The sequence below is a fragment of the Chloroflexota bacterium genome, assembly GCA_020161265.1.
GTDB lineage: Bacteria > Chloroflexota > Chloroflexia > Chloroflexales > Herpetosiphonaceae > Herpetosiphon.
This window is the reverse complement of the sequence record JAIUOC010000004.1, coordinates 1-57,671: the sequence shown is the minus strand read 5'-3', so window position 1 is coordinate 57,671 and position 57,671 is coordinate 1. Positions and strand designations below refer to the sequence as shown.

General features: G+C 50.1%; 53 protein-coding genes and 3 tRNA genes (1 of these 56 running past the window's edge). 25 read left to right on the top strand and 31 right to left on the bottom strand.

Annotated features, from left to right (window positions below):
- A protein-coding gene (locus LCH85_10125; protein ID MCA0352340.1) for a cellulose binding domain-containing protein crosses the window boundary here: on the bottom strand, positions 1–356 show its 5' portion. It extends 2,140 nt beyond the left edge of the window; only the first 356 of its 2,496 coding nucleotides appear in the window; its start codon is at positions 354–356; its stop codon lies off the left edge, out of view.
- Positions 357–582: 226 nt separating this feature from the next.
- A complete protein-coding gene (locus LCH85_10120; protein MCA0352339.1) occupies positions 583–3,123 on the bottom strand; it encodes a glycoside hydrolase family 9 protein in 2,541 nt (846 codons plus the stop codon).
- A gap of 459 nt (positions 3,124–3,582) precedes the next feature.
- On the opposite strand from LCH85_10120, the gene LCH85_10115 reads away from it, so the two are divergent.
- The 5 genes from LCH85_10115 (at position 3,583) to LCH85_10095 (ending at position 10,603) form a co-directional block, all read left to right on the top strand.
- A complete protein-coding gene (locus LCH85_10115) occupies positions 3,583–4,605 on the top strand; it encodes a LacI family transcriptional regulator (protein MCA0352338.1) in 1,023 nt (340 codons plus the stop codon).
- Between the two features lie 127 nt (positions 4,606–4,732).
- Positions 4,733–6,193 (top strand): sugar ABC transporter substrate-binding protein, encoded by a 1,461-nt coding sequence (locus tag LCH85_10110; GenBank protein ID MCA0352337.1) that lies wholly within the window; start codon positions 4,733–4,735, stop codon positions 6,191–6,193.
- A 78-nt stretch (positions 6,194–6,271) separates the two neighbouring features.
- Complete coding sequence (locus LCH85_10105) at positions 6,272–7,249, top strand: sugar ABC transporter permease (protein ID MCA0352336.1); 978 nt, start codon at positions 6,272–6,274, stop codon at positions 7,247–7,249.
- 11 nt (positions 7,250–7,260) lie between these two features.
- Positions 7,261–8,154, top strand: a complete 894-nt coding sequence (locus LCH85_10100; GenBank protein ID MCA0352335.1) for a carbohydrate ABC transporter permease — start codon at positions 7,261–7,263, stop codon at positions 8,152–8,154.
- Between the two features lie 124 nt (positions 8,155–8,278).
- Positions 8,279–10,603, top strand: a complete 2,325-nt coding sequence (locus LCH85_10095; GenBank protein MCA0352334.1) for a non-lysosomal glucosylceramidase — start codon at positions 8,279–8,281, stop codon at positions 10,601–10,603.
- 96 nt (positions 10,604–10,699) lie between these two features.
- Here the strand turns inward: LCH85_10095 and LCH85_10090 are convergent, their stop codons facing one another.
- The gene (locus LCH85_10090; protein MCA0352333.1) at positions 10,700–11,158 is read right to left on the bottom strand and encodes a ribosomal protein L7/L12; all 459 of its coding nucleotides are present in this window, start codon (positions 11,156–11,158) and stop codon (positions 10,700–10,702) included.
- A gap of 354 nt (positions 11,159–11,512) precedes the next feature.
- Between LCH85_10090 and LCH85_10085 the strand changes: the two genes are divergently transcribed.
- Together LCH85_10085 and LCH85_10080 are read left to right on the top strand one after the other, a co-directional pair.
- The gene (locus LCH85_10085) at positions 11,513–12,352 is read left to right on the top strand and encodes a patatin-like phospholipase family protein (protein ID MCA0352332.1); all 840 of its coding nucleotides are present in this window, start codon (positions 11,513–11,515) and stop codon (positions 12,350–12,352) included.
- Between the two features lie 61 nt (positions 12,353–12,413).
- Entirely contained in the window at positions 12,414–13,121 is a 708-nt protein-coding gene (locus tag LCH85_10080; GenBank protein MCA0352331.1) for a hypothetical protein, read from the top strand.
- A 46-nt stretch (positions 13,122–13,167) separates the two neighbouring features.
- Here the strand turns inward: LCH85_10080 and LCH85_10075 are convergent, their stop codons facing one another.
- Complete coding sequence (locus tag LCH85_10075; protein ID MCA0352330.1) at positions 13,168–14,910, bottom strand: VCBS repeat-containing protein; 1,743 nt, start codon at positions 14,908–14,910, stop codon at positions 13,168–13,170.
- Positions 14,911–15,065: 155 nt separating this feature from the next.
- On the opposite strand from LCH85_10075, the gene LCH85_10070 reads away from it, so the two are divergent.
- Positions 15,066–15,875: an alpha/beta hydrolase gene (locus LCH85_10070; protein MCA0352329.1), complete on the top strand. Its 810-nt coding sequence runs from the start codon at positions 15,066–15,068 to the stop codon at positions 15,873–15,875.
- Here the strand turns inward: LCH85_10070 and LCH85_10065 are convergent.
- From LCH85_10065 to LCH85_10030, 8 genes are all read right to left on the bottom strand, one after another.
- Positions 15,851–16,291 carry a hypothetical protein gene (locus LCH85_10065; GenBank protein MCA0352328.1) on the bottom strand — a complete coding sequence of 147 codons (441 nt, stop codon included), beginning with the start codon at positions 16,289–16,291 and terminating at the stop codon, positions 15,851–15,853. The two genes, LCH85_10070 and LCH85_10065, sit on opposite strands and share 25 nt — an antisense overlap.
- A gap of 111 nt (positions 16,292–16,402) precedes the next feature.
- On the bottom strand, positions 16,403–16,861 hold the full coding sequence (locus LCH85_10060; protein ID MCA0352327.1) for an SRPBCC family protein: 459 nt from the start codon (positions 16,859–16,861) through the stop codon (positions 16,403–16,405).
- Between the two features lie 23 nt (positions 16,862–16,884).
- Positions 16,885–17,919 carry a GTP 3',8-cyclase MoaA gene (gene moaA, locus LCH85_10055; GenBank protein ID MCA0352326.1) on the bottom strand — a complete coding sequence of 345 codons (1,035 nt, stop codon included), beginning with the start codon at positions 17,917–17,919 and terminating at the stop codon, positions 16,885–16,887.
- Between the two features lie 74 nt (positions 17,920–17,993).
- The gene (apbC, locus tag LCH85_10050) at positions 17,994–19,073 is read right to left on the bottom strand and encodes an iron-sulfur cluster carrier protein ApbC (protein ID MCA0352325.1); all 1,080 of its coding nucleotides are present in this window, start codon (positions 19,071–19,073) and stop codon (positions 17,994–17,996) included.
- A gap of 298 nt (positions 19,074–19,371) precedes the next feature.
- A complete protein-coding gene (locus LCH85_10045) occupies positions 19,372–20,205 on the bottom strand; it encodes a DegV family protein (protein ID MCA0352324.1) in 834 nt (277 codons plus the stop codon).
- Between the two features lie 183 nt (positions 20,206–20,388).
- The gene (locus LCH85_10040) at positions 20,389–21,237 is read right to left on the bottom strand and encodes a DegV family protein (GenBank protein ID MCA0352323.1); all 849 of its coding nucleotides are present in this window, start codon (positions 21,235–21,237) and stop codon (positions 20,389–20,391) included.
- A gap of 44 nt (positions 21,238–21,281) precedes the next feature.
- Positions 21,282–22,919, bottom strand: coding sequence for a DAK2 domain-containing protein (locus LCH85_10035; GenBank protein ID MCA0352322.1), 1,638 nt, complete (start codon positions 22,917–22,919; stop codon positions 21,282–21,284).
- Entirely contained in the window at positions 22,891–23,367 is a 477-nt protein-coding gene (locus tag LCH85_10030) for an Asp23/Gls24 family envelope stress response protein (protein ID MCA0352321.1), read from the bottom strand. Before LCH85_10030 ends, LCH85_10035 begins: the two co-directional genes overlap by 29 nt.
- 314 nt (positions 23,368–23,681) lie before the next feature.
- Between LCH85_10030 and rpmB the strand changes: the two genes are divergently transcribed.
- From rpmB to LCH85_10015, 3 genes are all read left to right on the top strand, one after another.
- The gene (gene rpmB / locus LCH85_10025; protein ID MCA0352320.1) at positions 23,682–23,864 is read left to right on the top strand and encodes a 50S ribosomal protein L28; all 183 of its coding nucleotides are present in this window, start codon (positions 23,682–23,684) and stop codon (positions 23,862–23,864) included.
- 483 nt (positions 23,865–24,347) lie between these two features.
- Positions 24,348–25,406: a sigma-70 family RNA polymerase sigma factor gene (locus LCH85_10020; protein ID MCA0352319.1), complete on the top strand. Its 1,059-nt coding sequence runs from the start codon at positions 24,348–24,350 to the stop codon at positions 25,404–25,406.
- Positions 25,407–25,544: 138 nt separating this feature from the next.
- Complete coding sequence (locus LCH85_10015) at positions 25,545–26,330, top strand: hypothetical protein (protein MCA0352318.1); 786 nt, start codon at positions 25,545–25,547, stop codon at positions 26,328–26,330.
- Between the two features lie 45 nt (positions 26,331–26,375).
- On the opposite strand, the gene LCH85_10010 is transcribed toward LCH85_10015, so the two are convergent.
- Together LCH85_10010 and LCH85_10005 are read right to left on the bottom strand one after the other, a co-directional pair.
- On the bottom strand, positions 26,376–27,824 hold the full coding sequence (locus LCH85_10010) for a PQQ-binding-like beta-propeller repeat protein (protein ID MCA0352317.1): 1,449 nt from the start codon (positions 27,822–27,824) through the stop codon (positions 26,376–26,378).
- Between the two features lie 69 nt (positions 27,825–27,893).
- On the bottom strand, positions 27,894–29,405 hold the full coding sequence (locus LCH85_10005; GenBank protein MCA0352316.1) for a helix-turn-helix domain-containing protein: 1,512 nt from the start codon (positions 29,403–29,405) through the stop codon (positions 27,894–27,896).
- A 314-nt stretch (positions 29,406–29,719) separates the two neighbouring features.
- Here LCH85_10005 and LCH85_10000 point away from each other — a divergent pair, with 314 nt between their 5' ends.
- The 4 genes from LCH85_10000 (at position 29,720) to pnuC (ending at position 33,870) form a co-directional block, all read left to right on the top strand.
- Entirely contained in the window at positions 29,720–31,153 is a 1,434-nt protein-coding gene (locus LCH85_10000) for a DUF1986 domain-containing protein (GenBank protein ID MCA0352315.1), read from the top strand.
- A 292-nt stretch (positions 31,154–31,445) separates the two neighbouring features.
- A complete protein-coding gene (locus LCH85_09995) occupies positions 31,446–32,216 on the top strand; it encodes a slipin family protein (protein MCA0352314.1) in 771 nt (256 codons plus the stop codon).
- An 8-nt stretch (positions 32,217–32,224) separates the two neighbouring features.
- Positions 32,225–33,229 carry an AAA family ATPase gene (locus LCH85_09990; GenBank protein ID MCA0352313.1) on the top strand — a complete coding sequence of 335 codons (1,005 nt, stop codon included), beginning with the start codon at positions 32,225–32,227 and terminating at the stop codon, positions 33,227–33,229.
- A gap of 8 nt (positions 33,230–33,237) precedes the next feature.
- Complete coding sequence (pnuC, locus tag LCH85_09985) at positions 33,238–33,870, top strand: nicotinamide riboside transporter PnuC (GenBank protein MCA0352312.1); 633 nt, start codon at positions 33,238–33,240, stop codon at positions 33,868–33,870.
- Positions 33,871–33,906: 36 nt separating this feature from the next.
- Here the strand turns inward: pnuC and LCH85_09980 are convergent.
- From LCH85_09980 to LCH85_09965, 4 genes are all read right to left on the bottom strand, one after another.
- Positions 33,907–33,982: transfer RNA gene (locus LCH85_09980), tRNA-Arg, on the bottom strand.
- 60 nt (positions 33,983–34,042) lie between these two features.
- Positions 34,043–34,134 (bottom strand) — tRNA-Ser (locus LCH85_09975).
- Positions 34,135–34,159: 25 nt separating this feature from the next.
- A tRNA-Arg gene (locus LCH85_09970) sits at positions 34,160–34,235 on the bottom strand.
- Positions 34,236–34,378: 143 nt separating this feature from the next.
- On the bottom strand, positions 34,379–35,878 hold the full coding sequence (locus tag LCH85_09965; GenBank protein ID MCA0352311.1) for a DUF1080 domain-containing protein: 1,500 nt from the start codon (positions 35,876–35,878) through the stop codon (positions 34,379–34,381).
- Positions 35,879–36,564: 686 nt separating this feature from the next.
- On the opposite strand from LCH85_09965, the gene LCH85_09960 reads away from it, so the two are divergent.
- The 6 genes from LCH85_09960 (at position 36,565) to LCH85_09935 (ending at position 39,383) form a co-directional block, all read left to right on the top strand.
- Positions 36,565–37,038 (top strand): hypothetical protein, encoded by a 474-nt coding sequence (locus LCH85_09960; GenBank protein MCA0352310.1) that lies wholly within the window; start codon positions 36,565–36,567, stop codon positions 37,036–37,038.
- Positions 37,039–37,112: 74 nt separating this feature from the next.
- Entirely contained in the window at positions 37,113–37,586 is a 474-nt protein-coding gene (locus LCH85_09955; GenBank protein ID MCA0352309.1) for a hypothetical protein, read from the top strand.
- A gap of 79 nt (positions 37,587–37,665) precedes the next feature.
- Complete coding sequence (locus tag LCH85_09950; GenBank protein ID MCA0352308.1) at positions 37,666–38,160, top strand: hypothetical protein; 495 nt, start codon at positions 37,666–37,668, stop codon at positions 38,158–38,160.
- A gap of 8 nt (positions 38,161–38,168) precedes the next feature.
- A complete protein-coding gene (locus LCH85_09945) occupies positions 38,169–38,648 on the top strand; it encodes a hypothetical protein (protein MCA0352307.1) in 480 nt (159 codons plus the stop codon).
- A 55-nt stretch (positions 38,649–38,703) separates the two neighbouring features.
- Positions 38,704–39,018 carry a hypothetical protein gene (locus LCH85_09940; GenBank protein ID MCA0352306.1) on the top strand — a complete coding sequence of 105 codons (315 nt, stop codon included), beginning with the start codon at positions 38,704–38,706 and terminating at the stop codon, positions 39,016–39,018.
- A 29-nt stretch (positions 39,019–39,047) separates the two neighbouring features.
- Positions 39,048–39,383, top strand: coding sequence for a hypothetical protein (locus tag LCH85_09935; protein ID MCA0352305.1), 336 nt, complete (start codon positions 39,048–39,050; stop codon positions 39,381–39,383).
- Positions 39,384–39,432: 49 nt separating this feature from the next.
- On the opposite strand, the gene LCH85_09930 is transcribed toward LCH85_09935, so the two are convergent.
- The 4 genes from LCH85_09930 to LCH85_09915 form a co-directional block, all read right to left on the bottom strand.
- On the bottom strand, positions 39,433–41,313 hold the full coding sequence (locus LCH85_09930) for a hypothetical protein (GenBank protein ID MCA0352304.1): 1,881 nt from the start codon (positions 41,311–41,313) through the stop codon (positions 39,433–39,435).
- Positions 41,307–42,353, bottom strand: coding sequence for a TPM domain-containing protein (locus LCH85_09925; protein MCA0352303.1), 1,047 nt, complete (start codon positions 42,351–42,353; stop codon positions 41,307–41,309). The genes LCH85_09930 and LCH85_09925 overlap by 7 nt, the downstream gene beginning before the upstream one ends.
- A 96-nt stretch (positions 42,354–42,449) precedes the next feature.
- Entirely contained in the window at positions 42,450–43,583 is a 1,134-nt protein-coding gene (locus LCH85_09920) for a cystathionine gamma-synthase (protein MCA0352302.1), read from the bottom strand.
- 198 nt (positions 43,584–43,781) lie between these two features.
- Entirely contained in the window at positions 43,782–44,762 is a 981-nt protein-coding gene (locus LCH85_09915) for a phosphotransferase (GenBank protein MCA0352301.1), read from the bottom strand.
- A 25-nt stretch (positions 44,763–44,787) separates the two neighbouring features.
- Here LCH85_09915 and LCH85_09910 point away from each other — a divergent pair, with 25 nt between their 5' ends.
- On the top strand, positions 44,788–45,591 hold the full coding sequence (locus tag LCH85_09910; GenBank protein ID MCA0352300.1) for a YceI family protein: 804 nt from the start codon (positions 44,788–44,790) through the stop codon (positions 45,589–45,591).
- A gap of 63 nt (positions 45,592–45,654) precedes the next feature.
- Here the strand turns inward: LCH85_09910 and LCH85_09905 are convergent, their stop codons facing one another.
- Both LCH85_09905 and rpsA read right to left on the bottom strand, forming a co-directional pair.
- Positions 45,655–48,168: an ATP-dependent Clp protease ATP-binding subunit gene (locus LCH85_09905; GenBank protein MCA0352299.1), complete on the bottom strand. Its 2,514-nt coding sequence runs from the start codon at positions 48,166–48,168 to the stop codon at positions 45,655–45,657.
- Positions 48,169–48,489: 321 nt separating this feature from the next.
- The gene (gene rpsA, locus LCH85_09900) at positions 48,490–49,737 is read right to left on the bottom strand and encodes a 30S ribosomal protein S1 (protein MCA0352298.1); all 1,248 of its coding nucleotides are present in this window, start codon (positions 49,735–49,737) and stop codon (positions 48,490–48,492) included.
- A 389-nt stretch (positions 49,738–50,126) separates the two neighbouring features.
- Here rpsA and LCH85_09895 point away from each other — a divergent pair, with 389 nt between their 5' ends.
- Both LCH85_09895 and purB read left to right on the top strand, forming a co-directional pair.
- A complete protein-coding gene (locus LCH85_09895; GenBank protein ID MCA0352297.1) occupies positions 50,127–50,495 on the top strand; it encodes a hypothetical protein in 369 nt (122 codons plus the stop codon).
- 307 nt (positions 50,496–50,802) lie between these two features.
- A complete protein-coding gene (gene purB, locus LCH85_09890) occupies positions 50,803–52,179 on the top strand; it encodes an adenylosuccinate lyase (protein ID MCA0352296.1) in 1,377 nt (458 codons plus the stop codon).
- A 25-nt stretch (positions 52,180–52,204) separates the two neighbouring features.
- Here purB and LCH85_09885 read toward each other — a convergent pair whose 3' ends face one another.
- Positions 52,205–52,948, bottom strand: a complete 744-nt coding sequence (locus tag LCH85_09885) for an ROK family protein (GenBank protein MCA0352295.1) — start codon at positions 52,946–52,948, stop codon at positions 52,205–52,207.
- Positions 52,949–53,063: 115 nt separating this feature from the next.
- Between LCH85_09885 and LCH85_09880 the strand changes: the two genes are divergently transcribed.
- Positions 53,064–53,624, top strand: coding sequence for a hypothetical protein (locus LCH85_09880; protein ID MCA0352294.1), 561 nt, complete (start codon positions 53,064–53,066; stop codon positions 53,622–53,624).
- A 30-nt stretch (positions 53,625–53,654) separates the two neighbouring features.
- Here the strand turns inward: LCH85_09880 and LCH85_09875 are convergent, their stop codons facing one another.
- The 6 genes from LCH85_09875 to LCH85_09850 all read right to left on the bottom strand — a co-directional run.
- Entirely contained in the window at positions 53,655–54,047 is a 393-nt protein-coding gene (locus LCH85_09875; GenBank protein ID MCA0352293.1) for a hypothetical protein, read from the bottom strand.
- A gap of 3 nt (positions 54,048–54,050) precedes the next feature.
- Positions 54,051–54,863: a hypothetical protein gene (locus LCH85_09870; protein ID MCA0352292.1), complete on the bottom strand. Its 813-nt coding sequence runs from the start codon at positions 54,861–54,863 to the stop codon at positions 54,051–54,053.
- An 89-nt stretch (positions 54,864–54,952) separates the two neighbouring features.
- Positions 54,953–56,125, bottom strand: a complete 1,173-nt coding sequence (locus LCH85_09865) for a hypothetical protein (protein MCA0352291.1) — start codon at positions 56,123–56,125, stop codon at positions 54,953–54,955.
- A 124-nt stretch (positions 56,126–56,249) separates the two neighbouring features.
- The gene (locus tag LCH85_09860) at positions 56,250–56,846 is read right to left on the bottom strand and encodes a hypothetical protein (protein MCA0352290.1); all 597 of its coding nucleotides are present in this window, start codon (positions 56,844–56,846) and stop codon (positions 56,250–56,252) included.
- 2 nt (positions 56,847–56,848) lie between these two features.
- Positions 56,849–57,349, bottom strand: a complete 501-nt coding sequence (locus tag LCH85_09855; protein ID MCA0352289.1) for a phage tail protein — start codon at positions 57,347–57,349, stop codon at positions 56,849–56,851.
- The coding region (locus tag LCH85_09850) for a hypothetical protein (GenBank protein ID MCA0352288.1) at positions 57,349–57,671 on the bottom strand (323 nt) is incomplete at its 5' end. The genes LCH85_09855 and LCH85_09850, both read right to left, overlap by 1 nt.

The following is a 57,671-nucleotide window of genomic DNA, read 5'->3' as shown; positions in this document are numbered from 1 at the left end:
CAAACCACCCCATTTAATGTAAATACGGTTGGGATGGCATTAGCGCCGCTGTAGGTTCCTTGGAAGCCAAAGTTGACTGCGCCGCCGCTGCCAATTGCGCCATTCCAGCCTGCATTACGCACGGTTACTTGATTGCCAGTTTGGGTTACAACCCCATTCCAGAGGTTGGTAATTTGCTGATTGCCAGCGAAACTCCAGCCAACCGTCCAGCTACTGATGGCTGCACCATTATTTTGAATATTAACATCGCCGAGGAAGCCACTGCCCCAATCGTTGGGAATGCGATAGGTGACCACACAACTGGCGGCGGCGGCGGTTGGCTTGGCATTCTGGGTGGTCAACAGGCCACCAATCATCGTTAGCAGCGCTAACAACATCGCCCCTCGGGCGTAATAGTGCCGAGACATACATACTCCTTGGGTAAATGAAAAGTTCAGAGACAATACGAAGCGAACCTCTGCCCAATCGACGGCAGAGCTATCTATTTCCATACAACTGGTTCAGCGAATTCAGGGCAATGGTTCGATCAAACAGCGCGGATTGTTCAATCTAACCATTGCCGAGGCTTGGCTAATTCGTTGGTTATGGCACAATCGTACAAGCTGACCCATTCAGGCTGAAGCTTGCGGGAATGCTATTGGTTCCGTTGTTGGTTGCTTGGAAGCCAAAGTTGACTGAGCCACCACTGGTAAGGCTCCCATTCCAGCCGGCGTTGCTGACGCTAACGTTTTGGCCAGTTTGGCTCACCACCCCACTCCAGAGGTTGGTGATTTGTTGGCTGCCTGCGAAGCTCCAGGTCAAATTCCAACTATTGATCGCTGCGCCGCCGTTAGTGATTGTGACATCGCCAAGGAAGCCGCTGCCCCAATCGTTGGGAACGCGATACTTGACTTGGCATGCTCCAGCCACTGGGGTGTTGGTTGGCAGCGGTGTGTTCGTTGGTAAGGCCGTTGGTGTATTGGTCGGGCGGATGGTTGGGGTTGCGCTTGGGCCAACGGTTGGGGTTGCGGTGTTGGTTGGGCGAATAGTTGGGGTTGCGCTTGGCCCCGTAGTTGGGGTTGCGGTATTGGTTGGGCGCACAGTTGGCGTAGCCGTGTTGGTTGGCAAGCTGGTTGCGGTTGGAGTTACGTTACTGCCACCTGGCTCATCGCCAAAGACCTTCACGCCATTGTCATAGACTGGAATCCGGCGGGTTTTGACCCGATCGGTGCTGGTGCCAACGCCATTGAACGACCAGTCATTGGCATTGTCCCATTGTTGGGCATTGGTGTTGGTTGGTAATGAAAGCCGGAATTGCACTTCTTTGCGTGATTCAGATTGACCACCTGGGTAGACATTGACTCCAGCAAAGGCAATTTCGACATAGTAAATTGTGCCAGCCCATTGCTTCAAGCCTGAAACGCCTGAGCCTTGGGTATAGGCTGTGCTAACCGTAACATCGCTCAAGCCATAGCCAGCAGCAAATACTTCGCTCAAATCGACAAAGTAGCGATAGCTGAGTTTGGTGCTGTTGCGGGCTGGCCAAGCACTTTGGTTGTGCAACACGCCACTAATTTCGATGAAGCGTGGGCCTGAAGCATTGACTTTGGCTTCCACGAAAAATTCATCTTCGGGTGTTTCGATTGGTGGGAAGCTGGCGAGTGGTGCGCCGCCAAATTCGCTATACATCCGAGCCAAGGCGCTGGTAAAACCTGCATTGTAGTCGGTCGCCACTTCGTTGGCCACATAATCATTGCGGCTATCGGTGTAGGCATCGCCCGAACCTTTGGCTGGCCCGCCAACCAATGCCCCATACAAAATATGGCGTTGATTGACTGGATTGCTCAATGAATCAGTCCATGAGCCGTGGGCGGTGCGATGGTGGACGTTGACTGGTGGATTATTGCCGAAGCCAACGACATAGCTACTGTTACGTGGGTTGCTGCCCAGCATGTAATTGATTTGGCTGACCGCAAAGTCGTGGTAGCGAGCTTTTTTGGTGGCATCGGTGATGTAATCGCTGTAGACAAAGGCGGCAAATGAGGTGTTGGCCGAGTAGCGCAAGGCTCCCCAAGTATCCAACTGTGCTAGTCCACCTGGCGAATAGGTGATGCGTTGGCCATTATAACCAACCGTCCAATAATCCAACCAGCGTTCGGTATCGTCTTTGTATAGTTGTTTGCCGGTCAATTTGGCTAGCAACAAATAACAGCCATAGGATTTATCATCCCATGCGATGCTCCAGCGATACGATTTGATTGTGCTTTGGGGTTCGGTGCTGAGATTGGCATAATATTGCTCGGCCTTGCTCAGGTAGCTGGCTTCGCCCGTAGCGCGATAGAGCCAAATTGCGCCCCAAACTAACTCATCATTGTAGCCGCTCCACGAGTTGTAGAACGAGGTAGCATCGGTGATACAGTCGCTATATTTGCCGCGCACCGTGTCGGCAAAGCTATAGAGTTGGCGTGCATGGCTTAGCAAGGTGTCGGCATAAGCAGGGTCGGTTGGCCGAAAGACCATCGACGAGGCGGCCATGGCAGCGGCGGTTTCGCCTGCCAAATCGGAGCCACCACAGGTTGCATCAATTTTGTACGATGGGCGTGGGCCAGCTTGGTCATCGAGGTGAATAATTTCGGCTGGTCCCCAGAAGGCGTGGTCTTTGCCACCATTGCCAACTTGGCCGTAGAGCACATTTGGCGAGGGATGGGCATTGATAAAGTAGTTGTTGACGAAGCGCAAATTATTCAGCAATTCGTCGAGTTGGCCGCTTTGGGCATAGGCATCGCGATATTCGACCGCGCCCCAAGCCAGCATTGTGGCCGAAGCCGCCATTGGAAAGCCGAATTTGACGTGATCGCCTGCGTCGAACCAGCCGCCGCTGAGATTGAGACCAACATCAGCGCCATCGGTGAGCACCGAATCGCCACGCCATGAAACGCGATTCCAGCTTGGTTTTGGCCCAGCTTGTTGCGCTTCGTAGAAGAAAAAGGACTTTTGCAGCGCCTCGCCATAGCGATAGAGTGGCTCGGCGGCTTTGGTGGGGGTGGTTGGGCTAATAATTAACCCTGCAATCAGCAAACAAGCAACGAATCCGGCGAGAATCCGCCAGCGTTGGCTCGAACGTTCGAGCGGTGTACTCATCATTGGATACTCCTTCCTGCATTGAAGGCATTTTGTTTGCATTGGCTGGTGTGCTGCTTGGCACATCAGGACGGCCATGGTTCACTGTGGTTGCGGTCAGGTTGGCTTGATTTGGAATTGAGACCGCTCCCAATGCCATGAGATCAAGCACTTGCTGAGAGGCTAGGAGAGAGGAGAGTAATGCAGTAGTGGAATGAGATCGCTCCCAAGCACAGTTTGTTATGAAAGTAAAAATATCCTAAATGATTCATTGCGACTTGTCAAGCATAAATTTTAAAAAGTTTTTAGATTTGGATTTAGGCTATTCTGAAGGGCTAAACAGCTACTACATACCTATTAAGAGAGCTAGAGAGCATTTTCAGAAAACAACTGCTTGACAAAATACATAAGATCTTTTATTCTCTCCCCAAGACTTCTGAGACCGGTTCCAAAGTAATTTAAATCAGTTTGTGGGGTTTCGCCGTGGAACAACTCACGATTCGCCAAATAGCCCAACTTGCCAATGTTTCACGCTCGACCGTTTCGCGGGTAATCAACAATCATCCCAGCGTGCGGCCTGAAGTGCGACAACGGGTGTTGGAAGTTATTCGCGAACAAGAATACGTTCCGCAGGCAGCCGCTCGTAGTCTGGCAAGCCGCCGAACCAATGTGGTGACCCTGTTGATCCCACGCAGCTCGGCAATTATCTTCACTGACCCATTCTTCCCATTAATCATCCAAGGAATTACCGAAACCTGTTCTGAGCGGGATTATTCGGTGATGCTGTCGATGGTGACTGGAACCCAAGAACGGGATTTCTATCAGCGGGTATTACGCAGTCGGATGACCGACGGTCTGTTGATGCTTTCGAGCGATATTGATGACCCAGTGCTACCCTTGCTGATTAACGACCAAATGCCGTTGGTCTTAATCGGCGAACACCCGTATATGCAGCCAATGTATACCGTTGACGTGGCAAATCGGGCCGGGGCAGTGCTTGCAGTCAGCCATTTATTGCAACTTGGCCATCGACGGATTGGGGCGATTACAGGCCTACTGCAGATGAAAACCGCCATTGATCGCCGTGACGGCTATAAGCAAGCGTTATTGCAAGCAGGCGTTGCCATCGAGCATTCGTTGATGATCGAGGGCGAATTTACCCAAGAGGGTGGCTATGCTGCAATGCGCCAATTGCTCAGCCTTGAACAGCGACCAAGCGCTGTCTTTGTGGCCAGCGACACCATGGCATTAGGAGCCTTACGGGCTATTTACGAGGCCGGGTTACATGCTCCCCACGATATTTCGCTGATCGGCTTTGATGATGTGCCAGGCGCGGCCTATACAACCCCCGCCCTGACGACGATTCACCAACCAATTCAGAAGCTTGGTAGTACCGCCGCCACGATGTTGCTTGACCATCTCGAAGGGCGACCACCGCTCCAGCAACACATCCGTCTCTCACCTTCGTTAGTCTTACGCCAATCGTGCGGGCCACGGGTCGCCTAAACAGCACCCACGGATTCACTAGATCGCATGGTCTGTCGAACACGGGAGTTTTTGGGAGCGATCCCAAATGAGTTCGAATGGACACTGATGTTCAACCCACTCAACGCCGGAATCAAGGAGGATTCGTATGCAACGCTCACGCCGTCCGTTTATTACTTGGCTAAGCCTCTTAACTCTGATTTCAATGATCTTGGTTGCTTGTGGTGGAGCTGAGACCGCTCCCACTGCAACGACTGCTCCAGCTGCTACCGCAACAACTGCGGCTCAAGTTGAACCAACTGCTGCTGATGCTCCAACCGAAGTTGCCGCAACCGCTGAACCAGCAACCGCCGAGCCAGCTGGTGGCGATGTTGTTACCTTGAAGCTGTGGCACATGCCTAACGGTGCTGCTCCAGCCGATGCCATCCAAGCTGAAATCGATGCCTTCGAAAAAGCTAACCCCGGCATTAACGTTGAGCCAGAAATGCTCGACTGGGGTGCAGCTTTCCAACGCATCCAAACCTCGGTTCAAGGTGGTGAAGGCCCATGTATTACCCAATTGGGTACGACCTGGAACCCAACTTTTGCTGCAATGGGTGGCTTACGCCCATTCACCGCCGAAGAAATCACCGCTATGGGTGGTAGCGATAGCTTCGTCGCCGCTTCATGGGCAACCTCACAATTGCAAGGTATGGAAGGCACGTTCTCGATTCCATGGTTTGCTGATGTTCGCGCCTTGGCCTATCGCAAAGACTTGTTGGAAAAAGCTGGCTTGAAGCCAGAAGAAGCTTTCAAGGATTGGACCAGCTTCAAAGCTACCTTGGCTACCATCCAAGAACAAAATCCTGACGTTGCTGGGATTGCTTTCCCAGGCCGCAACGACTGGAACGTTTGGCAAAATAGCTCAATGTGGATTTGGAACAGCGGTGGCGATTTGTTGAGCAGCGATCTCAGCGAAGCAACCTTCAACTCAGAAGCAGCTGTGGCTGGCGTTTCAGAATTTGCCAACCTCTACAGCAGCAAATTGACCGTTACCAACACCTTGGAATTGAACTCAGCGCAAGTTGATGCCAGCTTTGGCGATGGCCGCACCTTCAGCGCAATCACTGGCCCATGGTTGATCAGCAATGCTCGCACTGCTGCCGACGCTGGTGGCTGGGCTAACCGCACCGTGGCCGACAACTTGGCCTACGCCGAATTCCCAGCCGGCCCTGGTGGCTCATACACCTTCGTTGGTGGTAGCAACTTGGCCATCTTGAAGAGCTGCGAAAACGCTGATGCTGCTGTCAAGTTCGTACAATTCTTGGCTGCTAACGAATCACAATTGCGCTATAGCCAAGCCATCGGGATGTTGCCAGCAACCAAGACCGCTCAAGCCGATGCTAGCATCGCCAGCGATGCCTTGTACAGCGTCTTCATCGCCGCTGCTGCTAAGGGCAAAACCTCGGCTCCAATCGCTGAATGGGGTCAAGTTGAGAGCGTTCTCAACGAACAACTTGGTTCACTCTGGGACGATGTAGCAACCGCTGGCGGTCCAGTCAGCGCTGAAGCCGTCAAGACCCGCTTGGATCAAGCTGCTCAAACTGTCAACGAATTGTTGGGTAACTAATCGGACGAGTGACGTGGCGCAGGGTGTTTGCTCTCTGCGCCACGCCCACCACTGCATCCACGCAATGGAGCGATGTTTATGGCTCTGGCACCAAAAAAAAATAAACTTTCACTCTGGCAACGGATTCGGCAAAACAGCCTAGCATATAAATTTATCGCTCCAACCTTTGTGGCGATGATGGTTGTGCACTTGATTCCGATTGTCCAAGGGTTGTATCTTTCACTCCTCGATGTTCGCCTTACAACCTTAACCCTCTATCTCAAAGCACCATTTGTTGGGCTAAAATACTACATCGAAGTTTTCAACGCGATCTTTGGCTTTGGTGAAGCTGGCGCAAGTTCGCGGGTAACTGGCCTAATTAATGCTGCCTCAAATACATTAGTCTATACCATTTGGACCAATATTGGCACGCTGGGCTTGGGCTTGATGCTGGCCATGCTGCTGAATCGTGAATTCCGCTGGCGTGGGATTGCCCGAACCTTGGTGTTATTGCCATGGGTCGTGCCAACCTTCGTGACTGGGACAATCTTCAACTTTATTTGGCTCGAACAAGGTGGCCTTGCCAATAAAATCTTGCTTGGCTTGAATATCGTTGATACCCCAGTAACTTGGTTGATTGGCCCTAACTCGTTGTATGCCTTGGTGATTGCCACGGTTTGGCGTGGTTTACCCTTCACCACAATTATGTTCCTCGCGGCAATTCAGGTGATTCCAACCGACCTCTACGAAGCGGCTTCGCTTGATGGAGCCAACGGCTGGCAGCGCTTTCGCCACATTACTTTGCCCTTGATTAAGCCAATTGCTGCAACCCAAGTGTTGTTTGGCTTGATTAACGGTTTCTATGGTGGCTATAATATTGCTGTGCAAATGTTCGGCGGTGGTACCGGTTTCGCAGGCGAATACGCCGACTTGCTCGTACCAGCAATTACCCGCCAGACGTGGGAACGACACTTATATGGATTTGGTTCGGCAGCCTCAGTTATTCTGATGGGCATGCTGTTGGTCTTTGTTGGCATTTGGTATCGTGCATTCCGCGATAGCTTGCGGGCTGAATAAGGAGGCCGTTTATGGGTGTTTCGCTCAGTAAAAAGGCCGAATCGGCCCGACCTGTACGCGCAACGATCAATTACAAAGCATGGTTACTTGATCGTGGTGGCGATATCTTATTGCTGGTGATCATTGCCTTGATGTTGTTGCCAATTATCTTCTTGGTGGTTGGCTCATTCAAATCGCGTGAAGAGTTCGCAGTTGGCAGTAATTTCTTTCCAAGCGACTGGCGATTTGAAAATTATAACGAGATGTGGACACGGGTTAAGTTTGGAACGTATTTCAGCAATAGCTTAATTATTTGTGGCATTACCACCTTGGTTGTTACAATTTTGGCATCGATGTCGGGCTATGCCTTGGCACGGTTCCGCTTCCCGGGTGCTGGCGGGTTGAGTATGGCGATTTTGGGAACCCAATTAGTGCCTGGCACGCTGTTCCTGATTCCGTTGTATATGACCTTCCTTTGGATGAAAAATAACCTTGGAATTCCTTTGATTGGCACCAATTTTGGCGCGATTGTGCTGTATGTTGGGTTCTTCTTGCCAATCTCGCTCTGGATTCAGCGCAGTTTCTTTGCGACGATTCCGATAGATTTGGAAGAACAGGCCATGGTCGATGGGGCAACCCGCTTCCAAGCCTTTGTCTATATCGTTATGCCATTGGCTGGCCCAGGCGTGATTTCAACCGCGATCTTTGTGTTCTTGACTGCATGGGACGAATTGTTGTTTGCATGGGTCTTGAATGTTCAAACGATTCCGGTCGGGATTCGCCAATTTACCGGGGTGGCTGGCTCGCAAAATCGCTATGAGTTGCTTTCGGCAGCCTCGGTGGTGATTATTCTGCCAGTTGCCGCGATGTTCTTCCTATTGCAAAAGCGTTTTATCGCTGGCCTCACCGCTGGCGCAGTCAAATAGATTTATTTTCTCAACAACCAGAACAAAGGCGTGTAGACTTTGGCGTTGCTGAGGTCTGCACGCCCGTTTGTATCTGTATCGATCAGTGTTTGGGCACAGCACCCAAACATAGGAGCACAGGATCATGACCGAACAACGCCACCATTCCTCAATTCCTCTCGCTGCGTGGCAACGCCCACTTGGCCTCGATTATCCGAATGCGGCGATTGCCGCCCACGATCATGGGCCGATTATTGACGATGGAGTCTTTCATGGTTTGCCAATTGGTGGCATGGGCAGCGGGGCGATTGGCCGCAACTTTCGCGGCGATTGGTCACGCTGGCATTTAGAGGTTGGCAAGCACATACATCGCAGCGTTTGGCCCAATCAATGGAGTGTTTTCTGGCAAACCGCCAGTCAACAAGCCGCCCAAGTCTTATGCACGATCCAACCAGATACCGATGAATTGAGTAGCTGGAACTGGAATTATCCAGTTGGCGCTGGCAATTATCATGCGCTTTTCCCCCGCGCTTGGTTCGATTATCAACACCCCGATTGGCCGCTCGAACTGGTGCAAGAGCAATTTTCACCTGTGTTGGCGGGTAATCTCAAGGAAACGAGCTTTCCGGTTGGCGTGTTTACCTGGCGCGTAACCAATCGTGGCAGCGAAACCGTGCGTTTGGGATTGATGCTGACATGGGAACATACCCGTGCCGTCGAAGCTGCTGGCTTAAGCTTGCAACGCCAACACAGCGCTTGGAACGATGGCAACACTAGCGGCGTGACCTTGAGCCAAACCAGCGACCAAGCCTTGAGCAGCCATAACGGCACGTGGGCTTTGGCGGTGCAAGCCCCCGAATCGGCGAGCGTCAGTCAATGGACATGCTGGGATGTTGCGCAAGACGCTGCTGCGCTCTGGCAAGATTTTGCTAGCGACGGCCAATTAGCCGACTATCCAACCAGCCAATCGGTTGCCGCCGATCAACGCAGCGCAACGGCGATTGCCGTAACTCTCGAATTAGCGCCTGGTGCTAGCGCCGTAATTCCCTTCAGCCTCGCTTGGGATTTTCCAATCGTCGAGTTTGCTGACGAAAGCCGCTGGTACAAGCGCTATACTCGTTTTTGGGGCACGAACGGCGATCAAGCCCAAGCCTTGGCAATTGCTAGTTTGACCAATGCCGATGCTTGGCGCGAGGCAATTGAAGCTTGGCAAAACCCCATTCTGAATGATGATCAACGGCCACTCTGGTATAAATCTGCTCTTTTTAACGAACTCTATTATTTGGTTGATGGTGGCACATTGTGGGTTGATCGGGCGGTCGGCGAGCCGGAGCCTTCGGCTGATGATGTGGGCTTGTTCAGCTACCTCGAATGCTACGATTACCCGTTCTATGGCACGCTCGATGTGTCGTTCTACAGCTCGTGGAGCATCTTAGCTTTGTGGCCAGAGCTTGAACGCGGCGAGATTTTGGCCTTCTCCAAGACGGTCAACGATGCTGATGATACCGTTGTAACAATTGTGGCAACCCAAGTCCCAGCAATTCGCAAGGCCGCTGGAGCCTTGCCGCATGATCTTGGTGCGCCCAAAGAGCAACCATTGATCAAAACCAATGCCTACGACTTCCAAGATATCAATAACTGGAAAGATCTCAACCTCAAGTACATTTTGCGGATCTATCGCGATGTAACCTTGTGGAACGATCAGGCCATGCTAGAAGCAACTTGGGACACAATTCCAACTGCTTTAGAATATGTGCATCAATTCGATAGTGATGGCGATGGCTTGCTCGACCATAGTGGAGCCGACCAAACCTACGATACCTGGGCCATGAGCGGTGCGGCTAGCTATTCAGCGAGCTTGTTGATTTGTGCCTTGGAAGCGGCGATTCGCCTAGCCCAACGCATGGGCGACCATGCTCAAGCCGACGCTTGGAGCGAATGGTTAGCAGCTGCTCGCCAAAGTTTTGAAACCAAGCTTTGGAATGGTACTTATTTCCGCTATCACACTGCTGATACCGATTTGCGCGAAGTGATTATGGCCGATCAATTGGTGGGCCAATGGTATGCAGGGGCAATTGGCTTGCCAGCGGTTGCTCCACGCGAGATGATTCGCTCGGCCTTGCAAACGGTCTATCGCTTCAACGTCATGCAATATGCCAACGGCGCATTGGGTGCAGTCAACGGTATGCATCCTGATGGCACGGTTGATACCAGCTCCAACCAAGCAAGCGAAGTTTGGAGCGGCACGACCTACGCGATTGCGGCCATGATGCTGCAAGAAGGACTTGATCTTGAAGGCTGGCAAACCGCTTGGGGAGCCTATAACGCCACCTATAACGAACTTGGATTGTGGTTCCGCACACCTGAAGCATGGGGCATCGAACGAACCTTCCGTGCCAGCATGTACATGCGACCTCAATCAATTTGGGCGATTGAGCATGCCTTAGCGGTGCGTGCCAAAAACGCCTGATTAGCGGACAAGCCTAGCTTGTCGGATCTCCTCGCGTCGCCCTGACGCAACCATGCCTCAAAACCACGCTGGATTCTGGCCCAGCGTGGTTTTGTTCTACCAACTTTCAACCAAATCCTTGGCTTCTTTCAAACTTAGTTTGGTTGCTTCACGCACCATTTTGATCGCCTGAATTTTATTGCCTTGCTGGGCAACAATTTGGGCTTCGCGCAAGAGATCTTCGGGTAGTTGCGGCACTGTTGGCTCTACCACGCCTGGGCTAATCGGGCTTAGGCCGCGCTCGATTGCCTCGACATAATCTTTGGCTTCTTTTAGGCCAAGGCTCGTTTGCAGCCGAACCTGTTTGATGGCCTCAAGCTTTTTGCCTTGGCTTAGCAACAGCTGAATTTGAGCTTGATCGAGCTTGGCTGAATCGAAACTTGATGGTCGAGCTGGATTGATTGGTGGTTGATTGAAGTTGATCATGCTGCTGGGTCGTTCGGAGCGTTTACTCCAACTCCACAGCATCAAGCCCATCACAACCGCGATTGAAATCCATAAAATTGCGCTTGACATCGTGTTGCTCCTTTATAATTAAGCCCTTGCTCAAAAGTGTACTGTAAGCTCTCCAGAATCGCTAGCGATTGTTTGCACCCGCTTGATCCACGAAGATCACTTTTTAGCCACGAATTGCACGAATGATGTTTAAAATCCCCGTATGCTCTATGTTCTATGCTCTTTTCAGCACCAAGACGTGGCTTGAGCAGCAAAAATTTCTATTTCAAACGGCGAAATTGAATTTAGCCACGAATTGCACGAATGATGTTTAAAATCCCGAACCCCAACGACCGATCCCTAGTTCGATGCTCTGTGCTTGCACATTCCTGTTATACTCTAACGCAGCGCGTCATTTAATTAAGGAGTTGGGCCATGCAACGCACGATCGGTTTATGTCTTGGTGGCGGGGGTGGCAAGGGCAGCGCCCATATCGGTGTGCTGCATGAATTAGAGCGGGTTGGCATCCAACCAAATATGGTGGCCGGAACCAGCATTGGGGCCATTATTGGGGCAGTGGTGGCGGCGGGCTACAATGCGACGACGATTGAACAAGCTTTTCGGGCCACTCCGTTGCGCCGAATTCTCAGCCTTGATCCAGCGAGTTGGGGCTTGATTGGCTCGGAAAAATTGGCAGGAGTGCTCAGTGAATTATTGGGCGATCAATTGATCGAAGATTTGCCGATACCCTACGCGGCGGTGGCGGTTGATTTGGTGACTGGTCATGAGGTGGTGCTGCAACGTGGCTCGTTGGTTGAGGCTGCCTTGGCGAGTGCGGCAGTACCTGGCGTGTTTCCGCCCCGCCGCATCGAGAAATATATTTTGGCTGATGGTGGCATTCGCAACAATTTGCCAATTGATATAACCCGACAACTTGGAGCCGAACGGGTGATTGCAGTCAATTTGATCGGTGAATTCGATCAATTTGAGGTAAATAATGCCGCCCAAAGCAGCCTCTTTTCGTGGCGACGCTGGGTTCCGCTCACGCAATTGGCGCTAGCTGAGCGAGCAATTGGGATTATGGTGCATCAAATCACCTTGCAACGTTTGCGCGAAACCCCGCCCGATCTACTTTTCAGCCCTGATGTGAACCGTATGAGCATGGCCGATTTGCTGCACCTTGACGATGGAATTCAAGCGGGGATTGCCTGCGTTGCTGATTATTATGAAGAATTGCAGCAATTGGCGCGTTGGCAGCGTGGTGAATTTGCCTAAGCTAAAATCGAGTACACTCTAGACCGTCATTGAGCCGACCGATTTGGTCGAAGGAGCATCTATGCGGTTGATTAGCTATTTTCTGTTGGTTTGTGGCTTGGTCGCCTGTGGTGGCGCAACGGCAACACCAATTCCAGCAACACAGGTGGTTGCCCAAGTAAACACGGCAACCCCTGAGCCAACCTTGGTTCAGCCAACCCTTACCCCCACGATTCCCCCAACCTTTACCCCACTCCCACGGGTAACCCCAACCGTAGCCGATTTGGGCAATATTCCAGGTAATAGCACGGCATTTATCCAAATTAAAGGCTTGAAAACCTATACCAACCCCACCCAAGCCTTTTCAATCGATGTACCTGACGATTGGCAAATGCGTGATAGCGTCGATGCTGGCAATAATTTGCTTTTTTGGGTTGATCCCGCTGAGCAAGCGTTTATTCAATTGTTGGTGGTTGATGATAGCCAGAATTTAATTGGCGACCAAGCTGAGTTTTTGAACGATTTTATTAGCCAAATTGTCGGGCAATCGTCGGAGTTTAATATCGATCAGCCAGTGTTGCAAGCCGATGGTAATACCTATGTTTCGTATAGTTTTATTGATGAGCAAAGTTTGCTGGCGATGAGCGGCGATGGCTATGTGCGGCGTGATGGCAACTATATCAGCATCATTCAGATTTTAGTGCCATTGGAGCAGTTTGAGGCCTTACAACCAGATCTTTTGCGGATTGTTCAGAGCTACAAGATTGATCCTAATCTGCCATTGCAATAATTGCCAAAGCAGGGATGGCCGAAACCATCCCTGCTTTGTAACAACTTTAGAAATCGCAGCCCATGCGGGTCATTGGCAGATAGACGTTAAAATCGCCGCCTTGAATTTGCTCGGGGGCAAATACTTGTTGGCGTGGTTCTGGTGGGTTTTGAACCCAAGCGGTGCGCTGCAAGTTCTGGCGGCTCATCGGCCAAGGCATTAATTCAGGCAAATTGCGGCCTGGAGTTTCCCAAACATAAATATTGCCAGCCCGACTGTGGGCCAAAATCTCGACATAACAATTGTTGTCGAGATCGGAGATGGTTGGGGCGGCTTGAATCCCTTTTTGCGAGCCAGCACTATTATCGCTGGCCGTGCCTTCGTTGGGCAAGCTCAGTGGAAAGCCAGCATGCAAGGCTCCGTTGCGGGCATCAAGCGCATATAGCCCCACAACGCTCGCATAAACCCGATCAAATGCATAGGTACCAAAGACAATATCGAGCTTGCGATCACCCGTAACATCGGCAATGACCACCTCGCTGCCAAATACTTTGCGGGTTGGTGCACCTGCAACAGGTTCCTCAGCATAGAAGTATGACCACATTTGCGTGCCGTTTTCGCGATAGGCGCGAATCGTGCCATCATCGAAGGTAACTACAAATTCCTTTTCGCCATCACTATCCAAATCGGCGACAACAATCGGATTGTTGGGGGTGAAGTTGACATCCAAGGGTGCGCCAGCGCGTTTGGCATCAGTCCAGCCAGTGCGGCGGGTGCCATTTGGTTCGGTCACAAAAACCGCGCTAGCAATTTGTGGATCATAGTTATTATTCGGCAAGCCATCAGGCGTGCGCACTTTGCCAGCGGCAATGACTTCATAACTTCCATCATTATCTAAGTCGGCAACCGCTGGTCCAGAGCGGGTAAATTCCATATAATCGTGGACATTCCAAGTGGTTTGATTAACATTTGTATAGGTCTGGACTGGCCAGCCACTATATTGGGTACCGTTATTATTATAGCGATAGAAATAGATTTCATCGCGGCCCACCAGAATTTCTGAAAAGCCATTATTGTCGATGTCGGCCAAAGCCGGGTGGCCCCAAATGCCTGAACCTTTAGCTGAGCTTTGGGGATAGCCAGTAACCACATTACCTGTGTAATACCAAGCATGTACATTGGGTGCAAAATTGGTATTGCTGCCTGCCTCGTTGGTGGTGGTGGCAATCACCTCAAGTTTGCTATCGCCAATAATATCGGCGACGGCGACGTGCACCACTTCGGGGAAGTTGCCGTTGGTGATGTAAGCCCATTCCATTTCTTTGGGCCAGCCGCTCAAAATGGCCCCATTGCGTTGATAGACAATCACCTTGCCGCGTTGACCTGCATTCGTCCCCTTGCCTCGTGTGCCAACCACAATTTCCAATAAGCCATCGTTGTTGATATCGGCGACCACCAACGAACCATTGATCCGAGGGGTGTTGGCACATGCACCGCCAGTCATCCAGGGGAAGCCAGGCAGCAATTGACCATAAATGTTGTAGCCCCAAATACAACCAGTCGCATCGGCTGAAAGAATTTCGGGCGAGCCATCTTTAAATAAATCAACGACGGTTGGTGAGGAAAAATATGAGCCATTGGGCTTAGTCGCCGGAAATCCAGCTCGCATGGTGTAGGCATTAGTGGCGGCTGGGCTAGCGGGGCTTGCTGCGTCGAGTGGCTCAGCAGTGGGCGTTTCAAGCGACTTTGCCGAAACAGTGCTCAAGCTAAAAATAACCAGCAAAACAAACATCATCCTTCGAATAACCATACTAGACACTCCTCTTGACTGCAAACGTGGCAGTTCCATGGAAATAATGGGTTGATCGTGCTATGCTAGCGCTGGATTGACCATAGGCCAACAGTCCTATTCGCCTTTAAAACTTTATTAACAACTATGTATTTTTTAATAAATAGGAACAAACGATGAGTGATTCGATTTTGGCGCAGGCCGCACCGCCTGCTGATCAGCGGATTTGGTATGGAGCTGAGCCGCTGCAATTTGCTGATTTGCGCTTACCGCCAGGAATCGGGCCATTCCCAGTGGTCGTCGTTGTCCATGGGGGGTTTTGGCGAGCACGCTATGATCTTGAGCATATTGGCCATGTTTGTGCAGCCCTGACAGCTTTGGGCTATGCTACTTGGAACATTGAATATCGGCGGGTTGGCAATGCTGGTGGCTGGCCAAATACTTTTTTAGATGTTGCCCAAGCTGCCGATTTTGTGCCCAGCTTGGCCCAGCACTATCCAATTGATCCGCAACGGGTCATCAGTTTGGGCCATTCGGCTGGTGGCCATTTAGCTTTATGGTTGGCGGCGCGGCCTAAACTGGCCTCAACCAGCCCGTTGTGGCAAGCTCAACCGCTCGGATTAAAAGGAGTTGTGAGCTTGGCGGGTGTCGCCGATTTGGCTTTGGCTGATCAACGCCGTTTGAGCCAGCAAGCGGTGCAGGAATTATTGGGTGGCTCGCCGGAAACCTATCCCGAACGCTATCATGATGCTTCGCCTGCTGCCTTATTGCCCTTGCATGTGCCGCAAATTGTCTTGCATGGAACTGATGATGGGCCAGTGCCCTTTGCGATTAGCCAAAGCTATGTTGAGCAAGCAATGGCTGCTGGTGATCAGGCGCGTTTGGTGCCGCTGCCAAACGCCCATCACTTTGAGTTAATCGATCCATCGAGTCGTGAATGGCCTGCCGTTGTTGCTGCTGTTCAGAGTTTATTGGCCACCCCATAGGCTTGGCGGGTTTCTTGACGGAGCAATAACCACAGCCCAGCGATTGGCAATAATAATGGCGTAAAGCCATAGCCAATCCCAAAATCGCTCCAAACAGTATCTTTCGGAAACCAATCGCGTTCGATCAAGGTCAAAATGCCGACCGTGATCACGCCTAAAAGTTCAATTGCACATACGCCCATGGTTATGCGCCAAGCTTGGGGTGAGCGTCGCCCGAATCCCAAGAAAGCGATTCCATAGATCAATGCCGCGATGGTGGTTAAGCCATAGGCCAGTGGTGCTTGGTTGAATTTGGTGGCAACTTGGAACAAGGCGCGAGCACCAGCCGAGATTGCCAACACACAATAGGCGAAGCGTAAAACTCGACTACTGCCTGCTAAAACTTCCGATTCGTTCGATTGATCAGTCCGCGCCATTGCGCTGTTATCCTTTCAACAACAAAAAACGCTGAGCAACATTGTTGACCTCAGCGTCTAAGTTTTGTATAGCATACCATAAAGTTGCTGCAACTTCGCCAGAAATCGAGCTTATTTGTTGATTGAGTGGCTGAATTTTTGGGCCAAAACGCTTTTGAGTACGCCTAAATGTTGGCTGGCTTCTTTGATCAAGGCTGAACGCATCAGTGGGGCAAATGGGCGTAAAAACCATTTGAAATCAATCGCTGTGCTAATGATGATGCGAGTGCCTGTTGGCTCAACTAAAAACTGATAATCCATATCCGATTGCATCAATGCCGAGCTAATCGTGAATTTAATTTGCTGCGGTGGGTTGTAGTGATACACCTTTAACTGCATTTTCATGGGAATGCCCGCAACTTTGGCGTGCTCCTCATACATTGCGCCAACGCCTTCGCCGCTGAGATGTTGGGTATAGGTGACTGGCAACCACCATTCGCGGTTGTTTTCAAAATGGCATACATAGTCAAAGGTTGTCGATTGATCGGTGCTGACCAATTCGTTGGCGCTGATGCGTAATGGATTTGGCATTGGTACTTCCTTCCGCTACACGCTTAACCACCCAACTCCGACATACCGCGAACGGTTGGCTTAACTCCATCAGGCAGGCCATGGCCCCATGGTTTGATCCAGACGGCATGGCGGATCAAGGCTTCTAGCTCTTCGTCGCTGCCGCTGCCACGGAGCGCCGCTCGGAGATCAAGCTCATTATCGCGTAGCAAACACAGGTGTAATTTGCCATCAGCGGTGAGCCGCATGCGGTTGCAGGTGGCACAAAACGGGTCGCTAATTGAGCTAATAAAACCAATTTTGCCTTGTGCCCCAGGAATTTGATAGGTGCGGGCGGGATCTGCGCCATACCAACCAAGAAAATCGAGGCCAAATTCAGCCTCAATTTGCGCAATTAATTGGTTGCTGGGTACAACCCCATTATCGGCAACATCGGCTACACCAACCAACGGCATGACCTCGATAAAGCGCATTTGCCAAGGTTTATCGATCGTCAGCCGCGCCAAATCGAGCACCTCATGATCGTTAACTCCACGCACAACCACACAATTGAGTTTTAATGGAGTCAGCCCAGCCTGCTCGGCGGCTTCGATGCCAGCCCAAACTCGTGCCAAATCGCCGCCACGCGTGATTTTGCGGAAGCTTTCGGGGTTGAGCGAATCGATGCTGATATTAACTCGCTTGAGGCCAGCATCGGCCAATTGCTGGGCGATCGGAGCCAATAATAAGGCATTGGTGGTCATCGAAACTTCGCTAATGCCTGGGGTATTGGCAATCGCCTCGACTAGGCTGACCAAATCGCGGCGTAAGGTTGGCTCGCCACCAGTCAGGCGAATTTTTTCAAAGCCAGTTTGAGCCATAATCTGCACCAAACGAATCAACTCAGCATTGGTGAGTAGTTCGGGTTTGGGCGCAAACTGCATACCCCATTCAGGCATACAATAAAAGCAGCGAAAATTGCAGCGGTCGGTTAATGAAATCCGCAGGTAATTAATCCGCCGCCCGTGAGCATCGTGGGCGGGGGCATTGCTGCGCGTTTGCAGGGTTTGAGGTTGTTCCAACAATTCAATCGGCATCATCGACTTGCTCTTTCAGACAACAATGACGCATAGCAGCAGCCATGCGTCATTGAAGCGTTGCCAGTGGCAAGGCGCTAGGCCGCCACCATGGTTTCAATACTGATGCGGCCTGCTAAAGTGCGAGCAACATCACGGAACGAATCAGCATAGGCATCTTTGGCGCTTTGGGTGACCGCTGGTTGGCCAGTATCGCCGCCTTCGCGAATTGGCATACCCAAAGGTATTTCACCTAAGAATGGTACACCCAATTTGCTGCTAGCGGTTCGTGCGCCGCCATGGCCAAAAATATCGTAGCGCTTGCCAGTGTCAGGTGCGATAAAGTAGCTCATGTTCTCGACAATCCCCAAGATGGGTACATTCAACTTGCGGAACATCTCAACGCCTTTAATCGCATCAGCAAGGGCTACATCTTGTGGTGTCGTTACCACAACCGAGCCAGAAAGTGGAATTGATTGGGCCAATGTGAGTTGAATATCGCCAGTGCCAGGCGGCAAATCGACGATCAAATAATCAAGCTGACCCCAATCGACCTCGAACAAAAATTGACGCAACATCGATGAAATCATCGGCCCGCGCCAAACCAAGGGCTGGCTATCATCAACAAAATAGCCTACCGAAATGATTTTGATGCCGTGGGCTTCGAGCGGGGCAATTTTTTGATTTTCGGTAATGCCTGGTTTGCCGCGTGCGCCAGTCATCAAGGGAGCGCTTGGCCCATAAATATCGGCATCGAGCAAGCCAACGTTTGCGCCTTCTTGGGCCAAAGCAACGGCCAAGTTGACGGCAACTGTCGATTTGCCTACGCCGCCTTTGCCCGAAGCTACCGCCAAAATATGACTTACCCCGGGAACCCGGGCTTTATCGGGAATCCCATTGTATGATCGTACAGTCGCGGTAAAATCGACCTCGATTTCGCTCACGCCTGGCACTTGAGCCAAAGCCGCTCGCACATCGTTGGCCAGTTGTTCCTTGAATGGACATGCTGGCGTGGTGAGATCGATCAGGACTACCACTCGTCCGCCATCAATGTTAAGCTCTTTGATCATTTTGCGGGCAACTAAATTGCCGCCGAGTTCTGGCTCTTGCACCGTTGCAAGGGCAGCCAAGACTGCCTCTTGTGTTGGCGCATCCGCCCGTTTCCCAAACAAGCCCATGGTGCTATGCGCTCCTATAACAATGATGCGAGTGTCGCGCACCATTGAGCAATCTTGTTGTGTTATTTAGAACGATTATAGCACGACTAGCTATGACTTAAGTCGCTGTTATTAAGGATGAAGGATGAAGGATGAGGGATGAAAGCAGAAGGCAACCATCAAAAGAGCGATATTAGCGAACACAGAGACGCAACGTTTAAATGATGAGGGAACAGTTAATTGAAACCGCGAAGAGCACGAAGGCCACAAAGATCGGTTTCGTGCTCTTCGTGTCCTTCGTGGTTAAAACTAAATGCTGTTATTTATTTTTACGTACACCAGTGAAGCCAAGTGCGCCGGGGCCGATGTGGGTTCCCACGACCGCGCCAATTTCGGCCAACACAATTCGATCAGCGGGGAAAATCTCGTTGAGGCTTTGGGCAAATTCGCGGGCTTCAGCTTCGTTGCGTGAATAGAGCACCGCTAATTCTTCAAATGGAGCCATGCTACGTGCTTCTTCGATCAAGCGGGCCACAGCTTTTTTCTTGCTGCGCACTTGCTCGAACGGTTTTACTTCGCCATCACGCACATCGATAATCGGCTTAACATTCAGCAGTGTACCCAGCAAAGCACGAGTTTTGCCGATGCGCCCACCCTTTTCGAGGTAGCGCAAGGTATCCAAGGCTGCCAACAAGCGGGTGCGCTCGACGATACTATGCACTAAGGCCACAATTTCGTCAGCCGATTTGCCTTCTTTGGCGGCGCGAGCAGCTAATAAGGCCGCCCAACCTTGCGACATGGTGGTGCTTTGCACATCGATCACCCGAATATCAAAATCGGGCAATAACTCGGCTGCTTGCTGGGCTGAGCGAATTGTGCCGCTCAATTTGCCAGCAATATGAATCGAGATAATTGGCTCATCGTTGCCAATCGCCCGATATAGTTGCTCGAACGCGCCGACTGAAGGCTGCGAGGTTGTGGGCAAATTGGTGCTTTCAACCAGGCGGGCATAAAATTGATCATGGGTAATTTCCACACCATCGGCAAACGATTCGGCATCGAAATTAACCGTCAATGGAATCACATGAATGTCGTTTTCTGCTGCCAAACCAGCGGGAATATCAGCAGTGCTGTCGGTTACAATAATCGCCACTTGGCCTCCTTCTGGCATTATTCCAGCCACATTCTTACGAGCAACATTCGGCCAATTGGCAAAGCATTGCTCGTTCAGGGAATAGCTACCCCACGCAGCCGTATAATAGCCGAAAATGGCGCTGCGTGGGGTGTTGCTTTTGGTTTATTCAAGGGTTGATTGCTGCGCAGATTCGGCGCTAGGCTATTCCATGCCTTCGTAGACCACCACACCCATGGCATTTGGCCCGAGGTGCGCCCCAAGTGCCGGCCCATACTCGACAATCATAACTTGATCACGCGGATAGATTGGATCGATCTTTTCGAGCAATTTCTCAACATCATCGGGCGTGGTGCTGTGCATAATTGCTACTTGTTCGACCTTGGGGAAATCTTCAATAAAGGTAAATAAGCCTTCAATCGCTTTAGCTCGGGTGCGGGTGCGATCATAGGGCACAATTTCACCATCATCAAGAATTAACAACGGCTTGATCCGTTGCATCGAGCCAAGCATGGCTGAGGCTTGGGATAACCGTCCGCTGCGTTCGAGATAATCAATTGAATCAACAAAAAACACCACATGAGTCAATTGAATAGTTTGCATGACAACGCGATGCACTTCATCAATTGAGGCTCCGTCGAGCGCTGCCCGCGCCGCGGCTATCGCCACCATGCCCAAGCCCAGCGAAGTCGAGGTACTATCAATCACCTCAACGCGGGTCAGCGAAGCTGGCAATTTATCGCGGGCAATCGTCGCCGATTTAACCACGCCACCGAATCGATTCGACAAGTGAATTGAAAATACCCCGTCATATTCACGGGAAAATTGACGATAATACTGTTCAAACACTCCTGGTGCTGGTGCGGTCGTATAAGGATACGGCCCACCCTCGGCCATCCGCCGATAAAACTGCTCGTTGCTAATGTCGATCCCAGCTCGCAACGTCTGATCACCAAAATGCACATAGATTGGAATAACGGTGATATTCAGCTCTTGTGCAAGTGCTGGTGGAATATCAGCAGTGCTATCGGTAATAATCTTTACTCGCGCCATAACCCAACATATCTCCATCGCGCCGTCAGAAACGGGGCTGTGTATCACTCCGCAGAGAGAATGTAATCATAAAATGGTTGTCCGCCGTTTTGCACCTCAACATCAAGCGCCGGGTAGGTCGCATTGATTTTGTGGGCTAGTGCTTCAGCCTGTTCCGCCGAACATTGTTCGCCATAATAGATGGTAACGATCTCATGATCGTCTAAATCCATCCGTGCTAAAATGCGATCAATCACTTCGTCGGGCTGATCGCCAGATTCAACCAGTGCGCCATTGAGCAAGCCAATCGTTTGGCCGTCGCGCACTTCAACATCATTAACGGTAGCATCGCGCACGGCGGTGGTAATTTCTGCCGTGGTAATATCTTTGATCGCGCGGCTCATGGCCTGCACATTATCGCTTGCGCCAACCGCATAATTAAAGGCAAACATCGCCGCCATACCTTGAGGCACGGTTTTGGTTGGAATCACATGCACAACTTTATTGGTTACTTGCTGGGCTTGTTGCGCCGCCAAAATCACGTTGCTATTATTGGGCAACACAATTACCTCTGGCTGCGGCAACTTATCGATCGCCGTGACCAAATCTTGAATCGAAGGATTCATGGTTTGGCCGCCAGTGACCACCTCGCCCACATTTAATGATTCGAACAGCACGCGGAAGCCTTGGCCTGGCGCAACTGCGACCACCCCAACATCGCTAACTGGCTCGTCGAGCTTGACGCGGGCTGGTTGGCTGGCTTGTTGGGCTTGGGCCGCATGCAGATCGCTGCGCTGTTTATCCATATTGGTGATTTCAATTGCCCCAAGGCTGCCCCATTGCACGGCATAATTCAGTGCATCGCCAGGCCGCAACGTGTGCAAATGCACCTTGACCAAGCGCTCATCGCCGACCGCCACCACCGATGTGCCCATTTCGGCAATCGTGTTGCGCACATCTTCGTAAGGGATATTTTCGCCTTGGATCATAAAGTTGGTGCAATAGCCAAAATCATCATCGCTATGAATGTCGTCAAACGCCATCGCTAACTGATCGACGGGTGCAACGCGTTGTTCGAGTTGTTCGCCACGGGCAAAGGCACGTGCGCCCTCGAAGAGCAGATACAAGCCCTCGCCGCCAGCATCAACCACCCCTGCATCACGTAACATTTTCATGAGGTTGGGCGTATTATCGACCGAAACTCGCGCACCTTTAACAATTAAATCCAGCACTTCATGCCAATTCATTTCGGGCTGAAATCCGGCGCGAGCGGCTTCGCTGGTTTCGCGAATAACGGTAAGCATCGTGCCCTCGACCGGCTTGATCACCGCCTTGTAGGCAGTGGTAGCAGCCTGTTCGAGCGCAGTTACCAGAATTTTAGGCGTACAAACCTGCTGGCCGGCCATGCCCTGCGAAAGCCCGCGCAGAATTTGCGAAAGAATCACGCCCGAGTTACCGCGAGCGCCCATCAAAGCCCCGCGATAGACCCGTTCAGCCACCACGGCGACTGAGGCATCATTCTGAACATCCTTGAGGGCGGCTGTCAGCGTAAGGTTCATGTTGGTTCCGGTATCGCCATCGGGCACAGGAAACACATTTAGGGCGTTGACAGTCGCCACATTCTGGCTAAACCATGCGGCGGCTGCGCGGAATACCGCCAACAGCCGCGTGCCATCAATTTGATTCTTCGGTGCGCTGTCCACGCAGACCTCCCATTACGCCAAAACGTCGCCAGCGGCTGGGCTGGCCTTCGGTTACATCTTTTGGTTCTTTATCAGCTTGTTCGATCCGCAAGCCTTGGACATGCACATTGACCGTGATATTGGCCTCGCCAAGTGCATGGACCACCGCATATTGGACACTTTCCATAATATTACGGGCAACTGTGGCAATCCGCGTGCCATACTCGATGATCACAAACAGATCGACCGTAATTGCCTCGGTACTCACTTGAACGTCAATCCCTTTATATTGATCTTCTGGTCGCAAAACATGGGCGACACTATCGCGTAAGTTGCGCGGGGCCATGCCCACAACACCGTAGCACCGTACTACCGCCCCGGCTACCACAGTAGCAATGGCGCGAGAATGTACCTCGATGCGTCCAGCGTCATTTTGGCGCACATTCGCGAGACTTGTTTTCTCGTTCACTCGAACAGTCCTCGCAACTAGATGGTTCGATGGTCGGCGCTCACGAGCGTCCGGTTTTGATGAGAATAGCGCGGAACCAACCGCGCTACTGCTTTATGATACCCGATTATGCAAGAGCTAGCATATGCCATAATGGGCTGCTGCCCATGGCCTAACTACCATTGCTGCTGACGATTGTTGGTTGTAACGCCAACTGCAAGCAGCATGCTCTGAACGAATTAAAAAAGTTGCATCAGAGCGCGTCCTATGGTATAGTCAGCGGGTACAGCCACCGAGGGTGGCTCTTTTTAAGTCTAAACTACGGAGGTCCGCCCATGGCAGTCTGCCAAATGACGGGGAAAAAGCGCTCCTTCGGCCACAATGTGAGCCACGCTAAAAACCGCACCAACCGCTCATGGAAACCAAATATCCAATGGGCTATGGTTGAAGTTAATGGCCAAATGAAGCGAATGAAAGTTAGCACCCGCTATATTCGCACCATGTACAAAGATCGCTAATGACTTTTTCACCGCAGAGGTGCGTTGCGGCAAGTAACCTCGGTTTTGACCGCAACGCATTATAGCGGATAGCTATACCCTTTGCAATAGTTTTTAACCATTATTTCACCTCTCTTTTTGATACCTAACACATACTATAATCCTGCAATGCATACTATAGTCCCATTGTATACTAGCACTTTACTCCTAACCTATGAAGAAACTTTGAACATCTTTAAACTACCCCTTTTGGCTTATTGATCTTGACGAATCTCTTGCTATACTATACTTGTTATACTGTAACTGTAAGAATTACAGTTCGTGGCGTGGTTTTTGCTTAGCATAATCCAGATGGTAAGCAGCCCACCACAATCCATCTGCACATCCAAGCTTACCAGACGTAACGTAGTAGATTGCATAGAGAATCCTGCGGGTTCAATAGATAGCTTTCGTGCGCCGCCAGCAGCGAAAGCCATAGTGGGCGTAGCCCAGCGAGCGTGGACGATGACAAAGTATGAAACGATGAATGTAGCAAAAAACCAACCGGAACTCGAAGATGCCCCCGAGGGCTGGGAACTTGAGCCGGGTTTTAATGATGAAGACGTAGAATTAGCAATTGTAAACCTACGCCGCAAAAAAACGCTCTATTCCGAGGCTGTCGAAGATTCAGTCCAGATGTATTTGCGTGAAATCGGCGAGGTTGAGTTGCTCACCGCCGAGGAAGAAATTACGCTGGCCAAGCAAATTGAAACTGGCCGCAAAGCAGAACATCAGTTGCAAACTGAGCAGTATGCAACCTGGGATGAACGTACCGCCCTTGAACGCCGCGTTGATTTTGGCAACGAAGGCCGTCGCAAGCTGACCCAAGCCAATTTGCGCTTGGTCGTGAGCGTCGCCAAAAAATATATCGGCAATCACATGTCGTTCATGGATTTGATCCAAGAAGGCAATATTGGCCTGATGCGGGCAGTTGAGAAGTTCGATTATCGCAAGGGTAATCGCTTTTCAACCTATGCCACGTGGTGGATTCGCCAGGCAGTTACCCGGGCGATCGCCGAGCAAAGCCGCACCATCCGCTTGCCAGTGCACTTGAGCGAATCAATCGCCCAAATGCGCCGCGTCGCTTACCAGCTTGAGCAAGCGTTGCAACGGGAAGCAACGCCCGATGAATTGGCTGATGCCTTGGGCGTAAGTTTGCGCAAAGTCAAGCGTATGCTGAATGCTTCGGTCCAGCCCGTTTCATTGGAGCAACCGATTGGCAAAGAAGGCCAAGGTCGCGTTGGCGAATTTTTGGCCGACGATACCGATGAAGCACCACTTGAGCAGGCTACCCGCATGATGTTGCAAGATGAGTTGGCCGATGCGCTTTCACAATTGCCCGACCGCGAACGCCAAATCTTGTTGTTGCGCTATGGTTTGGCCGATGGCAAACGCCGCACGCTCGAAGAAGTGGGCGCTGAATTCGGGATTACTCGCGAACGCACCCGCCAAATTGAAGCTGAAGCGATGCGCCACCTGCGCCAACCCAATGTTGGTCAACACCTACGAGCTTATCTCGATTAATTGCTAAATTCTGTTGGTTCAATCGCCCTCGCTGCCGTTTTGGTGGCGAGGGTCTTTTTTTTAAAGGTCAGGGGTGAAGCACATTCAACGCATGCTGCTGGTATAATCGCATTCTCAAATTAATCCATGGAGTATCCAATGAGTGAATTACGCGGCTTTTCGCTAAGCCAAGAGGAATTATTTGTTTGTTTGATTGTGGCCGATTTGCCCTTGCCGCTGGGCTTTGACGATTTGGCCAATCAAGTCTTTGGCGATTTGCCTGAGCAATATCAACAATATTTACTAGGAGCCGCCGAACGGAGCTTGATCGCCCACGGCCTGCTCGAATTAACTGATGACCAGCCTGTTTTGGAGCCGATGGTGGCCGAGTGGCTGAGCATTATTAGCCAACCCAGCCAAACATGGGTGATTTTGCATCAGCCTGCTGGCCAAAAACAACAGGCAAACTATATTCATCATGCCAACCAGCAATACCTTTTTCATCGCGGTCAAGGCGGTATTCACCAATTGATTGCCCTCCCCCACACACGCGAGATTGTGCAGGCAGCGCTGGATATTATTGAGCCACCCGAAGTTGAAGTTGCCGAAACGCTAACCGGAAGCTTGAGCGAAGCAGTGTTTCGGAGCATCGCCAATATGCGCACAATCAAACGTGAACAGGTGGTTGAGCAGTTGCAAGCTGGCGGTTTAGCTGCCAATGTAGCTGAAGCGTTTGGCCAGAGTTTTGAGCAATTGCGCTCGATCAGTGCCTTAGCGTTGCTTCAAAATAAACCAGAAAGTAGCGTGCAACAGGCTTTTACCTTGGTTTGTGGTGAGCAGCAACAATGGTTGCTTGTGCCCGAAGCCGAAGGTTCGTTGTATGTGCGCAATCTCGATCTTAATGCATTAGTCCAGGTGCTGCACAATTTTGCTCACCCGCAGTAAGCCAAGTCAAAGCCCCTTGAGTTCGTTCAAGGGGCTTTTTGATTTTTAGCGCGTCAGCGTCCACAAACTCTCGCCAGTCCGCAAATTGGCCATTGCCAAGCCGTCGCTAGTTTGAATTAGCAAGGCATTACCAGTCCGGGTTAATTTCGGCACTTGACCAATAAACATCTGCTGTTGAAACGACCAGCCAACCGTACCATCTTGGCGTTTGAGCAATTGCACCCGCACCAAATCATCAATTTCAGGATCGAGCCAGCCGAAAACTACGCCCTCGCCAGGTACAATCACTGCTTTGATCCCATCGCTACCACTCCACTCATGCGACTCGCCCAAATCGTCAAGCCGCCAAATGAGTTCAGCGGTTTGGGCATTGATCGCTAAAATGCTGACTGTATTGGTGCCGCGCTGCTTGACTGCCGAAACATACAAAACATCGTTATCAAAACCTAGGGGTGTTAGGGCATAATCGGCCAATGTATAGCGTACAATTTGGTGTTCAGCCGAGATGATTGCCAAAGCCGATTCGGTACTTAATACTAAAGATTTGCCATCACTCACGGGAATTTTATTGTAATCCAAACTATCAGCAAATACTTCTTCAAGCTCAATACTCCAACGCTGTGATTGATCAATCCCTATTGCTGAGAGCGTGATTGGTTCAGGGTCACTTTGTAAGCGTAAAATCCCCTCCTTGGTTTGAGGATCTGCCACCCATTCAACATCATCAGTCCAATCGTTATTTAATTGCAGTGCTTGGCGTTGTTCACCAGTTTTTAGGGCATAGCACGTTAGAAATTCTAAGCCTGATTCTGCATCACGTTCAGTCCCACATAGCTCATCGCCCAACCGAGCCAAATTGCTTGCATAGCGATCAACCAAAGTTTTTTGCCAACGCTGGCTGCCCGTTTTCAATTCATAGGCCGTTAAAATATTATCGTAGGTCTGAATCACCAATAGATCATCAACAATAAAGAGCATTGGTGGATTGGTTTGAATGCGATCAGTTAAGCGAGTTTGCCAGCCAAATGTGCCATCTTGACTATTAAATAAGCGAAAATCACGTTCTTTAATCACTGCTACATATGAATCAAGCGCGATCAAATCATAGGATTCGCTACCAAGCTCAGTTTGCCAAACTGGTTTGCCATCAGCGCCATCGAGCAAAGCCATTGAATATTGGCTATTGTTTGAAAGTTGTACCAACAGTTCGTTACGCTCGTCGCCGTTGCGATCATAGGCTAATTGGGTTGAATGATAAAGCACTGAGCCGGCGATAGCTGGTTCATTTGCCGTACTTCCACCAACGGCTGTTTCCATCTGTGAAGAGACTTGGGTAATGCTCGATTCAAAGGCCTCGCTCATCACATTATTGACGAAAAAATAGATTCCACCGCCAATCCCGAGCGTTAGCACAAAAATAATTAATAATACTGGCATACACGAGGAACGATCCTGCCGATAGGGCGACATATTCGGATTCCATTGATTCGACATGGGTGGCTCCTTAGTACAAGCAATCCTTCAACCAACCCAAGAACGCTACTCCATTGAAGACAAACGCGATTATAGTTTGACTGGCTGCATCACTTGGCTCTGCAACCAATCGATCACACAATCTTTGTTGCGTTCGCGATTACTCAAACGCTCCCAGTAGTTGAAAAAATGTTCACGGAATGATTGGGCAATTGTCCGATCATGAATAATAATATTGACGTTTTCGCGACCATCTTCAGTATCGGCTGCTTGCCACGATTCCAAAATCAAGGTTTGACGACCTTCGACCTTCCAAGCTACGGGAAAGTAGGCTGGATCAATCGCATCAACAATCGCTAATTGATAATTTGGATACACCTGCAAGAGCCAGATCACATGGCGCAACCATGCCAAAGCCTCGGCTACCGTCAATTGACTTTGCGGTTGATCGCGCAGCCAATCATCGGCAGGCAGCTCGCCATGGCTCAATAAACGCAAAATTGCGGTTTTGGTAACAACATGACGCGCCTCGTGCTGGCGATCTTGCAGAAATTGCTCAAATAAATGGACACGTTGGCGATGATGATCTAACAGTTGCTGACACCACAATTCCAAATGGGTCTGTTCTTGCAGTGAACGCACTAAGGGTGCTTGCAAAATCCGTTGAATACAAGCGTTGCGAATTGCAATTGGCATCGATTGAAAGCTTAGACCTTCTTTTAACAACAATTGAGCGCCATCCTCGACCTCAAATTGCAAGGCCAAGGCTTTAAAATCTAATGAACGTTCGGGATAGACCTCGAGCAGCGGTTGGGTCTGCGAACGCATGGTGGTGGCAAATTGGCTAATTAATGGGTAATGTGGGCTATCAGGGGGAAAGAAAAAGCCACTATCAACATGTCTGGATTGGCGACTGCCAAACAACCATAACGCCCCTTGACCAGGCACGATAATCACATCGGCGGGTGCGCCAGGCAGTACATGGTTGGGGAAGAGATAGGGTTGATATTTGCCGCGATAGCCCAGCATCGAAAGCATGCGGGCAATTAATTCGAAGCGATGTTGATTTTCAATCCGTAAACGCCAGAGATGCACCACATTCCAGCCAGCGTGCAAGGCTTGGCGCAAAGCTGCTCGCCATGGCACCGCCAATTCAGGAAATACCGTCAATGGGTCATGCTCACTTTGAAAGGTCACGACAATTTCAGCCCCAGGCCATGGGCTTTGCTTGGCGGCGGCGGTCACCATGGCAATCGCCTGCAATAGGATTGATTGGACACCCTCCAAAACTGCACCTTTATTAGCAATTGGCAAGAGGGCTGGGTCAAGTTTCGGTGGTTCAGGCATCAAGCCTGCTTGGGCAGTGGTGAGCACTTGGCTAATTGCTTGCTCGGCGCTGGCGGCCAAACTGCCCTCGTCCAAACCCAAGGCCCGCTCGTAGGCATGCAAAAATGCACTGGTTGGCTTAGAAACCCCCGTCTCGACAGCTGAAATATAGCCTTTGGTATAGCCGACCAGCCCGACCATCTCGGTTAGTGAAATCCCACGTTCTTCGCGGAGTAGACGAAGGTACGACGTACCTTGCTTGGATTTGCGTCCCACAGGCAGTACCTCGGTGAACCCCTATGGCTGAGCCGGCCACGAGGGTTCAACAATTGATAGGTTGATGATTGGCAACGACGATGTTGAGGTGTGCGCCTTCGCGCTTCTCCGGCAGTGTTATTGCTTGAGCCACGTCATAAAAAGGCCGTAATCATCAAACAATCTAACAAACAATCTAGTTGATTCAAACAATTTCGTCAATTATAGTAGGTTATGTGTTAAGAAGTTTTTACTTCTTGAGCAAGCCCGCTTTGCTGGGACACGGCTTTGGCTCAATAACACAACATCGTTTGGTCTGTGCATAAGGAGCTATCATGGAACGATCTGGACGCTGGACAATTCGTCGGGTACGGTCTGCGGTCATTGCAACGGTGTTGAGCACATCAGTATTGTTGGGCGGCTACGCTGCCTCAGCCAAAGACAACAAAAAAGTCGAAGTTTATCCGCTCCCTGTTGTTGACGAAAAGCAACCTGGTTCCGAACAATTGCCCCCACCAGATAAAATTGTCGGTGGCTCGGCGGCTACCGCTGGTGAATTCCCCTGGCAAGCTCGGATAGCTCGTAACGGCAGCCTACATTGTGGTGGCTCGTTGATTGCTCCCCAATGGGTTTTGACTGCTGCGCACTGTGTTCAAGGCTTCTCGGTATCATCACTCAGCGTGGTGATGGGCGACCACAACTGGACGACCAACGAAGGCACCGAACAAAGCCGCACAATTGCCCAAGCAGTTGTTCACCCAAGCTACAATTCATCAACCTACGATAACGACATTGCTTTGTTGAAACTCAGCAGCGCTGTAACCCTCAACAGCCGCGTTGCCGTGATTCCTTTCGCCACCAGCGCTGATAGCGCCTTGTATAACGCAGGGGTGATGTCAACCGTCACTGGTTGGGGCGCGTTGACCGAAGGTGGTTCATCACCAAACGTCTTGTACAAAGTGCAAGTGCCTGTGGTTTCAACCGCTACCTGTAACGCCTCAAACGCCTACAACGGCCAAATCACTGGCAACATGGTGTGTGCTGGCTACGCTGCTGGCGGCAAAGACTCATGCCAAGGCGATAGCGGTGGTCCATTTGTCGCTCAAAGCAGCGGCTCATGGAAACTCAGCGGTGTTGTGAGCTGGGGCGATGGTTGTGCCCGCGCCAACAAGTATGGCGTGTACACCAAAGTTTCCAACTACACCAGCTGGATCAACAGCTATGTCGGTACGGTAACCCCAACCAGCACCCCAGTGCCAGGTACTCCAGTGCCAACTAGCACCCCAGTGCCAGGAACCCCAGTGCCAACCAGCACCCCTGTGCCAGGTGGCAGCTTGCAAAATGGTGGCTTCGAAAGCAGCGCTAACTGGGTTCAAAGCTCAAGTGGTGGTTATGCAGTTATCTCAACCACTCGCCCACGTAGCGGCTCGTATAGCGCCTTCTTGGGTGGTTACAACAGTGGCACCGACAACATCTATCAAAGCGTGACCGTTCCATCAAATGGTGTGTTGCGCTACTACTGGTACATGAGCACCCAAGAAAGTGGCAGCACTGTCTACGACCGCTTGTATGTTCGTCTCTACAACAGCAGCGGCTCATTGATCACTACCCTGCGCACTTGGAGCAATGCTAGCACCAAGAACACTTGGACGCTAGACACGATTAGCCTCTCGGCCTACGCTGGCCAAACCGTGCGTGTCCAATTCGTTGGCACCACCGATAGCAGCTTGACTACCTCGTTCTTCGTGGACGATGTGACCCTGCAATAAGCCAACGCTTGATCAACAATCCATCGCAAGCCCTAGTCTACCTCGGTAGATTGGGGCTTTTTTTATGGCCAACTGTTTGCTATGCTTAAGCTGATGAGCTTCGGCTTGTTGGTCGCGTAGCAGCCAAGCAATTGCCACTCTGGCTTATCACTTTGGAATAGCAGGTTCGATTCCTGACCCGTTACACGCTTATCCACTATTGTACCTGCAAAAGGCTCTGCAAAGCTACGGGCTTTCCGCCAATTGCAGCTTGTGGGGCGGCGTGTAACATCATGTTTGAGAGGTAGATCGTATGGGTGATGATGTTTTGGGTTTAATTGTTCTGCTATTGATTATTATCACGATCACTGCAATCCGTTTCTTTCCAGCTAGTACAATTTATGAGCATGAACGTGGCTTGCTCTACAAACATGGCAAGTTTCAACGGGTGCTTGAGCCTGGCAAATACCGCTTTATGCGGCATGCTTATGAGATCTCACGGATTGATGTGCGCCCAAGTTCGCTCAGTTTGAGCGGCCAAGAAATGTTCAGCGCCGATTTGATCAGCGTTAAGCTCAATTTGGTAGCCAATCTCCAGATCGACCAGCCCGATCGTTGGACGCATAGCCATGTCAGTGCCCAAACGGTTGTTTATAATGAGTTACAGGTGGCTTTGCGCGAGGTGATCGCTGGCTATACCCTCGATCAACTTTTGGCTGATCGCAGTATGATCGCGCCACAAATTTTGGCGCTGGTACAACCCAAGGCCAACGAGCTGGGTGCAATCATTCAAACGATCCAAATCAAAGATTTTAGCTTGCCAGCCGAGTTGAAACGGGCTGCCTTGCAACAAGCCAAAGTCCAACGCGAAACCGCCGCTGCACTGGAACAAGCGCGTGGCGAGCAAGCTGTGCTACGTAGTTTGGCCAATGCTGCTCGCATGCTTGAGCGCAATCCAGCCTTGATGAATTTGCGGGTGTTGCAAGCGCTCGATAGCAACAAGAGCAATACAATTGTGCTGCATGTGCATCAATCAAACAATGATCAAACAATTGCTAGTGAATTTAGCCAGCCTGAAGTTTAGGAAAATCTATGCGTGGTTTGACCCTCGGCAAATTTGCCCCCTTGCACAAAGGCCATCAACTGATGATTGAAACGGCGCTTAGCGAGGTGGCTGAGCTGCAAATTATCATTTACGATAGCCCTGAGCAAACTAGTGTGCCGTTGCCAGTTCGGAGCGCTTGGCTGCGTGAGCTTTACCCCCAAGCCCAAGTGATTGAGGCGTGGGATGGGCCAAGCGTGACTGGCAATACTCGCGAAATTCAGCAGCTTCACGAAGATTATGTGATCCAGCAACTTGGTATTAGCAATATCAGCCATTTTTATGCGAGCGAATTTTATGGCGAGCATATGAGCCAAGCACTGGGCGCAATCAATCGCCAAGTTGACCCGCCGCGCAGCCAAGTGCCAATCTCGGCGACCCAAATTCGTAGCGATCCCTATCGCTATCGTGAGTTTTTGCACCCACGGGTTTACCGCGATTTGATTATGAAAATCGTGTTGCTTGGTGCACCCTCAACTGGCAAAACTACGCTCGCTGCTGCGCTGGCCGAAACATTCAATACCCAGTGGATGCCCGAATATGGCCGTGAATATTGGGAGCACCATCAGAGCAATCGGAGGCTCACGCCACAGCAATTGGTCGAAATTGCCGAGGGCCATCTTGAGCGCGAAGAACAGCGCCTACTGGAAAGCAACCGTTATCTTTTTGTCGATACCAATGCCTTAACCACCTACCATTTTGCGCTCAGCTACCATGGCATGGCTGGGCCACGTTTGGCCCAACTCGCCGACCAAGCCCAACAGCGCTACGATTTGGTGTTGGTGTGCGATACAGACATTCCCTACGACGATACTTGGGACCGTTCGGGTGAAGTTCAACGAAGCATATTTCAAAAACAACTTTTTGCCCAATTGCAGCAGCGTCGCCAACCCTATTATCTAATTGGCGGCCCACTTGAGCAGCGGATCGCCCAAGTGCAAAACTTATTACAACGTCATCAGCTTTATCACAATCTGCTTACCAACCCAGCCTGAGGTGTTTTATGGATCTTGCAAGTTTCTTCGATATTAATACGATTGCCTTTACGCTCTTTGGCTATCCAATGAGCTATCTCGAATTGGCTGGCACGATCTTCAATTTGTGGTCGGTGTGGCTGGTTGGGCGTGGGCGCATCAGCAATTGGCCAATTGGCTTAATCGGCGTGGTACTTTTCTTCGTGCTGTTCTACCAAATTCAACTCTATGCCGACACGTTTGAGCAAGTTTACTACTTTTTTACTGGCATTTACGGCTGGTGGCATTGGTCGAAGCCGAAAGAGCAAGCCGCCAAACCGCGTTACAGCTCAGGCAACTACAATCTGCTAGCCTTGGGCATTACCGTAGTTGGCACGCTGATTTTAGCGTTTATTATTGGCAATCTTGATCAATGGCTGCCTGCCTATTTTCCTCAACCCGCGACCTATGTTTTGGTTGATTCACTGACCACCGTGATGAGCTTCACGGCGACGATTTTGATGGCTCAACGTCGAATCGAATGTTGGTATTATTGGATTACGGTTGATGTGATTGCGATTTGGCTGTATAGCGTTAAGGGTACACTCTTGGTCGCGCTACTGTATGCAATCTTTTTGGTATTGGCCAGCAATGGTTGGCGTTTATGGCGCAAAGCCAGTTAAACAAAAAAACACCCTACGGTGCTTTTTGTTAGTGAGTGGCGACTCCGGGGCGAGTCGAACGCCCGACCTTTTCCTCCGCAGGGAAACGCTCTATCCACTGAGCTACGGAGTCGCATTTTAGAATATAGCCTGCATTAAATAAAAAAAGCACTTTCGAGTGCTGCCATGTTGGTGGCGGGAAGGGTGGGATTCGAACCCACGAAGGTTTTTACACCTTGCCGCATTTCGAGGGCGGTACATTCAACCGGACTCTGCCACCTTCCCTAGTGGGGTTTTGATTGTAAATAAGTGGCGACTCCGGGGCGAGTCGAACGCCCGACCTTTTCCTCCGCAGGGAAACGCTCTATCCACTGAGCTACGGAGTCGCGTTGAGTTTGCGTTGCGTTTCAGCAACGTTTGAAAGTATAGCACAGCTCGTTTTATTTTGCAAATTTAGCTCTTGCTTGCAAGCAAACCCTGAATTCTACTGGTTTCAGGGCTTGCTTGCAGACGCGTGATCAACCATGTTTTATTTTAAAGGCGTGAGCACAAATGTATTATTGAAGAGCGCATTGCCCTCGCGCATAGCCAACCCAACGTAACCACCAGAATACGGCTTTGCTAGAGTATGCTTGAAACAAGCTTGACCATCCAGTGAGATCGTCATTTGAGCATACCGATCATAGCTGACTTTCAGCTTGTACACGACATCTTTTTGAATTGGGAGCTGACAACGGGCCAAGGGGACATCAGCATACCGCACTAATCCTCCCTTTGGATCAGGGTACTCAAATAAGCCCAGCTCGCCACCATTGTTGCTACTCATATACACAATCAGCGCTTCCTTAGTCGCAGGACCAATAGATTCGCTCGTATCACGAGATTCGCTAAACATGACCAAACCAGCTGTTGCTTGTTCATGGACTGGGTCGGCAACCAACAGGATGTCACTTTCAAAAATAAATTGATCGGGTGTTGGAGTATTGGATAGATAAAACCCATTATCAATGGCGGAGAGCAACAAACCACGCTTGATTTTCTGAGCGGCTAGAGCATTCGCTGGCCACACAAGATCGCTAACCTGCCACGGTTCGGCCAAGTTGGTTGCGAAGTTTTCAATCAATGCGGGCTGGGTGAGTTGGATATTTTTAAAGTTTGCTGCTGAATTATATACACTCAAGCCAACAAAACCCTCGATATAACTACTATCCATTGTATAGTCAATCACGGTCTGCCCATTCAGCAGCACTTTGAGGTATGGGCCAATAAATTCTACATTCAGCGTATATTGCTGACCTGGCATAATTGGAGTCTTCACAATTTTGATCGGCTGATAGGGGAACTTGAATAATTTAATTTCGCCGCCATCAATCGTTGAAATGCCAACTCCATAACTGCCATTGGTTGGGGCAAGCTTATCTTCTACGCGAAACAGCAAGGCAGCAGTTGCAGGCTGCTCTGGATCAAACTGAATATCAGCACTCAATTGGCCATTGGCGGTGTTGCTATCGGCAATATAAAAACTATCGCCAGCCCCGGTGCCCCGCAGCGTATCAGCAATTTCAAGCCATGGGTCAGTCAACGGCAATTTAACCCAAGGTGCTACGAGGTTGGTTTGCACCGCACTAGCCGCCAGCGGAGAACCTTGATTGTTAAGATAAACATGGTCAAAGTGTGCGACTTCGTTATTGACCATTAATCCAGCATAGCCAATGGTATTCGGATCAGGATCAGCTACGTCGATCATCAAATTACCATCAACCCAAACCTTGATCCGTGGGTCGGGGGCTGGCGATACGGCAACTTTGAGTTGATAGAGTTGGTCTGTTTGCACTTCCAATGGCACAACCTGGATAATTGTGGCAGCCGAGTCAAATTTGAATAGCTTTACCGCTGGTTGGCCGGTTGGGCCTTTGGTAGTCAACGTTACGCCATAACCAGTTGCCCGTTCAGGATTTGCTAAAGCAGGGACGCGAAATACCAAACCAGCAGCATGTTCTTTGGTATCTGCTTCAATCCGATCTTCCATCAGCAACTTGGTTTCAAGCGTAAATAGATGCTCATGAGTATTCTCAGCGAGATAAAACCCAGTATATAGTTTGTCGGTGAGTGGATCAGAAAAAAGCTCAATCCCCCTTTCATTACGAAGCTTATGCAATTGCCCTTTTACTAATTGCCATCGATCAATATTCGTATCTGCTACATCAAGTGGATCGGGGCATGCTTTTTCATAATGATAGCCGTTATAACTAAACCAAAGCATGTATCCAGCTGTCCCTGAGATTGGAATACTAATTTGATCGGTTGGGCGGGATTCAATTTCAGTATCTGAAGTAATAATGTATACGTCGCTATAGCCAGGACCATAGAGGATCTCCTCACAGTGCTGTTGGCTAAAATCAAGTGGCGATCCTGTAGCAATATAAGTTCTAGTTGAGCCTAATTGGTTTCTCCGCCCAAAATATAAAAAACCAGCAATTGCCACTAACCCCAATCCAATGATGATTATCGAACGAACGTGCTTAAACATGCATCTCTCCCATGCTGAAATCGGTCTCTCATTGAGTAGATGTTTATACCAAATTCCACTATAACCCAATACGTTGATTGATCAAAAAAGTTTTTCATGCAGCTTTGGCTTGTAACGCTGGTGTAACAGGGCTTTGCGATACTCCTTGTGAGCGAAGATTTTCAAGTTATCAAGGAGTCTGAGCTATGTATCATGTTCCTAACAACCCTAACATTCAATCATCATTCGAAAGCATTTTTGATGCATGTATTCAACGTGGGCCTGGGCTTGGTGTTTCGATTGGCGCAATCTATGGCTATTATTTCACCGCAATTTATGGCCTGATTGTGGCTGGAATTATCGGTGGTATCGTCGGGGTCGTTGGGAGTGTGATCTTAGCTATTGTGATTTATGCTTGGCAGCAATTGTTTCAGTCACGCAATCTAAATTTATACCATCTGTATTGGTTTGCTCCCTTAAGTATTGTTTCGGTTTATAGCCTAGCGGGCTATGGTCTACTTGCTCAGCAAGACAACTTGGGTGAATATTTCTATGAACTTTTGGCAAACATGACAGTATCCAATCAATTGAGTCGGTTTGTGACCTGGCCAAGTTTGATCATTACTGTCACGATGATGATCGGACTCCCAATCATCCTTGATAAAAGTCAGACACCATAATTTGTAACGCTGGTGTAACAGGGGTTTGCGATACTCTTTGTGAGCGAAGGTAATTTTATAAGGGAGTATCTCAGATGTATCAAGTTTCTACGAATCAGCTTGGAAAATCTCATTTTAGGCTTATTTTTACTGAATGTGTACAGCGTGGGATGAAGCTTGGAACTATGCTTGGCTCTGGTTATGGATTATTAGCAGGTTTGATTTTTGGCTTGCCAGTTGGCTTTTTAATTGGGCTAGTCGCAGGGTTTATCGGCGGGCTTATTTTAGCACTATGTATTTTTGCTTGGCGTAAATGGCTCAATCCATATCAATTTGACGAACGCGCTATCCGCTGGTTAGCTCCGTTGCCGCTTAGTGCGACCTATATTGTCGTTGCCTATCATATCAATTCATTTGGCGATTTTGGTTTGTATCTTAAATTGCTGCTCCAAAGTGTTACTAAATATAGTTATTTAAGTATCTTTGTAAGCTGGCCATGTATTATTATGAGCATGACGTTGATTATCGTCATCCCTAGCATTCTCTCCGAAACCCGGCCACTTGATTGAACTATGTAACAGTCCTGTAACATGGCCGCGAGATACTTCCGTTTAAGCGAAAAATCTGCTTTAATCGGGAGTATCTCAGATGAATCGTCAACAGAGTGATCTTCCTAAACCCAGCCTTGATCAATTGATCGATGATTGTTTTGGCTATGGCATCCGTTTAGGCACGATTATCGGTAGCATCTATGGTTTTGGGCTTGGTGCGGGATTTCATGTTTTTATTGGCTTGCCGGCAGCTATCATTGGCTTAGTTTATGGGTTTTTAATGGGCGTGATTGGCAGCCCAATTGTGGCAATCATCATCTACAATTGGCGCAGATGGGTTGCGGCAAATTTTATCGGCAATCTCGGCTTATGGCTGCTAACGCCAATCATGTTAAGTTGTTTGCACTGCCTCAGTTGGTATCCATTTTTTGCGGCCAACTACTCGCTGAGCGAATATATTGGCTTGTTTTTCGGTCGCGAAACTCAGCTGTTTTACTTTTATATTTTTATTCGTTATCCCAATTGGCTGATGAGTTTCTTCTTGCTATTATTCTTACCATTATTTTTAGATGGAATAGACTCGATTGAATAGGAGAGGTTATGCTTCAACCCACGCTTTCGGCCTACCCTAAGCCCAATCTCTGGACAGTCAGCAAATTTAGCCTTGGTTTTGGTATGGCAATTGGTTGCTTAGCTGGGGCAGCCTACGGTTTTTGCCTCAGTTTACTCGGAATTAGCAGCCCCCTATTTTTGCCCGCAGCAGGTTTGGCACTGGGCTTTGGGGCGGTTTTTGGGTTGGGGTTTGGGTTCGCCGAGGGTTTAATCTTAGCCCTTGGCATTTACAGTTGGCGACGTTGGCTTGATCCACAGCAACAAGCCGAAAAATGGTTGGTTTGGCTATTGCCAGCGCTGATCGTGGGAATTCTATTTGGTGTTCGTTGGCTGATGATTCAAGCTGATTCCAGCGATATCGCTTTGTGGCCTTTGATTTTGCACCCAATTGCGATTGTGATCAGCGGCGTGTTGGTCCGTTTAGTCTTACCAAATCTGCTTAACGAAACAACAAGCGAATATCTGTAATTGGATGACTCAGAGTACAATTGCTCTGAGTCTCTTTTATATTTGAGCATTTAAGATGCAAGAGCCAAATTATCATGTGCCAAACAACCAGCCACGTAGTACATTTGGCATAAAACTGTTGTGCTTTTTCAATCTCGCTAGCGTTGGGCTATTTGGCTATGCGATTATTGTGATGCTTAAGTGTAGCCGCAGTGAATGCAGTGTTTTTAGTTTTATGGGCTTATTCATCCCAAGCTTGCTTAGCTCAATGATCCTCTTGTTGATTGGAATTTATCGATTTAATCGAACCCCGAAACGACTGCGCTGGATCACGCTTGCCTTGCCGCTGCTGCCAATGCTTGGGATTTATATTGTGCCATTTTTGGGATAAATTAATTATTGAAATTAAAAAGGATTTTTATGCCAAAGTCTGAATATCATGTGCCAAGCACCGTTAGGAAACCAAGACGCGGCATTATAATATTAGCAGTTTTAGATCTTTTAAATACAAGCTTCTTTTGCATTGGCTTTTTTTCTATTATTGTTGGGACTGCATGTAGAACAGATCGTGAAGGCATATGTCGGGTAGCATTATCACTAGGGCTATTGATTAGTGGTATTTTCTCTCTATCATTATTGGTAATTGGAATTATATGCCTTGATGAAACATCAAAATTTATACGTTGGTTTACCATCGGGCTACCGCTCATCCCAATACTTTTTGTGGCTTTTGTATATCTGCCCGCCTTATTTTAATAGCAAAGAGCGCTGCACTCAATTATCGAGTGCAGCGCTCTTGAAGTATCTACCAGCTACCACCGGAATCGCCGGAGCTGCTATCGCCGCCCCAATCGCCGCCGGAATCGCCGGAACCGCCACTGAACATGCCGCCCCAGCCGCCACCAGAATCACCGGAGTCGCTGCTAGAGCTATTGGAGCTACCGCCGCCGCTCCAGCCGCCACCGCCACCACTGCCCCAACCGCCGCCGTGGTGATGATTACCGCCACTATTCATCATAGAGCCGATAAACATCCCCGTCAGCAAATCGCCAAAATCGTTATCGCGATCGCGGCGATGGCCCGAATATTGGCCACTTGGATACTGGCCGCCATACTGTTGAGGATGGCTTTGTTGGTAGGTTTGGGCAGCACTTTGGATAATTTGAGCCGCTTGGTGGGCATAACCATTGGCTTCACGGGCACTTGCCGCAATCTTTTTAAGTTCCTCAGCATTGGCATTGGGGTTATATTGCCGCAGCGTTTGTTGGGCTTGGGTTAGCAAACTGCGCCCATTCGAGTTTGCCGGCAGCACATGGCCATATTGGTTATACCATTGATTGGCGTTGTTGAGCGATTGTTGGGCAACTTGAAACGCCTCTGAAGCTTCGCGCCGCAAGACTTCCAGCGATTGGAAGGTTTCGTACATGGCGCTATACAACGGGGCTGCTTGGCTAATAACCGTGTTATAGCCACCAATCGCCGCATCCAATGCTCCAGCGCGGGCTTCTTCTTCATTGCGATCGGCAGACAGCAACGAGGTGTCAGCTTCGCTCAGCGTGCGACCCAAGCTATCGATTTTTTTACGATGCTCAGGCGTGGCCTCGACTGGATGTAATTGAGCAAAATTTTGCAATTTGCCTAGCTCAGCCTGGGCTGCTTTGGCCAAATCTTTGGCTTGAGCACGCTTGGCGTTCATCGTTTCAACTTCAGAACGAGCGCCAGCCAAAGCTTGGTCGGCATATTGGCGAGCTTGAGTAACCTGTTGCAAGACGCTGATCCAATTTGGTTTTTCACGCGCCAATTGGCTTTCAACGTTTTGAATTAAGGCTTCGGCTTGATTCAAGGCTTTTTCGGGCACTTTGCCAACATCGGCATCGTTGTTGCGCACATAGCCCCAACCAAGCTTAATATCGCGCTTGGCATCTTCAATTTGATGGGTTGCACTTTTTTGGGCTTCGCGCAAGTCGGCCAAGCGCTGGCTAATCGCGCTCAACAAGGTATCCGCATAGACCAAACGCCCTTCGGCAGTTTCCAAATCTTCCAAACCACCAGCCCAATCATCTTGATCAGGGGCGATTTTGGCTTGGGCAGTTTGCCAAAGTTGATGGGCTTGGGCCACAGCCGAAGCTGCCTCGCTGCCGTTGCCACGAATATCGCTCCACGATTCGGGAGCATATTGGTTGACTTCCGTAAACTCGTTGCGACTGGCTTCGAGGCGATTGTTCAATTCCAAGCCACGAGCATTAACCGCTTCGAGGCGTTGGTTGAACGATTGCTGAGTGTTAGCGAAATCTGGGCCAAGTTTATAGGCGCGTTGGGCGATTCGCTCGGCTTCATCGACCAAATCACTGGCATCAGTTTGGTTAATTTGCACCGCAGCATTTTGCAAAACTTGCTGACCTTCAGCGACCAACTGTTTCACGCCACTAGCGCGTTTGCCGCTTAAACCAGCCAAACTTTCTTCGGCGGCATTAAGTTGGGCCTCGGCGCTTTTCAGCCGATCAAGCAATGGCTGAAGTTTGATCAATTGTTCCGACGCTGCACTAGCAGATTGCCGAGCATCGTTAGCATGTTGTGATGCTAAGGCTGCGGCGGCCTGCGCTACTTGTTGTTGAATTGTGGCAACTTGAGCTTGCGCCTGTTGTCCACCGATTCGTTGCAACAAGTCGGCAGCGTCGGTTACCATTTTTTTGCGCGGTCAACCTCGCCTGGCGCTTGAGCATTGATCGTATCAAGCTCCTTGCGCAAAGCATCCATTGCTTGCAATTCGCTGGTAATTTGGCGTACTTGGTTGGTAATGCCATCGTAGCCACCAGCCGCACCCTCTAAATCGGTCACCGATGGACTTGGCAAATCGCCAATCCGATCGTTAATATCATCAAACTGTACTTTGAGCTGGGTAAAGCTACTTTCAACCGCCCGATGCCGTCGTTCTAATTCGTTGGCTTGGGTCGTTGGATAGCTAATTTTATCGAAACGCTGTTTTTCAGCAGCATCGCGCATTGCCTGACCAAGGTCGGCAATCCCGACCCCAGCATTGCGTTTGGCTTGGTCAAAGCGAGCGCGGGTATTAGCTTGTGCACCTAAATCGGCAGCTTGGTTCGAACGGCGCTTGAGCAAACCAGGCACCACAAAGAACCCAATCGCGACTAAGGCGATAATCACAATCACCCAAACTAAGCTTGAGCCAAGCCCACTGCTGCTACTGCTGCTTTGTGAGCTGCTCGAAGCGGCTCCTGCTGGATCATTAATCACTCGCGCAGTTGCAGTCATGGCATCAACCAACCCACGAGTAGGGTCGTTGACCTTTAACCCAGCATTCAGTTGATTATTGCGAATCGAATCCGATTGATTGCCAGTGGTCAAAGCTTGATTGTAGTCGATGCCTGGCAAAATCGAGCTATAGCGTGGGTCGAATGAAACATAATAGATCAAGACATTACTTGGGCGATCGCCAGCTTTTGAGCTATTGCCAATCCCAAGCGATTTCAGGCGGCTATCCAAATAGGCAGTTTCACTTTGGCCATTGGTGCTATCGGTCAGCACTACCACCACCAATGCGCCTTTATCGGTTAATTGACGAGCTGCCGTGTTGATTCGACTTTCATCAACATCAACCCCATTATTATCGATCACCACCCGTGCATCTTGGGCAAAACTAGGCGCAGCAAACAGCATTAAACTGAGCACCCAGAGCATAAGTATGCCCCAGCGACGTTGTTTCATAGCCAACCTCCAACAAGAAAGAACCGAGCTTGGATTAGGAAGCGAGACAGCCATAGCCTAATCCAAGCCATGGCTATAGCGGCTTAACCATTACTACTACGCAAGTGCTTGCTCAAGGTCGCGCAATAAATCATTAATATCTTCGATTCCAACCGAAAGCCGCACTAAATTGGCTGGTACTTCAAGTTTCGAGCCAGCAACGCTCATATGGGTCATGCCAGCCGGCACTTCAATCAGCGATTCAATCCCGCCCAGGCTTTCAGCTAAGGTAAAGAGCTTGGTTTTGCTGACCATAGCGTTGGCAACTTCTGCGCCGCCTTTAAGCAAGATTGAGATCATCCCGCCAAAGCCGCGCATTTGCTCACGTGCCAAGTTATGCTGAGGATGCGATGGCAAACCTGGATAAATTACTTTTTCGACCGCTGGATGCTCAGTGAGGAATTGAGCGATTGCCAAGGCGTTGCGTTCGTGCTCGCGCATGCGAATGCTCAAGGTTTTGACTCCGCGCAAGACTAACCAGCAATCGAATGGGCCTGGTACAGCGCCAGCGGCATTTTGCAAGAACTTTAATTTTTCATACAGCTCATCATTCGAAGTCATAATCGCCCCGCCGACCACATCGCTATGGCCGCCGATATATTTGGTCGTGCTGTGCAGCACCATATCCGCACCCAAGGTAATTGGGCGTTGGTTGTAGGGCGAAGCAAAGGTATTATCAACAATCGTCCAAATGCCATGTTCGCGGGCAACTTTGGTAATGGCAGCAATCGGCGCGAGCTTCAACAGCGGGTTGGTTGGGGTTTCCAGCCAAATCAAGCGGGTATTGGGCTTGATTGCTGCTCGAACCGCCTCAGGATCAGCCATATCCACAAAATCAAAGCTCAGGCCATGTTCAGTCATCACCCGTTGGAACAACCGATAAGTCCCGCCATAGACATCATCGCCACAAATCACATGATCGCCAGCTTTGAGCATAAGCATCAAGGTAGTTGAAGCACCCAAGCCCGAAGCAAATACCAAAGCATGTTTGGCCTCTTCCAAAGCGGCTAAACAGGTTTGTAAAGCGGTGCGAGTTGGATTATCAGTACGTGAATATTCATAGCCAGTATGATCGCCAACTCCGCGTTGGGCATAGGTCGAAGTCTGATAAATTGGCACAATCACAGCGCCAGTTACTGATTCAGGGTCTTGCCCTGCATGGATCGCGCGGGTTGCAAAGCCATAATCCACAAGTGTGCTCCTTCGTATTGCAAAAAGGCGACATTGCCTCTATGCGATTATAGCACGCTGATTTTATTGAGTGAAGAAAACGCCTAAAACCACAAACGGCTCGCATAATGGAGCCGCTTGTGGGAGAGAAGAGAGAGGAGAAGGTTTGACTTTAGTATACATCAAGTACTATAAAACACCATCCCACATACTGGGGTTTTAGGGGTGATTTAGGGGGGATATTGAGCGAAAGTTAAGTTCCTTTAACCATTGTATTGCATCCGCCGCCGTTGCCCCCTGCGAACATAACAAGTAAAGGCTTTGTAAACGACACAAACTTGGCAATATCGCCAACTCGGCTTCGGTCAAAGGTCGAATTGATTGATAGCCAGCGATAATCGCCTGTTGTTGAGCCATTGTACAAGGTTGCCAATTACGATACATGGTCAGGCCATGAACTGCCGTCCAGGCCAACTCAAGCACCAAGCAGCGCCAACCAACTTCTTCAAAATCCAGCACAGCTTGTAATTGATCGCCATTGAAAAGTAGATTGGCGGCTCGAATATCGTTGTGGCAAACGCCACTTGGCAGCTGCTCTAGCCCTTGCTGGGCAAGTTGAGTTAACTCTTGCTGTAACGGCGCAGCATTCGTAGCATCACCAATCCATGCTGCCAACCCCATACATACCTGTTCGAGCGGCAAAAACACCCGTGGAAGTTGCTCAGCCTGTGGATAAGCGCTCAATATTCGCTGAAGCTTGGCAGTTTCTTCACCAATTCTCCATAACTGCTGGCTAGAATCAGGGTTAGGAGGTGTTCCATCAAGCCACTGTTGGAGATATACACATCGTTCGTTAATCTTAAGCACCCGTTGCTCAGCCTTGGTTGGGACGATCAACGGGACAGACATTTGTTGTACTGAAAGCCAGTGTTGAAGCTCAACACTTTGTTCGATTTGTCTATGGCGGTCACGATCAGCACTTATTTTGAAAATCCAACGCTCCTGATCGTGCTTGATCCAAATTATTGCATTGCCAGCACTAATGCTCCAACGCATAATTTGGCTATCGTCGAGGCCATAGTGCTCGTGGAGCAGTGCGGACACCCACGCGCTGGCACTGGCCGAATCCCAGCCAAAACGTTGTTGTAAGGCTTGGGCCGCATCGCCAGTTTCCCACAAAAGATCGAGTTGTTGCATCATTTTAAACTCATGAAAGGATTGTTCAATGAAGAAAATTGGTTTAATTATTGGTGGTGTTATCGCCATCGCTGTGATTGGCGCAATTGCCTATACTTTATGGCTTACATCGGATGTAGAAGTATCCACGAGCACGCCAGTTGCTGCAACCTTGGTCTTGCCAACGACGGCTCCGACGACTGCTGCTGCTCCAGCCACTGCCACCACCGCCAGCGATAATACTGCTGCTGCTACTGCCACGATTGGCACCGAGCCAACTACAGATGCTTCACAGCCAGCCGCTGCTGGTGCAAAAATCTATCGCATTGATGCTAGCCAATCAAGTGCTAGCTACCAAGTGCGCGAAACCTTCTTGCAAGATAACAAAATTGTCGATGCAGTTGGCGTGACCAAAGCGATCGCTGGTGATCTGTTGATCGATACTGCAACTCCAGCCAACTCGCAAGTTGGCGAAATTGTGGTTGATATCAGCCAATTGCAATCGGATAGCGAACGCCGCGATAATGCAATTCGCCGCGAATGGCTTGAATCGTCAAAATATCCTAATGCTGTTTTCAAGAACGCCGTCATCAGCAACTTGCCCAGCGATCTTAAAGAAGGCGTTGAATTCAAATTTACCATCACTGGCGATATGACGATTCACGATACGACCAACCCATTGACCTTTGAAGTAACCGCAACCTTGAATGGCGACACCTTGACCGGCAAAGCTACCACCAAATTCAACATGAGCAGTTTCAATGTTGATGCGCCTGACATCGGTGGCATGCTCAAGGCCGAAGATGAAGTGTTGTTGACCTTGGATTTAGTTGCTACCGCAGTCGCCCAATAACAACAATTGGCGAGGAAATGCAAAAACGCCCTGATCATTGCGATCAGGGCGTTTTTTTGAGGTTTAGACTAATTCGGCTTCAGGCTCAACGCTAGGATTTTCCAACTCGGCGGCTTCACGCTCTGAACGTAACACCACTTCGTTATCCTCAAGCTCGATATGAATCTTATCGCCATCTTTGAAGCGGCCTTGTAGCAAGCCTTCAGCCAAGCCATCTTCGATCATATTGGTAATGACGCGGCGCAATGGACGAGCGCCGTAGGTTGGATCGTAGCCACGTTTGGCCAACAAATCCAGGGTTTCATCAGTTACCAACAGATCAATTTGATGATCGACCAATTGCTTGCGCACGCGGTTGACTTCCAAACGGGCAATGTTGCGAATCTCGATATCAGTTAATGGATGGAAAATGATCGTTCCATCGATCCGGTTGAGAAACTCAGGCCGGAACATGCGCTTCAGTTCATCATCAACCTTCTTGCGGGTATCCTCAACATCGATCGTGTTGCGATTACCACCAAAGCCAATCCGCGAACCACGCCGAATTTGTTCAGTACCAACATTCGAGGTCATGATAATTACGGTATTGCGGAAATCGACGCGTCGGCCCTTGCCATCGGTCAAGTTGCCATCTTCCAACACTTGCAACAACAAGTTGAAGGTATCGGGGTGAGCTTTTTCGATTTCGTCGAACAGCACCACGCTATAGGGGCGACGGCGTACAGCGTCAGTCAATTGACCGCCTTCACCATAGCCAACATAGCCTGGCGGCGAACCAACCAAGCGCGAGGTATTGAAGCGCTCTTGGAACTCCGACATATCGATTTTGATCAAGGCATCTTCTGAGCCAAACATAAACTCAGCCAAGGCCTTGGCCAGCAAGGTTTTACCAACCCCAGTTGGCCCCAAGAAAATGAACGAGCCAATTGGGCGCTTAGGATCTTTCAGGCCCGCGCGGGCACGCCGCACAGCCCGAGCAATCGTCGAAATTGGTTCCTCTTGGCCGATTACCCGCTCATGCAAATAGTCTTCCATTTTCATGAGTCGTTCGGTTTCTTCGCTAGCCAAGCGCATGACGGGAATCCCTGTCCACATTGCCACAACTTCGGCAATATCTTCTTGGGTCACGTAAGGCTTGCCTTTGCGTTGCTCCGAGCCACGGGTCTTTTCTTCTTCGTCTTCAAGATCAGTGATGCGCTGGAGCATGCGCTCTTCACGAACTCGTAGATCTTGCACAACTTCGAATTGGCCTTCTTCCAAGGCTGCATCTTTTTCTTTGCGAATCGCATCAAGCCCACGCAAAGCATCGCGTAAGGCCGATGGCGTGGCTGAGCGATACATGCGCACCCGCGACGAGGCTTCGTCGATCAAGTCAATCGCTTTATCGGGCAAGAAACGATCGGGCACATAGCGAGCACTTAGCACAGCGGCGGCAGTAATCGCCTCATCCTCAATTTGCAATTGATGGAAATCTTCGTAGCGAGTTTTGATGCCGCGCAAAATCTCGATCGTTTCTTCAATGGTTGGTTCATCGACCATCACTGGTTGAAAACGCCGTTCGAGGGCTGCATCTTTTTCGATATATTTGCGAAACTCATCGAGTGTCGTTGCGCCAATACATTGCAATTCGCCGCGTGAAAGCGCTGGTTTCAGAATATTGGCGGCATCGAGTGTGCCTTCGGCTCCACCAGCGCCAATAATCGTGTGAAATTCATCGATAAATAAAATACAACGGCTTTCTTTAATTTCGTCAACGACCCGTTTGAGGCGTTCCTCGAATTGGCCGCGATATTTGGTTCCAGCCACCAAAGCCCCCATATCAAGCGTTACCAAACGCTTGCCTTTGAGTGAATCTGGAACATCATCAGCGACAATTCGTTGAGCCAAGCCCTCAGCGATCGCAGTTTTACCAACCCCAGGCTCGCCAATCAGGGCTGGATTATTTTTGGTGCGGCGTGACAAAATTTGAATCACGCGCTCAATTTCATCTTTGCGACCAACCACTGGATCAAGTCGGCCAGCTTCGGCCAACTCGGTCAAATCGGTTGAAAGCGCATCGAGGTAGGGCGTTTTGCTTTGTTTGGCTTGGCGTTCGCCACCAGCGCTTGGGCTGGGTGTGCTACTGCCGCCAACCCCTTGACGCATCATGCGCATCACTTGGGTGCGAACCTGATCCAGCCCAACATTCATAATTTCGAGCACACCCGTTGCAACACCTTCGGCATTGCGCACCAAACCCAGCAAAATATGTTCGGTGCTGATATAGGTATGGTTGAGTTTGCGAGCTTCATCGATTGCATACTCAAAAACTTTTTTGGCGCGGGCGGTTAAATCAATCTCGGCAGTCGAGCGCGGGCCATCGCCATGGCCAACAATAAATTCAACAGCATTGCGGGCTTTTGTGATGGTCACACCAAGTTCAGCCAACACACGAGCGGCGACCCCTTCACCTTCCAAAATCAAGCCCAGCAATAAATGCTCGGTGCCGATGTAAGGATGATTAAACGCTCGCGCCTCTTCTTGGGCAAAGCTCATCACTTGCTTAGCGCGGCGGCTCATTTTGTCGTATGCACCCATATGTTTGCTCCAAAGCGAGGCAACCTTAGGATGAGTAAGATTGGGCCTCGGCGTGTTATCTATGACAAATAGTCGATGCTGCTGAGTGCCGATAGGCGGACATTGCTGGTCGGAAATGCTCTCGAAACTGGGGCAGCATCTCGGCTTCATTCTTTGGCAATGGGTGTGCCGCATCGGAAGCGTCGTGCATTAATTGTATCACTATCTTCAGATCAGTCATGCCCGTTTGAGTTAGCGTTTTGCTTGAAACGGACATGACCGTTGCAGCAGGGGAACCAGCAGGGTTTTCACAGACCCAGCACCTTCTCCGCTCCCATTCCGTTATTCTTCGTCTTCGGCAGCAGCGCTCGGCTCTTCAGTTGCCGTTTCAGCGCTTGCTTCAGCGGTTGCTTCAGCGCTGCCACTGCGGGTACTCAAGCCAATCCGCTTGCGCGTTGGGTCGATCCGAATAATCCGCGCTGAAACGCTGTCGCCTTCATTAATCACATCGCGTGGATGCTGAATCCGTTCATCACTCATTTCTGAGATGTGGATCAGGCCTTCGATGCCATCTTCAAGCCGCACAAATGCACCAAAGGCGGTTAATTGAGTGACAACCCCAGAGACGCTCTGGCCAATTTGGTAGCGATCGGTCACGGTTGTCCAAGGCTCAGCTTGAGTGCGCTTGATACTCAGCGCGATGCGTTTTTTATCTTCATCGACGCTTAAAATGTAGACGCTGACTGCATCGCCAACTTTCAGCACTTCCTCGGGATGCTTGACGCGGCTCCAAGAAAGCTCGGAAAGGTGAACCAAACCATCAGCTCCGCCAATATCGACGAATGCACCGAAATCGCACAAACTGGTTACGCGACCAGTGCGCACTGCGCCTGGTTCCAGTTTTTCAAGCAGTTGATCCTTGCGCGAATCGCGAACTTCTTGGACTGCTTGGCGCTCGGATAGAATCAGCCGATTGCGCGAACGATTGATTTCGATAATTTTCAGTGGCAAGGTTTGACCAACCAGCTTCGCCATATCCGATTGTTTTTGGACATCGGAGCCACGGCTAACGCTGCTGACCTGTGATGATGGCACGAAGCCACGCACCCCACTTAAATTAACCAACAGACCACCCTTGTTGTAGTTGGTCACGGCGGCGTGAATGACATCGCCAGCCTCATGGTTGACTTGCAAGGCTCGCCAACTCTTTTCTTGGCGTGCTTTATCTATCGACAACACGATACGCCCTTCAGCGTCTTCGGTTTGAACGACTGTAACAAGCAAGACATCGCCAACCTTGAGTTCGGCGCGTTCTTCCGACGACAGACTGGTCATCTCGCGGCCTGGCACCACGCCTTCCGACTTGGAGCCAATATCGACCAACACCTCGTCGCGATCAACGCGAACAATCGTGCCATCGACCGAATCACCATACTTGAGATTGCGATAATCGTGGGCTGGATCACGGAGATACTCCTCCAGCAGGGCACGATCATCATCGCCAGAATAATCGGCCTGTGGGGTCGCGTTCAATCCTGTGCTGGGAAGCACATCAGATTGATCCATGCCCGGTTGTGTTTGCTCGTCCATAATGAGTCGTCCTTTTGCCAAAAGAGGATTCCCGAGGAAGGGCGGACAGCGTGAAACCGATATGAAAATTATACAGAAGCAGCATGCAAAAGGCAAGGTTTTTTTCGGGCCTTGGGCTTCGGTTGTTGGGGATCGGGGATCGGCAAGCGTACAAACAGCATAAAACCTTGACAATTTGATCCACGAAGGGCACGCAGGCTGAAACCACGAAGAACGCGAAGAACGCTAAGGACGAGGGGTCAGATTTGCATTACCTAGCTTATCATGACACCTGACCCCTGATCGCTAGCCACTGAACCCTCCGTGTTAATCCATATTCTATAATCTCTCAGTGCTGTCTTTTGATTTTCTCCCTTATAGTTACCCTAACAACATAGTGGAGTTTTGGCATGGAAATGTGGCAATTTACCGCAGCAGTTGTAGCAATCGAGCAGCTCGCCGATGAAAATTTGTTCATTTTAGGATTGGCCGATCAGACTGATGATCCAGATGAATATCTAACGATTCAGCGTAGTTTTGATCAAGACGATTCCGAAGACGAAGCTAGTGATTTGGATAGCTATTACGTGTGCTTGCCCAACGGGGCAACTGATTATGGCTGTATCGAACGCTGGGAACTTGAATTAGGCCGCCTGCAGATTCATTTTACTCAACCAGCCCAAGCAATGTTTCAACTCGCAGGTGTTGATATCAAACTGATGATTGAACTTGAGCAGCAACAACAACTACGCAAAATATTGGAGCAATTATTGAGTTAAAAAACTTAGAATATTGATAGTTTGATCCACGCAGGACACGCAGGCTGAAACCACGAAGCACACGAAGAATGCTAAGGATGGGTCAAGATTCAAGGGCGAGGGGCCAGATTTGCATTACCTAGCTTATCATGAAACCTAACACCTGATCGCTAGCCCCTGAACCCTCCCCCTTTTGCTTAAAACATATCCGATCCCCGACCTCCAAGAACCGATCCCCAAGCCCTACTTTTGATTTTTGCCCTCTGACTTTTGACTTTTGATCTACAATGGAGTGCATTTAATTCTACCAACCATAGTGAGGATTCTCATGAGCGAGATTAATCAACAGGCTTTACTGGCGATTGGGCCGCTTGATGGCCGCTATCGTAAAGATGTTGAGGCGCTTAGTGGTCATTTTAGCGAAGCCGCGTTATGGCGCTATCGCGTGCGAGTTGAAGTTGAATATTTATTGTTTTTGGCGCGAGCACCACGCATCGGCCTGATCGAAGGCATCGATGGACAGTTGGCCGGAGCTTTGCGCAATTTATACCGTCAATTTAGCGTCGATGATGCAGTGGCAATCGCAACCTGGGATCGTAAAGTTAACCACGATGTGAAGGCGGTTGAATATTGGCTGCGCGAAAAGCTCGATCTGCTTGGGCTTGGTCAATACAAAGAGGCAGTTCACTTTGCCCTGACCTCGGAAGATGTCAATAATCTAGCCTATGCGTTGATGGTGCAAGAATCGCGTGATGTGGTGTTATTGCCAGCCTTGGGCAATATTCTTGGTCTCTTGCGCGATATGCAAATTGAGCATGCCGAAGCGCCGCTGCTGGCTAAAACCCACGGCCAACCAGCCACCCCCACCACCATGGGCAAAGAAATTGCAGTCTTTGCCGCCCGCGTCAATCGAGCGATCGAGCAGCTTTTGAAGATCAAATTAACCGGCAAACTGAACGGGGCAACTGGCACATTTGCCGCCCATCATGCCGCTTTGCCCGATGTTGATTGGATCACATTTAGCTCGGCGTTTGTCAAGTTTTTGGGCTTGGAGCCAACCCTGCTGAGCACCCAAATTGAGCCACACGATAGCATTGTTGAGGTTGGCGATGCTTTGCGCCGCGTCAACACAATTTTGGTTGATCTCTCGCAGGATATGTGGCGCTATATTTCCGATTCGGTGTTTGGCCAAGCGAGTGTGGCGGGCGAAGTTGGTTCATCGACCATGCCGCACAAAGTTAACCCTATTGACTTTGAAAATGCCGAAGGCAATTTATTGCTCGCCAATAGCTTGCTGGAGTTTTTTGGTCGTAAGTTACCAATTTCGCGGTTGCAACGCGATTTATCGGATAGTACGGTGCTGCGCAACCTTGGCGTGGCTTTTGGCCATAGTTTGTTTGCCTATCAACGCTTGCTCAAGGGCTTGCGCAAATTGGCCTTCAACGCCGAAAAAGCCTACGCCGAATTAGCTGGGCATCCCGAAGTCTTGACCGAGGCAATTCAAACGATTTTGCGCCGCGAACGCTACCCAGAGCCATACGAAGCTATGAAAAAGCTGGCCCGTGGTCGCCAAATTACGCTTGAAGATTTGCATAGCTTTATCGACGAGCTTGAGGTGCGGCCCGAAGTGCGCGAGGAATTACGGGCTTTACGGCCTGAAACCTATATCGGCCTCGCCGCCAAACTGGCCCGCAAGAAGATTTAATGGCGCTTTAGCCCCGAATAGTGCCTTATTCGGGGCTTGTTTGGGTCGTAAACAAAGCAGCGCCAATAATTCCAGCATCGTTGGTAAGCCGAGCAGGCACAAGCTTGGCGCGAATCCGAATTCGATCCAAGAATTGATCGGCATCTTTGCTCACACCACCGCCCAGAATAATTAGATCAGGCCAGAGCATCACTTCAATTGTTTGCAGAAATAGCTCTACGCCCTGCGCCCATTGCTCCCAGCTTTGGTTTTGCTCTTCGCGCACGCTGGCGGCGGCCCACTCGTGGCCTGGTTTGCCACGCACGCTAATTTGGCCTAGCTCCAAATTGGGCAATAAATCGTGATCATGAAACAACGCCGTGCCAATGCCTGTACCTAGGGTCAACATCAACAGTGTACCCATCACTTCACGGCCAGCACCAAAGGTAATTTCGGCTAAACCAGCGGCATCAGCATCGTTGATCACTGTCACTTGACGATCAAAATGTTGGCTGAAACGCGCAGCCACATCGCAATGTAACCAGCGCTGATCAATATTCGAGGCCGTCCGCACAATTCCACGTTGCACTACCGCCGGAAAACCACAGCCAATCGGCCCTTGCCAAGCAAAATGCTCGACCAATTCTTGAGCGACTTCAAGCACCGCTTCGGGTGTGGCAGGTTGAGGCGTATCACGGCGCTCTACATCGGCCAACAATTTGCCGGTTGAGCAATCGACCGGAGCCGCTTTGATGCCAGTGCCACCAATATCAAGGCCTAAAATCTGCATATCGTGCTCCTGCAAGCGAGTCTGCTCAATTCAAGCACAGATTATGCCGCCAACGATGATCCAAGAATGCTGCTTGTACGTAGCAATCAACGATCATTAAATTGGGAGTAACGTAATGCAGACAGTTTCAGGCTGGCTTGAACGGTGGAGCAAGGGTTGGTTAGTATTGGTTGGGCTGGCAATTTTTATAGCTTTTTTGGGGTTGGTTTTGCCGCAACAAGCCCAAAAGGCTCAGCAATATAGCGCTGGCATCGGCTCGCCAGATAGTAGTTTCTTGTATTCGGCTGACGATTTGTATCGCTTTGCCGAGGCTTATGGTGCTGATGGTCGGGCGGAATACATTGCCGCGCGATTCAGCTTTGATCTGATCTGGCCCTTGGCCTACACCCTGTTTTTAGCCACGGCGATTAGTTGGCTGGGCCAACGCAGCTTTCAAGCCAAGAGCCGTTGGCGCTGGCTCAACCTTGTACCAGTGATTGGTTTAGTGCTCGATTATGCTGAAAATTGTGGGGCAGCGCTGGTGATGGGGCGCTATCCTGAGCGCACCCCGATTATCGATTGGCTAACGCCCTGGCTAAGTGCTAGCAAATGGTTGTTTGTAAATGGTAGTTTTGTGGTTTTGGTCGGGGTCGGTTTACTGTATATTTGGCGGCGAGTTACCAAAAAAACACCGTAGCTGAGTTAACTACGGTGTTTTCAAGCAAATTTATTGATCTTTGGTCAAGGTCAAAACTGGTTTATCGCCAACGATCGCATACGAAAATGTGTAGTTACCTGGTGCAAGCTCAGGTGTCCCAACATGCTTTTCGGGGTAAATCACATCGAGATACTGCTTGCCATCAACCGTGACGAAATTCATCTTGCGATAGTTGGCCAGTACTGGTTCGTGAGCTTGATACTCGGTAATATGGCCGGAATCGATTGGGCCATAGGGCGTAGTGCTTTGGCCCACCCCGCCAGCCCCCAGCCAAAAATTCTCGATATCCACTTCGCTATCGTTGCGAATTCGAATATGCACTTTATTCACGTCATCCCCACCACAGCCAGCAAGGCTGATTAATAACAGACTGAATAACCACCACAAACGGACGAATTGCATATGTTAGCCAGCCACCAATTCTTCAATTGGCGTGTTGAGCAATTCGCTAATCATTGAACTGGTTACGCCCATAAAATTAGCAGTGGTGGCGGTAAAATAATCGATTGTTTGATTGGGATGCGGTAAGGCTAGCCATTGTTGACCGCCGCTACCAATTAATGCCCCCACCAAACGCATGCCAATTGCTTTGCCCTCAAGCGTGCGCAGAATTGTCACTGTGCCACGGCTAGCGGTTGCTTGCAAGGTTTCAGCAAAATATTGGGCGGCCTCAGGTGCAAGGCCTTGTTGAGCCAACCAACGTGGGTCAGGGTATTGTTTGGCTTGCTCAACCAATTCACGTGGGAAGTTGAAGCCAAGATCAGGTTGATCAGCATCTTTGTAGCCTAAGCTATGCGCCAAACGTTCAGTCATCACTTCAGTATTGGTCAAGGCCACCAAGGTATAGTGGCTCCCAACCAAACTCATTTCGATGATACCACTGGGCGAGAAATAATGGCTCACGCCTTGATGACCACTATGTTGGGCATGCCACTCACTGACCACCACAATATCGGGTTCAGCTAAGGTAGCAATCACCATCATCAATGGTTCGGTCATTGAATAATGGCCAGCAGCCTCATCCCAAACAATCCACTGATCGGCTTGTAGCTCAGCCAAACCCTGATCCCACTGAGCTTGGCGTTGGTCAGGATCGGCGGGAAACAACGCAGCATCATCGCCACCGATTAAATTTTGAGCATGCACCATACCCAAAAGATAGGCGAGTTGGGGCGTACTAAACTGCAATGGGTAGGTTAATTCGCGTGTCTGTGCCATAGTATGGCCTCCTGCTGAAATGGGCAGTGGATCGGCGTTGTAACAACGTCCAAGCCACTGCCCATTATACTGTTGATCTTATCGATTACCTAGAAGGTTTTGGAGAACCAATCTTTGACTCCGCTCCAGGTATTTTGGACATCTTGCTTGACATCGCCAAACCAGTTGACAGCATCTTGAGCTTTACCAATCAAGCTCCCAGCGCCGTTGCTAATGGTTGCACCGATGCCAGTGTTGCCCATTTTTTCGTTCCAGTAGCGAATACCTGATTCTTGGCCAGTCAATGGGTTGGCCGTGTCGCGGCGTTCCAAGCCAAGATAGTTGTAGCCTGGGCCCATATCGTGGTAGTTGAAGAGGTAGCCAGCAGCATCGTGGACAGCGCCGTGATAGCTGACTGGTGAATCGCCTAAGTCGATTGCCTTGTTGCCAGGGCCAACTAAGCCACCGCTTGGGTTGAGCATTGAACCAAATACTGGGTCGATGCCCAAGACATCGCCGACGACTTTGCCATAGCGCAAGCTTGAGGTGCTGCCCATGAAATCGCCATGGAAGGTTTGGTTGATTGCTTCAACAGCCGATTGGCCGTTGGCTGCGCCAGTCTTGGCAGCTTGTTCGCGCAATTCAAGGAACTTGCCATAGTCGGCTTGAATTTTTTCTAATGGCACGCCACGGGCTGCGGCAATCTTCTTGAGCGCTTCTTCAATTTGCTCAGGGCTAGCATTGCCACTGGTCAGCAATTCCATGGCTGAGTTCAACTCAGGGTTGCCAGCACCTTGGAATTGTTGGCCGACCAAATCGCCCATGTATTTGTCATTGAAGACTTGCTCGGTTGACATTGGTTCTTGGCTGCTGCCACCGCCGCCGCCACCGCCGCCGCCACCGCCAGCAGTGCTACTACCGCCACCACCGCCACCTGCGCCACCGCTTCCGGTACGAGCAAGTGTATAGACTGTTCCCGTGCCGTTAATTCGCTTTTGATTCGCTTCTGTGTTAATAACAGCAGCACCCGCATTAGCGAGGGAAGTAGTCGAAGGTGCTGTGTACACGTCCGTTCCGTTGGCGGTAAAACGAGGGAACTTCAGTCCCGCCGTCCCACTTGGGTCTCCGGCTGCGGATGCGTCGGCATTTGCGCCGCGTGCGGTCATGCTGAGTGTACCGTTGATGGTGCAATCGCCGTGAACGTAGATGACTAAGCCCTTGCAACGATTCGCAACCGTCAGTGTATGTCCTGCATTGATTTTCAGCGACGTGTACTGCTTCACCACCATATCCCCGTCAAGGGTCGAGGCAAGCGATACGTCACCTGTGGTGTTCAAAGCACCATCGGAGCCGTTGCCCCAGTAATTCTGGGAGCCGCTGGAAACGAGAAGTTGATGGGAACGCATACTATGATGTCAATAAGGGTTCGGAAAGACCGCTTGCAAGAATCGCGTCCGGCGAGAGCGTTTCGACTTCAAACGCAATCAAACGCTTTTGCCCTGCACGGATAACGAATGTCCGTGAAACGTCTTGCGGTTGCCATGCTGCCGGAAGCGTAATCGTTCTATCCGCACCGTTGGCGGTGAGAACCAAGATGCCGGAGAGCGAGGCGCGGTAGCTGGAAAACGTCAGCGCACACGTCGAGGTATTATTCAGCGTCAAGCTGACAATAGCACCGTTTGCAAGATTGATTGCTTTGGTCGTGTCGTTGGCAGCAACGGTTATCGCTTGCCGTGTGTTTTCGTACTTGAGCGTGAGCAAATCCAAGCCATTCAGGTTGGTAATATCCATCCCGTTCAGCGTCGTTTCGATACCGACAACTCGTGCGAGGAGATGAATCGTGCGCTGCAACAATGTTTGCGGCTGCTCGTTTGCTTTGCCGACAACACTGGGGTTCGTAGGGTCGTGCCCTTTCACACGGTCGGTAATATCAATACGCACAACATCATCGGTGAACGCGGTAGTATTAGTCGGGTATGGATTTGAGCCGATTAGAAATGCCATTGTTAGACTCCACAGTTGATTGTCCATGCGCCTGCCAGCGTCATGTCCGCTTGTTTCAAAATTGTGTCCGGTGAGCCGGATGGTGGTCGCAGGTAGCGGGCGAACAACACATCATCACTGAAAAGCAAACCGAACTCACGAATACTCATGCCGTTTGCCTCCGTATTGAGTAAAAGCCACTCACAGCGAATTTGTCCCGCCGAAACGTTGACGTTGTTTCCGTACCATGTTCCGGTATAGCCATTGTACCGCTTTTGGTCAAGTGCTTTTGAGAATACGCCTGTCAGCGCCGTATCACCGATTGCTGCCGGAGTGCCGCTCGTGCCAAAACCGATTTTCGTGAGTGTCTGTGCGCGGTTGCCGCCGAGCAGTTTTGCCATTGCGTCTTTACCAACCGTGACAATCAGATTCGATGTTTCGGAGCGCCACACTACTTCGTCGCCGCGCAAGGCAACAAGCTCCACAGAGCCATGTAATGCAAAAGCTGGTTCGTTAATGTCCATTATAGTATCAAGATTGTTGATGTGTCTGTCAGTGCGAGTGTGTCCACGCTTTCGATACCCGCGATGAACGGGAATCGTAGTATCGGCGCGGTAAGTGTTCCGCTATACCACAGCGTATCATCATAGAATGAATCGCCGTTGTAGAATGCTGCGTTTGCTATTTCGCTTTCCGGCGTGTCCGTCAGCCCGTTTGCCGTACCGAATGTGATTGCGTTGTTGTAGAGATATTCGCCGTCGTACCGTGCTGCCCAATCGAAAAATTCTTCCGGTGGCTGCAACGAGGCAAACGTTGTTTCGGTCGTCGTCAGTGGCAGCGTTTCGC

Excerpts from the sequence above, each read along its gene's own strand:
- LCH85_09905 (MCA0352299.1), bottom strand. The coding sequence starts at position 48,168 with ATGGGTGCATACGACAAAATGAGCCGCCGCGCTAAGCAAGTGATGAGC.
- LCH85_09915 (MCA0352301.1), bottom strand. The coding sequence starts at position 44,762 with ATGATGCAACAACTCGATCTTTTGTGGGAAACTGGCGATGCGGCCCAA.
- LCH85_09925 (MCA0352303.1), bottom strand. The coding sequence starts at position 42,353 with ATGAAACAACGTCGCTGGGGCATACTTATGCTCTGGGTGCTCAGTTTA.
- LCH85_10085 (MCA0352332.1), top strand. The coding sequence starts at position 11,513 with ATGCAACGCACGATCGGTTTATGTCTTGGTGGCGGGGGTGGCAAGGGC.
- LCH85_10015 (MCA0352318.1), top strand. The coding sequence starts at position 25,545 with ATGAGTGAATTACGCGGCTTTTCGCTAAGCCAAGAGGAATTATTTGTT.
- LCH85_09855 (MCA0352289.1), bottom strand. The coding sequence starts at position 57,349 with ATGGACATTAACGAACCAGCTTTTGCATTACATGGCTCTGTGGAGCTT.
- LCH85_09880 (MCA0352294.1), top strand. The coding sequence starts at position 53,064 with ATGCAGACAGTTTCAGGCTGGCTTGAACGGTGGAGCAAGGGTTGGTTA.
- LCH85_09940 (MCA0352306.1), top strand. The coding sequence starts at position 38,704 with ATGCAAGAGCCAAATTATCATGTGCCAAACAACCAGCCACGTAGTACA.
- LCH85_10000 (MCA0352315.1), top strand. The coding sequence starts at position 29,720 with ATGGAACGATCTGGACGCTGGACAATTCGTCGGGTACGGTCTGCGGTC.
- LCH85_09990 (MCA0352313.1), top strand. The coding sequence starts at position 32,225 with ATGCGTGGTTTGACCCTCGGCAAATTTGCCCCCTTGCACAAAGGCCAT.
- rpmB (MCA0352320.1), top strand. The coding sequence starts at position 23,682 with ATGGCAGTCTGCCAAATGACGGGGAAAAAGCGCTCCTTCGGCCACAAT.
- LCH85_09995 (MCA0352314.1), top strand. The coding sequence starts at position 31,446 with ATGGGTGATGATGTTTTGGGTTTAATTGTTCTGCTATTGATTATTATC.
- LCH85_10120 (MCA0352339.1), bottom strand. The coding sequence starts at position 3,123 with ATGATGAGTACACCGCTCGAACGTTCGAGCCAACGCTGGCGGATTCTC.
- LCH85_10040 (MCA0352323.1), bottom strand. The coding sequence starts at position 21,237 with ATGGCGCGAGTAAAGATTATTACCGATAGCACTGCTGATATTCCACCA.
- LCH85_09950 (MCA0352308.1), top strand. The coding sequence starts at position 37,666 with ATGAATCGTCAACAGAGTGATCTTCCTAAACCCAGCCTTGATCAATTG.
- LCH85_09960 (MCA0352310.1), top strand. The coding sequence starts at position 36,565 with ATGTATCATGTTCCTAACAACCCTAACATTCAATCATCATTCGAAAGC.
- LCH85_10010 (MCA0352317.1), bottom strand. The coding sequence starts at position 27,824 with ATGTCGAATCAATGGAATCCGAATATGTCGCCCTATCGGCAGGATCGT.
- LCH85_09910 (MCA0352300.1), top strand. The coding sequence starts at position 44,788 with ATGAAGAAAATTGGTTTAATTATTGGTGGTGTTATCGCCATCGCTGTG.
- LCH85_10090 (MCA0352333.1), bottom strand. The coding sequence starts at position 11,158 with ATGTCAAGCGCAATTTTATGGATTTCAATCGCGGTTGTGATGGGCTTG.
- apbC (MCA0352325.1), bottom strand. The coding sequence starts at position 19,073 with ATGGGCTTGTTTGGGAAACGGGCGGATGCGCCAACACAAGAGGCAGTC.
- LCH85_09895 (MCA0352297.1), top strand. The coding sequence starts at position 50,127 with ATGGAAATGTGGCAATTTACCGCAGCAGTTGTAGCAATCGAGCAGCTC.
- LCH85_10080 (MCA0352331.1), top strand. The coding sequence starts at position 12,414 with ATGCGGTTGATTAGCTATTTTCTGTTGGTTTGTGGCTTGGTCGCCTGT.
- LCH85_09875 (MCA0352293.1), bottom strand. The coding sequence starts at position 54,047 with ATGCAATTCGTCCGTTTGTGGTGGTTATTCAGTCTGTTATTAATCAGC.
- LCH85_09965 (MCA0352311.1), bottom strand. The coding sequence starts at position 35,878 with ATGGAAGATCGGATTGAAGCAGATACCAAAGAACATGCTGCTGGTTTG.
- purB (MCA0352296.1), top strand. The coding sequence starts at position 50,803 with ATGAGCGAGATTAATCAACAGGCTTTACTGGCGATTGGGCCGCTTGAT.
- LCH85_10075 (MCA0352330.1), bottom strand. The coding sequence starts at position 14,910 with ATGGTTATTCGAAGGATGATGTTTGTTTTGCTGGTTATTTTTAGCTTG.
- LCH85_09885 (MCA0352295.1), bottom strand. The coding sequence starts at position 52,948 with ATGCAGATTTTAGGCCTTGATATTGGTGGCACTGGCATCAAAGCGGCT.
- LCH85_10060 (MCA0352327.1), bottom strand. The coding sequence starts at position 16,861 with ATGCCAAATCCATTACGCATCAGCGCCAACGAATTGGTCAGCACCGAT.
- LCH85_09955 (MCA0352309.1), top strand. The coding sequence starts at position 37,113 with ATGTATCAAGTTTCTACGAATCAGCTTGGAAAATCTCATTTTAGGCTT.
- LCH85_09930 (MCA0352304.1), bottom strand. The coding sequence starts at position 41,313 with ATGGTAACCGACGCTGCCGACTTGTTGCAACGAATCGGTGGACAACAG.
- LCH85_10100 (MCA0352335.1), top strand. The coding sequence starts at position 7,261 with ATGGGTGTTTCGCTCAGTAAAAAGGCCGAATCGGCCCGACCTGTACGC.
- LCH85_10105 (MCA0352336.1), top strand. The coding sequence starts at position 6,272 with ATGGCTCTGGCACCAAAAAAAAATAAACTTTCACTCTGGCAACGGATT.
- LCH85_09870 (MCA0352292.1), bottom strand. The coding sequence starts at position 54,863 with ATGGCACAGACACGCGAATTAACCTACCCATTGCAGTTTAGTACGCCC.
- rpsA (MCA0352298.1), bottom strand. The coding sequence starts at position 49,737 with ATGGACGAGCAAACACAACCGGGCATGGATCAATCTGATGTGCTTCCC.
- LCH85_09945 (MCA0352307.1), top strand. The coding sequence starts at position 38,169 with ATGCTTCAACCCACGCTTTCGGCCTACCCTAAGCCCAATCTCTGGACA.
- LCH85_10070 (MCA0352329.1), top strand. The coding sequence starts at position 15,066 with ATGAGTGATTCGATTTTGGCGCAGGCCGCACCGCCTGCTGATCAGCGG.
- LCH85_10110 (MCA0352337.1), top strand. The coding sequence starts at position 4,733 with ATGCAACGCTCACGCCGTCCGTTTATTACTTGGCTAAGCCTCTTAACT.
- LCH85_10065 (MCA0352328.1), bottom strand. The coding sequence starts at position 16,291 with ATGGCGCGGACTGATCAATCGAACGAATCGGAAGTTTTAGCAGGCAGT.
- LCH85_10020 (MCA0352319.1), top strand. The coding sequence starts at position 24,348 with ATGACAAAGTATGAAACGATGAATGTAGCAAAAAACCAACCGGAACTC.
- LCH85_09860 (MCA0352290.1), bottom strand. The coding sequence starts at position 56,846 with ATGGCATTTCTAATCGGCTCAAATCCATACCCGACTAATACTACCGCG.
- pnuC (MCA0352312.1), top strand. The coding sequence starts at position 33,238 with ATGGATCTTGCAAGTTTCTTCGATATTAATACGATTGCCTTTACGCTC.
- moaA (MCA0352326.1), bottom strand. The coding sequence starts at position 17,919 with ATGATGCCGATTGAATTGTTGGAACAACCTCAAACCCTGCAAACGCGC.
- LCH85_10095 (MCA0352334.1), top strand. The coding sequence starts at position 8,279 with ATGACCGAACAACGCCACCATTCCTCAATTCCTCTCGCTGCGTGGCAA.
- LCH85_09935 (MCA0352305.1), top strand. The coding sequence starts at position 39,048 with ATGCCAAAGTCTGAATATCATGTGCCAAGCACCGTTAGGAAACCAAGA.